This is a genomic window from Pseudomonas sp. GOM7 (assembly GCF_026723825.1).
In the GTDB taxonomy this organism is placed as follows: Bacteria; Pseudomonadota; Gammaproteobacteria; order Pseudomonadales; family Pseudomonadaceae; genus Aquipseudomonas.
Genome location: NZ_CP113519.1, coordinates 2042146 through 2097883 on the forward strand (window position 1 = coordinate 2042146; position 55738 = coordinate 2097883).

The 55738-nt window shown below is 64.0% G+C and carries 55 protein-coding genes (2 of these 55 running past the window's edge); 29 read left to right on the plus strand and 26 right to left on the minus strand.

The features are described 5' to 3' along the window. The 9 genes from OU800_RS09235 to sthA form a co-directional block, all read left to right on the plus strand. Positions 1-14 carry the final stretch of a Na(+)-translocating NADH-quinone reductase subunit A gene (locus OU800_RS09235; protein ID WP_268183128.1) on the plus strand. 1324 nt of this gene lie to the left of the window's left edge, so 14 of the gene's 1338 nt are visible here — the last part of the coding sequence; the start codon falls outside the window, past its left edge; the stop codon is at positions 12-14. 3 nt (positions 15-17) lie between these two features. Beyond that, positions 18-1229 (plus strand): NADH:ubiquinone reductase (Na(+)-transporting) subunit B, encoded by a 1212-nt coding sequence (locus OU800_RS09240; RefSeq protein ID WP_268183131.1) that lies wholly within the window; start codon positions 18-20, stop codon positions 1227-1229. Continuing rightward, positions 1222-2010, plus strand: a complete 789-nt coding sequence (locus tag OU800_RS09245; RefSeq protein WP_268183133.1) for a Na(+)-translocating NADH-quinone reductase subunit C — start codon at positions 1222-1224, stop codon at positions 2008-2010. The genes OU800_RS09240 and OU800_RS09245 overlap by 8 nt, the downstream gene beginning before the upstream one ends. Continuing rightward, a complete protein-coding gene (locus OU800_RS09250; protein WP_268184253.1) occupies positions 2007-2681 on the plus strand; it encodes an NADH:ubiquinone reductase (Na(+)-transporting) subunit D in 675 nt (224 codons plus the stop codon). The genes OU800_RS09245 and OU800_RS09250 overlap by 4 nt, the downstream gene beginning before the upstream one ends. Then, a complete protein-coding gene (gene nqrE / locus OU800_RS09255; RefSeq protein ID WP_268183135.1) occupies positions 2681-3289 on the plus strand; it encodes an NADH:ubiquinone reductase (Na(+)-transporting) subunit E in 609 nt (202 codons plus the stop codon). The genes OU800_RS09250 and nqrE overlap by 1 nt, the downstream gene beginning before the upstream one ends. A gap of 15 nt (positions 3290-3304) precedes the next feature. Beyond that, on the plus strand, positions 3305-4528 hold the full coding sequence (gene nqrF, locus OU800_RS09260) for an NADH:ubiquinone reductase (Na(+)-transporting) subunit F (protein WP_268183137.1): 1224 nt from the start codon (positions 3305-3307) through the stop codon (positions 4526-4528). Between the two features lie 2 nt (positions 4529-4530). Beyond that, positions 4531-5556 carry an FAD:protein FMN transferase gene (locus tag OU800_RS09265; protein ID WP_442964745.1) on the plus strand — a complete coding sequence of 342 codons (1026 nt, stop codon included), beginning with the start codon at positions 4531-4533 and terminating at the stop codon, positions 5554-5556. Beyond that, positions 5553-5783, plus strand: a complete 231-nt coding sequence (gene nqrM, locus OU800_RS09270; RefSeq protein WP_268183140.1) for a (Na+)-NQR maturation NqrM — start codon at positions 5553-5555, stop codon at positions 5781-5783. The genes OU800_RS09265 and nqrM overlap by 4 nt, the downstream gene beginning before the upstream one ends. Positions 5784-5882: 99 nt before the next feature. Beyond that, entirely contained in the window at positions 5883-7277 is a 1395-nt protein-coding gene (gene sthA / locus OU800_RS09275; RefSeq protein ID WP_268183142.1) for a Si-specific NAD(P)(+) transhydrogenase, read from the plus strand. Positions 7278-7616: 339 nt separating this feature from the next. Here sthA and OU800_RS09280 read toward each other — a convergent pair whose 3' ends face one another. The 3 genes from OU800_RS09280 to OU800_RS09290 are packed head-to-tail and all read right to left on the minus strand — an operon-like array spanning position 7617 to position 9224. Then, on the minus strand, positions 7617-8336 hold the full coding sequence (locus OU800_RS09280) for a glycerophosphodiester phosphodiesterase (RefSeq protein ID WP_268183143.1): 720 nt from the start codon (positions 8334-8336) through the stop codon (positions 7617-7619). Then, positions 8333-8635: a phosphodiesterase gene (locus tag OU800_RS09285; RefSeq protein WP_268183144.1), complete on the minus strand. Its 303-nt coding sequence runs from the start codon at positions 8633-8635 to the stop codon at positions 8333-8335. Before OU800_RS09285 ends, OU800_RS09280 begins: the two co-directional genes overlap by 4 nt. A gap of 22 nt (positions 8636-8657) precedes the next feature. After that, complete coding sequence (locus OU800_RS09290; protein ID WP_268183146.1) at positions 8658-9224, minus strand: PilZ domain-containing protein; 567 nt, start codon at positions 9222-9224, stop codon at positions 8658-8660. A 140-nt stretch (positions 9225-9364) separates the two neighbouring features. Between OU800_RS09290 and OU800_RS09295 the strand changes: the two genes are divergently transcribed. From OU800_RS09295 to OU800_RS09305, 3 genes are read left to right on the plus strand one after another with little or no spacing between them, the layout of a single operon-like run. After that, positions 9365-10612 (plus strand): lipoprotein-releasing ABC transporter permease subunit, encoded by a 1248-nt coding sequence (locus OU800_RS09295; RefSeq protein ID WP_268183148.1) that lies wholly within the window; start codon positions 9365-9367, stop codon positions 10610-10612. Between the two features lie 19 nt (positions 10613-10631). Continuing rightward, positions 10632-11318, plus strand: coding sequence for a lipoprotein-releasing ABC transporter ATP-binding protein LolD (gene lolD / locus OU800_RS09300; protein ID WP_268184257.1), 687 nt, complete (start codon positions 10632-10634; stop codon positions 11316-11318). Next, the gene (locus OU800_RS09305; RefSeq protein WP_268183150.1) at positions 11318-12562 is read left to right on the plus strand and encodes a lipoprotein-releasing ABC transporter permease subunit; all 1245 of its coding nucleotides are present in this window, start codon (positions 11318-11320) and stop codon (positions 12560-12562) included. The genes lolD and OU800_RS09305 overlap by 1 nt, the downstream gene beginning before the upstream one ends. 59 nt (positions 12563-12621) lie before the next feature. Here the strand turns inward: OU800_RS09305 and OU800_RS09310 are convergent, their stop codons facing one another. After that, on the minus strand, positions 12622-13146 hold the full coding sequence (locus OU800_RS09310) for a DUF2062 domain-containing protein (RefSeq protein WP_268183152.1): 525 nt from the start codon (positions 13144-13146) through the stop codon (positions 12622-12624). A gap of 95 nt (positions 13147-13241) precedes the next feature. On the opposite strand from OU800_RS09310, the gene OU800_RS09315 reads away from it, so the two are divergent. From OU800_RS09315 to murB, 8 genes are all read left to right on the plus strand, one after another. After that, positions 13242-15467 (plus strand): DNA internalization-related competence protein ComEC/Rec2, encoded by a 2226-nt coding sequence (locus tag OU800_RS09315; RefSeq protein ID WP_268183153.1) that lies wholly within the window; start codon positions 13242-13244, stop codon positions 15465-15467. A 71-nt stretch (positions 15468-15538) separates the two neighbouring features. After that, positions 15539-16171 (plus strand): MotA/TolQ/ExbB proton channel family protein, encoded by a 633-nt coding sequence (locus OU800_RS09320; RefSeq protein ID WP_268183155.1) that lies wholly within the window; start codon positions 15539-15541, stop codon positions 16169-16171. Next, on the plus strand, positions 16168-16596 hold the full coding sequence (locus OU800_RS09325; RefSeq protein ID WP_268183157.1) for an ExbD/TolR family protein: 429 nt from the start codon (positions 16168-16170) through the stop codon (positions 16594-16596). Before OU800_RS09320 ends, OU800_RS09325 begins: the two co-directional genes overlap by 4 nt. Continuing rightward, positions 16597-17601, plus strand: a complete 1005-nt coding sequence (lpxK, locus tag OU800_RS09330) for a tetraacyldisaccharide 4'-kinase (protein WP_268183159.1) — start codon at positions 16597-16599, stop codon at positions 17599-17601. A 19-nt stretch (positions 17602-17620) separates the two neighbouring features. Continuing rightward, a complete protein-coding gene (locus tag OU800_RS09335; RefSeq protein ID WP_268183161.1) occupies positions 17621-17806 on the plus strand; it encodes a Trm112 family protein in 186 nt (61 codons plus the stop codon). Beyond that, positions 17807-18571: a 3-deoxy-manno-octulosonate cytidylyltransferase gene (gene kdsB, locus OU800_RS09340; protein WP_268183163.1), complete on the plus strand. Its 765-nt coding sequence runs from the start codon at positions 17807-17809 to the stop codon at positions 18569-18571. Then, positions 18571-19035, plus strand: a complete 465-nt coding sequence (locus OU800_RS09345; RefSeq protein ID WP_268183165.1) for a low molecular weight protein-tyrosine-phosphatase — start codon at positions 18571-18573, stop codon at positions 19033-19035. Before kdsB ends, OU800_RS09345 begins: the two co-directional genes overlap by 1 nt. Next, the gene (gene murB / locus OU800_RS09350; RefSeq protein ID WP_268183167.1) at positions 19032-20051 is read left to right on the plus strand and encodes a UDP-N-acetylmuramate dehydrogenase; all 1020 of its coding nucleotides are present in this window, start codon (positions 19032-19034) and stop codon (positions 20049-20051) included. The genes OU800_RS09345 and murB overlap by 4 nt, the downstream gene beginning before the upstream one ends. Before the next feature lie 982 nt (positions 20052-21033). On the opposite strand, the gene fdxA is transcribed toward murB, so the two are convergent. From fdxA to mdeB, 7 genes are all read right to left on the minus strand, one after another. Beyond that, on the minus strand, positions 21034-21357 hold the full coding sequence (gene fdxA, locus OU800_RS09355) for a ferredoxin FdxA (RefSeq protein ID WP_003244255.1): 324 nt from the start codon (positions 21355-21357) through the stop codon (positions 21034-21036). Positions 21358-21496: 139 nt separating this feature from the next. Continuing rightward, positions 21497-24076 (minus strand): DNA mismatch repair protein MutS, encoded by a 2580-nt coding sequence (gene mutS / locus OU800_RS09360; RefSeq protein ID WP_268183169.1) that lies wholly within the window; start codon positions 24074-24076, stop codon positions 21497-21499. A 495-nt stretch (positions 24077-24571) separates the two neighbouring features. Then, on the minus strand, positions 24572-25534 hold the full coding sequence (locus tag OU800_RS09365; protein ID WP_268183172.1) for a fumarylacetoacetate hydrolase family protein: 963 nt from the start codon (positions 25532-25534) through the stop codon (positions 24572-24574). A gap of 52 nt (positions 25535-25586) precedes the next feature. After that, positions 25587-26864, minus strand: coding sequence for a 2-oxo acid dehydrogenase subunit E2 (locus OU800_RS09370; protein ID WP_268183173.1), 1278 nt, complete (start codon positions 26862-26864; stop codon positions 25587-25589). After that, the gene (locus OU800_RS09375; protein ID WP_268183175.1) at positions 26861-28732 is read right to left on the minus strand and encodes an FAD-dependent monooxygenase; all 1872 of its coding nucleotides are present in this window, start codon (positions 28730-28732) and stop codon (positions 26861-26863) included. Before OU800_RS09375 ends, OU800_RS09370 begins: the two co-directional genes overlap by 4 nt. Next, entirely contained in the window at positions 28732-29367 is a 636-nt protein-coding gene (locus OU800_RS09380; protein WP_268183178.1) for a VOC family protein, read from the minus strand. Before OU800_RS09380 ends, OU800_RS09375 begins: the two co-directional genes overlap by 1 nt. Positions 29368-29413: 46 nt before the next feature. Then, positions 29414-32083, minus strand: coding sequence for an alpha-ketoglutarate dehydrogenase (mdeB, locus tag OU800_RS09385; RefSeq protein WP_268183180.1), 2670 nt, complete (start codon positions 32081-32083; stop codon positions 29414-29416). A 132-nt stretch (positions 32084-32215) separates the two neighbouring features. Between mdeB and OU800_RS09390 the strand changes: the two genes are divergently transcribed. The 4 genes from OU800_RS09390 (at position 32216) to recX (ending at position 35159) form a co-directional block, all read left to right on the plus strand. Then, entirely contained in the window at positions 32216-32956 is a 741-nt protein-coding gene (locus tag OU800_RS09390; protein WP_268183183.1) for a TetR/AcrR family transcriptional regulator, read from the plus strand. Positions 32957-33049: 93 nt separating this feature from the next. Further along, positions 33050-33550 carry a CinA family protein gene (locus tag OU800_RS09395; protein WP_268183185.1) on the plus strand — a complete coding sequence of 167 codons (501 nt, stop codon included), beginning with the start codon at positions 33050-33052 and terminating at the stop codon, positions 33548-33550. A gap of 87 nt (positions 33551-33637) precedes the next feature. Then, entirely contained in the window at positions 33638-34687 is a 1050-nt protein-coding gene (recA, locus tag OU800_RS09400) for a recombinase RecA (RefSeq protein ID WP_268183187.1), read from the plus strand. A gap of 4 nt (positions 34688-34691) precedes the next feature. Next, positions 34692-35159, plus strand: coding sequence for a recombination regulator RecX (gene recX / locus OU800_RS09405; protein WP_268183188.1), 468 nt, complete (start codon positions 34692-34694; stop codon positions 35157-35159). Here the strand turns inward: recX and OU800_RS09410 are convergent. Further along, a complete protein-coding gene (locus OU800_RS09410) occupies positions 35156-36031 on the minus strand; it encodes a DUF6685 family protein (protein ID WP_268183189.1) in 876 nt (291 codons plus the stop codon). The genes recX and OU800_RS09410 overlap by 4 nt on opposite strands. A gap of 126 nt (positions 36032-36157) precedes the next feature. On the opposite strand from OU800_RS09410, the gene OU800_RS09415 reads away from it, so the two are divergent. Together OU800_RS09415 and OU800_RS09420 are read left to right on the plus strand one after the other, a co-directional pair. After that, the gene (locus OU800_RS09415; protein ID WP_268183192.1) at positions 36158-36379 is read left to right on the plus strand and encodes a DUF2835 domain-containing protein; all 222 of its coding nucleotides are present in this window, start codon (positions 36158-36160) and stop codon (positions 36377-36379) included. 97 nt (positions 36380-36476) lie between these two features. Then, the gene (locus OU800_RS09420; protein ID WP_268183193.1) at positions 36477-37499 is read left to right on the plus strand and encodes a quinone-dependent dihydroorotate dehydrogenase; all 1023 of its coding nucleotides are present in this window, start codon (positions 36477-36479) and stop codon (positions 37497-37499) included. Positions 37500-37633: 134 nt separating this feature from the next. Here OU800_RS09420 and rmf read toward each other — a convergent pair whose 3' ends face one another. Further along, a complete protein-coding gene (rmf, locus tag OU800_RS09425; protein WP_003244273.1) occupies positions 37634-37849 on the minus strand; it encodes a ribosome modulation factor in 216 nt (71 codons plus the stop codon). Positions 37850-38256: 407 nt separating this feature from the next. Between rmf and rlmKL the strand changes: the two genes are divergently transcribed. Further along, positions 38257-40434 (plus strand): bifunctional 23S rRNA (guanine(2069)-N(7))-methyltransferase RlmK/23S rRNA (guanine(2445)-N(2))-methyltransferase RlmL, encoded by a 2178-nt coding sequence (gene rlmKL, locus OU800_RS09430; protein ID WP_268183194.1) that lies wholly within the window; start codon positions 38257-38259, stop codon positions 40432-40434. A gap of 69 nt (positions 40435-40503) precedes the next feature. Here the strand turns inward: rlmKL and dacB are convergent, their stop codons facing one another. After that, positions 40504-41943: a D-alanyl-D-alanine carboxypeptidase/D-alanyl-D-alanine endopeptidase gene (gene dacB / locus OU800_RS09435; protein WP_268183197.1), complete on the minus strand. Its 1440-nt coding sequence runs from the start codon at positions 41941-41943 to the stop codon at positions 40504-40506. Positions 41944-42100: 157 nt separating this feature from the next. Between dacB and OU800_RS09440 the strand changes: the two genes are divergently transcribed. After that, positions 42101-42442, plus strand: a complete 342-nt coding sequence (locus OU800_RS09440) for a YggL family protein (RefSeq protein WP_268183200.1) — start codon at positions 42101-42103, stop codon at positions 42440-42442. A gap of 36 nt (positions 42443-42478) precedes the next feature. On the opposite strand, the gene OU800_RS09445 is transcribed toward OU800_RS09440, so the two are convergent. The 9 genes from OU800_RS09445 to OU800_RS09485 form a co-directional block, all read right to left on the minus strand. Beyond that, complete coding sequence (locus OU800_RS09445; RefSeq protein ID WP_268183202.1) at positions 42479-45424, minus strand: HD domain-containing phosphohydrolase; 2946 nt, start codon at positions 45422-45424, stop codon at positions 42479-42481. A gap of 83 nt (positions 45425-45507) precedes the next feature. Next, positions 45508-46569, minus strand: a complete 1062-nt coding sequence (locus tag OU800_RS09450; protein ID WP_268183204.1) for an FUSC family protein — start codon at positions 46567-46569, stop codon at positions 45508-45510. A 7-nt stretch (positions 46570-46576) separates the two neighbouring features. Then, entirely contained in the window at positions 46577-47908 is a 1332-nt protein-coding gene (locus tag OU800_RS09455; RefSeq protein ID WP_268183207.1) for a deoxyguanosinetriphosphate triphosphohydrolase, read from the minus strand. Positions 47909-48418: 510 nt separating this feature from the next. Next, the gene (locus OU800_RS09460; protein ID WP_268179744.1) at positions 48419-49444 is read right to left on the minus strand and encodes an IS110 family transposase; all 1026 of its coding nucleotides are present in this window, start codon (positions 49442-49444) and stop codon (positions 48419-48421) included. A gap of 865 nt (positions 49445-50309) precedes the next feature. Beyond that, complete coding sequence (locus tag OU800_RS09465) at positions 50310-51473, minus strand: EAL domain-containing protein (protein WP_268183208.1); 1164 nt, start codon at positions 51471-51473, stop codon at positions 50310-50312. 99 nt (positions 51474-51572) lie between these two features. Then, the gene (locus OU800_RS09470; protein WP_268183210.1) at positions 51573-51905 is read right to left on the minus strand and encodes a hypothetical protein; all 333 of its coding nucleotides are present in this window, start codon (positions 51903-51905) and stop codon (positions 51573-51575) included. Beyond that, the gene (locus OU800_RS09475) at positions 51902-52261 is read right to left on the minus strand and encodes a phage holin family protein (RefSeq protein ID WP_268183212.1); all 360 of its coding nucleotides are present in this window, start codon (positions 52259-52261) and stop codon (positions 51902-51904) included. The genes OU800_RS09470 and OU800_RS09475 overlap by 4 nt, the downstream gene beginning before the upstream one ends. 9 nt (positions 52262-52270) lie before the next feature. Continuing rightward, positions 52271-52585, minus strand: a complete 315-nt coding sequence (locus OU800_RS09480; RefSeq protein WP_268183214.1) for a DUF883 family protein — start codon at positions 52583-52585, stop codon at positions 52271-52273. Between the two features lie 178 nt (positions 52586-52763). After that, complete coding sequence (locus OU800_RS09485; RefSeq protein ID WP_268183215.1) at positions 52764-52922, minus strand: hypothetical protein; 159 nt, start codon at positions 52920-52922, stop codon at positions 52764-52766. A 20-nt stretch (positions 52923-52942) separates the two neighbouring features. Between OU800_RS09485 and OU800_RS09490 the strand changes: the two genes are divergently transcribed. Further along, positions 52943-54151, plus strand: a complete 1209-nt coding sequence (locus OU800_RS09490) for an ammonium transporter (RefSeq protein ID WP_268183216.1) — start codon at positions 52943-52945, stop codon at positions 54149-54151. A 107-nt stretch (positions 54152-54258) separates the two neighbouring features. On the opposite strand, the gene OU800_RS09495 is transcribed toward OU800_RS09490, so the two are convergent. The 3 genes in view from OU800_RS09495 to purM are tightly spaced (at most 8 nt apart) and all read right to left on the minus strand, a layout consistent with a single transcriptional unit that may run on beyond the window. Further along, a complete protein-coding gene (locus tag OU800_RS09495) occupies positions 54259-54975 on the minus strand; it encodes a DUF3108 domain-containing protein (protein WP_268183218.1) in 717 nt (238 codons plus the stop codon). A gap of 8 nt (positions 54976-54983) precedes the next feature. Then, positions 54984-55628, minus strand: a complete 645-nt coding sequence (purN, locus tag OU800_RS09500; protein WP_268183219.1) for a phosphoribosylglycinamide formyltransferase — start codon at positions 55626-55628, stop codon at positions 54984-54986. Further along, positions 55628-55738: the end of a phosphoribosylformylglycinamidine cyclo-ligase gene (gene purM / locus OU800_RS09505; RefSeq protein ID WP_268183221.1), read on the minus strand. It continues 948 nt past the right edge of the window; the window shows 111 of its 1059 coding nt (coding positions 949-1059); the start codon falls outside the window, past its right edge; the stop codon is at positions 55628-55630. Before purM ends, purN begins: the two co-directional genes overlap by 1 nt.

A 55738-nucleotide genomic window follows, 5' to 3' on the forward strand; every position in this document is an offset into this window, starting at 1 on the left:
AGAAGGAGGGTTAATCCGTGGGCATTCGTGCATTCCTCGACAAGATCGAGCACAACTTCGAGAAGGGCGGCAAGTACGAGAAGTGGTACGCCCTGTACGAGGCGATCGATACCTTCTTCTATCGTCCCGGCAGCGTGACCAAGACCACCGCTCACGTGCGTGATGGCATCGACCTCAAGCGCATGATGATCACCGTGTGGCTGTGCACCTTCCCGGCCATGTTCTTCGGCATGTGGAACACCGGCTACCAGGCCAACCTGATCTTCGCCCAGAGCCCCGAGCTGCTGGCCGCTCAGGAAGGCTGGCGCTTCGCCCTGATCGGCTCGCTGGCCGGTTTCGACCCGAACAGCCTGTGGGACAACTTCATCCAGGGTGCAGCCTACTTCCTGCCGGTCTACGCGGTGACCTTCATCGTCGGCGGCTTCTGGGAAGTGCTGTTCGCTTCGATCCGCAAGCATGAGGTCAACGAAGGCTTCTTCGTCACCTCCGTGCTGTTCGCCCTGATCCTGCCGCCGAGCATTCCGCTGTGGCAGGTGGCCCTGGGCATCAGCTTCGGCGTGGTGATCGGCAAGGAAGTGTTCGGCGGTACCGGCAAGAACTTCCTCAACCCGGCGCTGACCGGCCGTGCCTTCCTGTTCTTCGCCTACCCGGCGCAGATGTCCGGTGACGCGGTGTGGACGGCGGTGGACGGCTTCGCCGGCGCCACCTCGTTGAGCCTGGCGGCTTCCGGCGGCATCGACAACGTGATCAACCACGGCATCACCTGGATGGACGCCTTCGTCGGCACCATTCATGGTTCGATGGGGGAGACCAGCACCCTGGCCATCGCCATCGGCGGTCTGATCCTGCTGCTGACCCGCATCGCGGCCTGGCGCATCGTCGTCGGTGTGATGTTGGGCATGATCGGCTTCAGCCTGCTGCTCAACGCCATCGGTTCGAGCACCAATCCGATGTTCGCCATGCCCTGGTACTGGCATCTGGTGGTGGGCGGCTTCGCCTTCGGCATGTTCTTCATGGCCACCGACCCGGTGTCGGCTTCCATGACCAATACCGGCAAGTGGATCTTCGGCGCCCTGATCGGCGTGATGGTGGTGCTGATCCGTGTGGTCAACCCGGCCTTCCCCGAGGGCATGATGCTGGCGATTCTGCTCGCCAACCTGTTCGCACCGCTGATCGACCACTTCGTCGTTCAAGCCAATATCAAGCGGAGGCTGGCACGTAATGTCTAGTCAAAAAGAATCCACCGTCCGCACGCTGACGGTGGCCGTGCTGGTGTGCCTGGTGTGCTCGGTGTTCGTCGCCGGCGCCGCCATCGCACTGAAGCCGACCCAGGTGGAGAATCGTCTGCTGGACAAGCAGCGCAGCATCCTCGCCATCGCCGGCCTGGGGCAGCCGGGCATGTCCTCGGCCAAGGTGAAAGAGGTGTTCGACAGCACCATCACCGCCAAGCTGGTGGATCTGGAAACGGGCAAGTTTTCCGATGCTTATGACCCGCTGACCTTCGATCCGCTGAAGGCGGCCAAGGATCCCAAGCTCTCCACCGCGCTGCCGGGCAGCAAGGATATCGCCGGGATCAAGCGCCTCGAGCGTTACAGCACCGTGTACATGGTGGAGAAGGACGGTCAGGTGCAAACCCTTATCCTGCCGGTACGCGGCTATGGTCTGTGGTCGACCCTGTACGGCTTCATCGCCATCAAGGGTGATCTCAACACCGTGGTCGGCATGGGCTTCTACCAGCATGGCGAGACCCCTGGTCTCGGCGGCGAGGTGGACAACCCGAAATGGAAGGGCCAATGGCCGGGCAAGACGCTGTTCGACGAGAACGGCAAACTGGCGGTGAAAGTGGTCAAAGGCGGTGTCGATCCGCAAAGCCCGCAAGCCGCGCATCAGGTCGATGCCCTGGCTGGTGCGACCCTGACCAGCAACGGTGTCAGTCACCTGCTGCAGTTCTGGCTCGGCCAGAACGGCTTCGGTCCGTTTATCGCTAACCTGCGTGAAGGGGAGGCCTGATCATGTCGCAGCCGACTATCAAAGAAGTCCTGCTCAACCCGGTATTCAACAACAACCCCATCGGCCTGCAGATCCTCGGGATCTGCTCGGCCCTGGCGGTCACCTCGAACCTGAAGACCGCGCTGGTGATGTCCGTTGCCCTGACGTTGGTAACGGCCTTCTCCAACCTGTTCATCTCGATGATTCGCAGCCAGATCCCCAGCTCCATCCGCATGATCGTGCAAATGGTGATCATCGCATCCTTGGTGATCGTGGTGGATCAGGTGCTCAAGGCCTATGCCTTCAGCCTGTCCAAGCAGTTGTCGGTGTTCGTCGGGCTGATCATCACCAACTGCATCGTGATGGGCCGCGCAGAAGCCTTCGCCATGCAGAACCCGCCGGTGCTGTCGTTCTTCGACGGTATCGGTAACGGCCTGGGCTACAGCGCCATGCTGATCGCCCTGGGCGTGATCCGTGAGCTGTTCGGTGCTGGCAAGCTGATGGGCTATGAAGTGTTCTCGGTGGTCAACGACGGCGGCTGGTACCAGCCCAATGGCATGCTGTTGCTGCCACCGTCCGCGTTCTTCCTGATTGGTCTGTTCATCTGGGCGCTGCGTAGCTGGAAGAAGGATCAGGTCGAGAAACCGAGCTACAAGATGGCGCCTCAGGTGTCCAACAAGGAGGCCTACTAATGGAGCACTATCTCAGCCTGCTGGCCAAGGCGGTGTTCGTCGAGAACATGGCCCTGGCCTTCTTCCTCGGCATGTGTACCTTCATCGCCATCTCCAAGAAGGTGGAGACCGCGATCGGCCTGGGTATCGCCGTGGTCGTGGTTCAGGTCATCACCGTTCCGGCGAACAACCTGATCTACACCTACCTGCTCAAGGACGGCGCGTTGGCCTGGGCCGGCCTGCCGCAGGTCGACCTGAGCTTCCTCGGCTTGCTCAGCTATATCGGTGTGATCGCCGCCATCGTGCAGATCCTCGAGATGCTGCTGGATAAGTACGTCCCGGCGCTGTACAACGCCCTCGGCGTGTTCCTGCCGCTGATCACCGTGAACTGCGCCATCATGGGCGGCACCCTGTTCATGGTCGAGCGTGACTACAACCTGGCGGAAAGCACCGTGTACGGCTTCGGCTCGGGTCTCTCCTGGGCGCTGGCCATTGCTGCGCTGGCGGGCATTCGCGAGAAGCTCAAGTACAGCGACGTGCCGGCTGGCCTGCAGGGGCTGGGCATCACCTTCATCACCATCGGTCTGATGTCGCTGGGCTTCATGTCCTTCTCCGGCGTGCAGCTGTAAGGAAAGGATGAACAGATGAATTATGAAATCTTCCTCGCCATCGGCATGTTCACCGCCATCGTGCTCGCGCTGGTGCTGATCATTCTCGCTGCGCGCGCCAAGCTGGTCTCCAGCGGTGACGTGAGCATCGAGATCAATGGCGAAAAAACCATCGTGGTACCGGCCGGCGGCAAGCTGCTGCAGACCCTGGCCGCCAACAACATCTTCCTGTCCTCGGCCTGTGGCGGCGGTGGCACTTGCGCCCAGTGCAAGTGCATCGTCGAATCCGGCGGCGGCGAGATGCTCTCCACCGAAGAGTCGCACTTCACCAAGCGCGAAGCTCGCGAGGGCTGGCGCCTGTCCTGCCAGACCGCGGTCAAGCAGGACATGAAGATCGAGGTGCCGGAAGAAGTCTTCGGCGTGAAGAAGTGGGAGTGCACCGTCGAGTCCAACCCCAACGTGGCCACCTTCATCAAGGAGCTGACCCTGCGTCTGCCCGAGGGTGAGAACGTCAACTTCCGCGCCGGTGGTTACGTGCAGCTGGAATGCCCGCCGCACACCGTGCATTACAAGGACTTCGACATCCAGCCCGAGTACCGTGGCGACTGGGACAAGTTCGACCAGTGGAAGTACGTGTCCAAGGTGGATGAAACCACCATCCGTGCCTACTCCATGGCCAACTACCCGGAAGAGCAGGGCATCGTCAAATTCAACATCCGTATCGCCTCGCCACCGCCGGGCAAGGATCACCTGCCGCCGGGCAAGATGTCGTCCTGGGTGTTCAGCCTCAAGCCGGGCGACAAGGTCACCGTGTACGGGCCCTTCGGTGAGTTCTTCGCCAAGGACACCGATGCCGAGATGGTCTTCATCGGCGGTGGTGCCGGCATGGCGCCGATGCGTTCGCACATCTTCGACCAGCTCAAGCGCCTCAAGTCCCAGCGCAAGATCAGCTTCTGGTACGGCGCGCGTTCGTTGCGCGAGGCCTTCTACGTCGAGGAATACGATCAGCTGCAGGCCGAGAACCCGAACTTCCAGTGGCACCTGGCGCTCTCCGACCCGCTGCCGGAAGACAACTGGACCGGCCTGAAAGGCTTCATCCACAACGTGCTGTACGAGAACTACCTCAAGACCCACAAGGCCCCCGAGGATTGCGAGTTCTACATGTGTGGCCCACCCATGATGAACGCTGCGGTGATCAAGATGCTCACCGACCTGGGTGTCGAGCCGGAGAACATCCTCCTCGACGACTTCGGCGGTTAAGCATGAAGTCTGCTGTATTTCAGCCCGTTATCGCTGTCGCCTTGGCGGCAGCCCTAACGGGCTGCTTGCATTCTGAACGTGTCGAAGAGTTCGGCGGCCCGACCATGGGCAGCACCTATTCGGTCAAGTACGTGCGCAGCGAAGGCGTGGCGCCACAGGCGGAGATCAAGGCGGCCACCGAGGCGATCCTCGCAGAGATTGACCAGCAGATGTCCACCTACCGGGATGACTCGCTGATCGAGCGCTTCAACCAGGCGCCGGCCGGCACCTGCCAGGCCATGCCCGAGGGCGTGCTGGAACTGGTAAGAGCCGGCAATCGCCTGCACGAGGAAAGCCAGGGCGCCTTCGATCTGACCCTCGAACCCTTGCTCGACCTCTGGGGCTTCGGCCCGCGCGGCAAGGGCGAGGCGGTGCCGAGCGCCGAGCAACTGGCCGAGGTGCGCCAGCGTGTCGGCCAGCAGCACCTGCATATCGAAGGTGAGCAACTGTGCAAGGACGCCGACGTGCAGGTCGACTTCAACAGCATCGCTGCTGGCTATGCGGTGGATCGCATCGTCGCGCGTCTCGGCGAGCTGGGTGTCACCAGCTACCTGGTGGAGGCCACGGGTGAGCTCAAGGCCGCTGGCCTCAAGCCCGATGGCAAGCACTGGCGCATCGGCCTGGAAGCACCGCGCGACGACGAGCGTGTGGCGCAGCGTATTCTGCAACTCGATGGCTACGGTATCTCCACCTCAGGTGATTACCGCAACTATTTCGAGGAGAATGGCCAGCGCTACTCGCACACCTTCGACGCCTTGAGTGGGCGCCCCGTGCGCCACAAGCTGGCGGCTGTCACCGTGGCCGATCCATCGACCTTGCGCGCCGATGGCTTGTCTACTCTGTTGATGGTGCTCGGGCCGGAGGCCGGCATGGCCTTCGCCGAGCGTAACGGGATTGCCGCGTTCTTCGTGACGCGGGAGGACAAGGGCTTCGTCACACAAGGCACGAGCCGATTCGAGCAGCTATTCGCTGCGGGAGATGAGCAATGACTTTTCTGGTGGCATTTCTGGCCATGATCCTGGTCGTCGGCATGATGGCCATTGGCGTGATCATGGGGCGCAAACCCATCGCCGGTTCTTGCGGTGGCATCGCCAACCTGGGCATCGAGAAGGAGTGCTCGATCTGTGGTGGCAGCCGCGAGAAGTGCGAAGAGGTCAACCGCGACAAGGGCGAAGCGCCGCGTACCGACCTCGCCTACGACGCCAGCAAACGCTGAGCGCTAGCGAAGCATTGAACGATAGCCTGCCCCACTATCCGGGGCCGGCCCTGCCGAGGGTGCGCCACAAGCGCTCCGGCCTGATCTGAAGGAGTAAACATGGCGGTCTACAACTACGATGTGGTGGTGCTGGGCTCGGGCCCGGCGGGCGAGGGCGCGGCGATGAACGCGGCCAAGGCCGGGCGCAAGGTGGCCGTGGTGGACAACCGTCCGCTGGTCGGCGGCAACTGCACCCACCTGGGCACCATCCCGTCCAAGGCGCTGCGCCACTCGGTGCGGCAGATCATGCAGTTCAACACCAACCCGATGTTTCGCCAGATCGGCGAGCCGCGCTGGTTCTCCTTCCCCGACGTACTCAAGAGCGCCGAGAAGGTCATCGCCAAGCAGGTCACTTCGCGCACGGGCTACTACGCGCGCAATCGCATCGACACCTATTTCGGCACCGCCAGTTTCGCCGACGAGCAGACGGTGGAAGTGGTCTGTCTCAATGGCGTGGTGGAAAAACTGGTGGCCAAGCAGTTCGTCATCGCCACTGGCTCGCGCCCCTATCGCCCGGCCGATGTCGACTTCACCCACCCGCGCATCTACGACAGCGACACCATCCTCAGCCTCGGCCACACGCCACGCCGCCTGATCATCTACGGCGCCGGGGTGATCGGCAGCGAGTACGCCTCGATCTTCAGTGGTTTGGGGGTGCTGGTGGATCTGATCGACAACCGCGATCAGTTGCTCAGCTTCCTCGACGACGAAATCTCCGATGCGCTCAGCTATCACCTGCGCAACAACAACGTGCTGATCCGTCACAACGAGGAGTACGAGCGCATCGAGGGGCTGGAGAACGGTGTCATCCTGCACCTCAAGTCCGGCAAGAAGATCAAGGCCGATGCGCTGCTGTGGTGTAACGGCCGTACCGGCAACACCGACAAGCTGGGCCTGGAGAACATCGGTATCGCGGTCAACAGCCGTGGCCAGATCCAGGTGGACGAGTTCTACCGCACCGAGGTCAGCAACGTTTACGCCGCCGGTGACGTGATCGGCTGGCCGAGCCTGGCCAGTGCCGCCTCCGACCAGGGCCGTTCCGCTGCCGGCAGCATCGTCGACAATGGTAGCTGGCGCTTCGTCGATGACGTGCCCACCGGCATCTACACCATCCCCGAGATCAGCTCCATCGGCAAGACCGAGCGCGAGCTGACCCAGGCCAAGGTGCCCTACGAAGTGGGCAAGGCCTTCTTCAAGGGTATGGCCCGTGCACAGATCTCGGTGGAGCCGGTGGGCATGCTGAAGATCCTCTTCCATCGCGAGACCCTGGAAGTGCTCGGCGTGCACTGCTTCGGCTATCAGGCGTCGGAGATCGTGCACATCGGCCAGGCGATCATGAACCAGAAGGGTGAGGCCAACACGGTCAAGTACTTCATCAACACCACCTTCAACTACCCGACCATGGCCGAGGCCTATCGGGTGGCGGCGTTCGACGGCCTCAACCGGCTTTTTTGAGCGGCTCCGGCCGGCGGCCTGAGCCGGTCGGGGAGGTAGGCTGGGAGCAGGCTTGCGACTGGCGCTGGCCGAATCGGGAGAGCTTCTAGCGTCTCAGGCGGCAACAACGACAAAACCGGCCTCGTGCCGGTTTTGTCGTTATGGGGGGCTGTATTCGTAGCCCGGATGCAATCCGGGAGCTCGGGTGCAGGCATCCCCGGATTGCATCCGGGCTACGTGACTGCACCCAGTTCGTAGGGTGCGCTGCGCGCACCACGGCTATCGACGGAGTCAAGCTGCTAGCTCGCTAGTGTCAGGCTACGAGCGGGGTACTGGTGCGCATGGCGCACCCTACGAGGTTCAACCGCCCAGTGTCTGCACCGCCAGGCCAGGGAAGTCGGTAATGATGCTGTCGACGCCGAAGTCGGCCAGGCGGCGCATCAGGGCCGGTTCGTTGACTGTCCATACCGAGACGTGCAGCCCTTGCTTCTGCGCCTTGAGCAGGCGCTCGGGAGTGCACAGCGTCCAGTTCAGCGCCAGCAGGTGGCAGTCATAGTGCGCTGCCACTTTGAGCGGGTCGAGCCAGGCGTATTCGGCGACCAGGCCCAGTTGCAGGTGCGGCGTCAGTTCGCGCGCGGCCTTGAGCACCTCGCGCGAACTGGAGGTGATGCTGATGCGCTCCTTCAGGCCATGTTGTTCGGCCAGTTCGGCAATGGCCAGCACGGTGCGCGCCGCGCGAACCTTCGAGGCGCTTTTCACCTCCAGTTGCCAGTGCTCGAATGGGCACTGCTCGAACAGCGTGCGCAGGCGCGGAATGGGGCAGGGGCGTACCCAGCCGGGGCCGCCCTGGCGGGCGTCGTAGCCTTCCAGCTCGGCGGCGTCGTGTTCGACCACCTTGCCGCGCTGGCCGGTGGTGCGCTTGAGGGTCGGGTCATGAATCACCATCAGCTCGCCGTCACGGGAGAGATGCAGATCCAGCTCACAGCGTTTGACGCCGTGCTCCAGGCAACGCTGGAAGCTGACCAGGGTGTTTTCCGGGGCTTCGCCCTTGGCGCCGCGATGGCCGTAGATGAGGGTCACTGTTGCTCCTTGGCGGGGTGACGTGGCTGATGGTGACGCACGCTGTCGATGACGTGTTCGTACTCGAAATAGACGCTGAAATCGCGGTAGTCCCAGCGCGTGATCGGCGGCTTGCCGACCGGCGCGTGTTCCTCGTCGGCGAGACCGAAACGCTCCAGCACCGAACGCTGTGACTCGCCCTTGTGCGGCAGGTTCTGCGTGTCGATATCGGCACCCTGGCTGCCGATGGGAATGATCAGGGTCTCGGCGAGCAGCGCGCCGGGTAAGAGCAAGGCGATCAGCAGAGCGAGGCGGTGCATGCTGGGGCTTCCTCGGCGGGGGTCATTCGCGGGCCTGGCGCCGTTCCAGCGCCTGTTTCTGCAGGATGTGGCGGGCCAGCAACTGGCGCTGGGCATCGGTCAGCGCCTCGAACTCGGTACCGATCTCGTACTGGCCATCGGCGCGCTGGCTGCAGTGCACCACCTGCGCGCGCAGTAGCAGGCCGAGTGCCTGCGGCATCAGCACCATCTTGATTGCCAGATGGCTGCCGGGCGAGATGGGGTTCAGGTTGTTGAAGCTGATGCCACCCTCGGACAGCGACACGCGCCGAGCCGAGCCGATGTCACGCAACAGGCTTTGGGCCATGGCCTGGCCGAGCAGGTCGATGCGCTTGTTGATCACCTTGAGGTAGTTGGCCAGGGTGCGGTCGCGCTCGCTGATATGGCGCAGCAGGTGCTGCGACTCGAAGTCCAGCAGGTGCAGGTCGCTGAGCAGGTTGAACAGCGGAGAGGCATCGTGAAGCACGTCGCTGGACTGGGCTTCGGCACCGGAAAGCAGGTTGAATTCCAGTGCGATCGTATCCTCGATACGGTAGTATTCGCGGCGATCATCTACATCGTTGGTCGACATGGCGAACCCATGGCAGCAGTGGTGGTCAGAGAACTCGTTGACGATCCGGCCAGGGCCAGGTTCGCACTGGTTCTGAGTGTAAGGCCGCTGCTCGGGCCCCGCCACAAGGACGTTCCTCTTTCCCCCGAATCCTCCTCGACATGTTCAAACCTCTGTTCGTCTTCATCGGTACGCGCTACACACGAGCCAAACGCCGTAACCACTTCGTTTCCTTCATTTCCCTGACCTCCATGCTCGGCCTTGCCCTGGGGGTGATGGTGATGATCCTGGTGCTGTCGGTGATGAATGGCTTCGACCACGAGATGCGTACCCGGGTGCTGGGCATGATCCCGCATGCCACGGTCGAATCGGCCACGCCGGTGAGCGACTGGCCGGCGCTGGAGCGCCAGGTCAGGCAGAATCCACGGGTGCTGGCGGTGGCGCCCTTCACCCAGATGCAGGGCCTGCTGACCCATGAGGGCAAGGTGCAGAAGGTGCTGATCAACGCCATCGACCCGGAGCAGGAGCACAAGGTGTCGATCATCGACGACTTCCTGCGCCAGGGCGATCTGGCGAGCCTGGCGCCCGGTGAGTTCGCCATGATCATCGGTGACAAGGCCGCGGCCAAACTGGGCGTGAAGGTCGGCGACAAGGTCACCTTCGTCGCCCCCGAGGTCACCGTGACCCCGGCCGGCATGTTCCCGCGTCTGAAGCGCTTCACCATCCGCGGCATCTTCCATGTCGGTGCTGGCGAGATCGACGGTGGCCTGGCCCTGGCCAACATCAGCGACCTGGCGCGCCTGCAGCGCTGGCAGGCGGATCAGGTGCAGGGCCTGCGCCTGAAGTTCGATGACCTGTTCCAGGCGCCGCGTGCCGCCTGGGAAATCGCCCAGCGCCTGGATGGCGACTTCTACGCCCGCGACTGGACGCGCACCCATGGCAACCTGTACCAGGCCATCCGCATGGAGAAGACCATGATCGGCCTGCTGCTGCTGCTGATCGTCGCCGTGGCCGCCTTCAATATCATCTCCACCCTGGTGATGGTGGTGAACGACAAGAAGGGCGATATCGCCATTCTGCGTACCCTGGGCGCCACGCCTCGGCAGATCATGGCCATCTTCATGGTGCAAGGCACGGTGATCGGCGTGGTCGGCACCCTGATCGGTGCCGTGCTGGGCATTCTCGCCGCGCTCAACGTCAGCGCCCTGATCGCCAGCATCGAGCACTTGTTGGGGATCAAGTTCCTCAATGCCGACGTGTACTTCATCGATTACCTGCCGTCGCAACTGCAGAGCGTCGACGTCATCATGGTCTGCAGCGCCGCCTTGTTCCTGAGTTTCTTCGCCACCCTGTATCCCGCCTGGCGCGCTTCGCGTACCCAGCCCGCCGAGGCCCTGCGTTATGAGTGAATCCATGAACCCGAACGCCATGAAACAGCACAATGCCGTGCTCAGTTGCCGCAATCTGAGCAAGCGTTACGACGAGGGCCCCGAGTCGGTGGTGGTGCTCGACGGCCTGGAGCTGGAACTCTTTCCGGGCGAGCGGGTGGCCATCGTCGGCAGCTCCGGCTCCGGCAAGAGCACCTTGCTGAACATGCTCGGTGGCCTGGATACGCCCAGCGAAGGCAGCGTGTGGCTGGCCGGCGAGCAGCTTTCCGCGCTCAGCGAAACCGCCCGTGGCCTGCTGCGCAACCGTGCACTGGGCTTCGTCTACCAGTTCCACCATCTGCTGGCCGAATTCACCGCCCTGGAAAATGCCTGCATGCCGCTGCTGATCGGCAAGACGCCGATCCCTGAGGCGCGCGAGCGCGCCACCGCGTTGCTGCAGCGGGTCGGCCTCGGTCATCGTCTCGATCACAAGCCGGCCGAGCTGTCCGGTGGCGAGCGTCAGCGCGTGGCCATCGCCCGCGCCCTGGTCAACCGGCCGGGCCTGGTACTGCTCGACGAGCCTACCGGCAACCTCGACCAGCACACCGCCGAAGGCATCCAGGAGCTGATGCGCGAGCTCAGCCAGGATTCCAATACCGCCTTTCTGGTGGTGACCCACGACATGCAGCTAGCGCGGCAGATGGATCGCGTGCTGAGCCTGCAGGACGGCAAGCTGGTGGCCATCTGATGTTCCGTCCGCTGAGTCTGTTCATCGGCACCCGCTATACGCGGGCCAAGCGCCGTAATCACTTCATCTCCTTCATTTCGCTGACCTCGATGATCGGCCTGGCGCTTGGCGTGCTGGCGATGATCGTGGTGCTGTCGGTGATGAATGGTTTCCAGAAGGAAATGAGCACGCGCATCCTCGGCATGGTGCCGCACGCCATGCTCTATGGGGCCGAGCCGGTGGCCGACTGGCGTGCCCTGGCCGCCAAGGCCATGGCCAACCCGCAGGTCGTGGCTGCGGCCCCTTATGCCGAGTTGGAGGGCATGCTCTCGCACCGTGGCGTGATGCAGCCGATCCAGATTCATGGCATCGACCCGGCCGAGGAGGCCAAGGTGTCGATCCTGCCCGAGCATATCCGCCAGGGCAGCCTTAACAACCTGCAGCCGGGCGAGTTCGGCGTGGTCATCGGCGACATCACTGCGCGGCGCTTCGGCTTGCAGGTGGGTGACAAGCTGACCCTGATCATCCCCGAACTGAGCAACGCCCCGGGTGGCGTCACGCCACGCATGCAGCGCCTGAACGTGGCGGCGATCTTCAAGGTGGGGGCCGAGCTGGACAGTTCGCTGGCGCTGATCAACGTCGCCGATGCCGCCGCCATGCAGCGCCTGCCGGAGGGCACGGTGCCGGGCATCCGCCTGGCGCTGAAGGATCTATACCAGGCGCCGCAGGTGTCCAAGGCCCTGGTGGCCGAGCTGGGCGCCGGCTACCGCGCCGACGACTGGACGCACACCCAGGGCAGCCTGTTCAGCGCGATGAAGATGGAGAAGACCATGATCGGCCTGCTGCTGCTGCTGATCGTCGCAGTGGCGGCCTTCAACATCATCGCCACGCTGATCATGGTGGTGTCCGACAAGGGCGGTGACATCGCCATCCTGCGCACCCTGGGCGCCACGCCGCGGCAGATCATGGCCATCTTCATGGTGCAGGGCTCGGTGATCGGCCTGGTTGGTACCCTGATCGGCGCGGTGCTGGGCGTGCTCGCGGCACTCAATGTCAGCGCCCTGGTGGCTTGGCTGGAGTCTTTCGCCGGTGAGCGGGTGCTCAGCTCCGACGTCTACTTCATCAACAGCTTGCCGTCGGATCTGCAATGGCTGGACGTGGCGCTGATCTGCTCGGCGGCGCTGATCCTCAGCTTCCTGGCCACGCTCTATCCCTCCTGGCGTGCGGCCCAGGTACAGCCAGCCGAGGCGTTGCGCTACGAATGAGCAGCAGCAAGCTGCAAGATGGTGCTTTTACTTGTCGCTTGAAGCTTGAAGCTTGCAGCTTATAGCTGCTTTTGCCTGCTCTGCTGGCGCTTGCGCCAGCTACGCTGTACCCACCAGCGCCAGTAGAGCATGGTCAGGCAGTAGCCGAGCAGGGCCAGTACCACGGCGGTGACGAAGGAGCCCAGGTACAGGGGTTTCCATAGCGTGCTCAGCTCGGCGGTGAACCATTCCAGGCTTAGCTGCGAGGGCATGCGTATCGGCGGTGTATTGCTCAGCCAGGCACCCAGCTTGTAGCTGCAATAGAACACCGGCGGCATGGTGATGGGGTTGGTCAGCCAGACCAGGCCAATGGAAATCGGCAGGTTGGCGCGCAAGGGTATGGCCACGGCGGCGGCCGCGACCATTTGCAGTGGCATGGGGATCATCGCCCAGAACAGGCCGATGGCCATGGCGCGCGCCACGCTGTGGCGATTGAGGTGCCAGAGATTGGGGTCGTGCATCAGCGTGCCAAGAAAACGCAGGGACTTGTTGGCCTTGATGCTTTCGGGCGAGGGCATGTAGCGTTTGAATAGGCGGCGCGGCATGAAGGGTCTCTGACGATCACGAGCCGCGTCATTATGCCCGGACTCAGGGACGTTGGTCTGAAGATATTGTGACCACTTGCCACGAGGGAATGGCGATGCGTGCAGGGATGCTGGCGTTGGCTGCTGGATTGCTGGCCTTGTCCTTTCTACCGACCTTGCCGTCGGCGCAACTGCTGCTGGTGGCGGCCGCTGTCGGCGCTGTGCTGCTGTTTTCCCGCCTTTATCCATTGGGTTTCTTCCTGCTAGGCCTGGCCTGGGCCTGCACCTCGGCGCAATGGGCCCTGGATGACCGCCTGGCACCCGAGCTCGATGGCCGTACCCTGTGGCTCGAAGGGCGGGTGGTCGGGCTGCCGGAGGTGGGCGAGGGCGTGGTGCGCTTCCAGCTCGAAGGGGCCACATCCCGACGCGCAACATTGCCTCAGCGCATACGCCTGGCCTGGTATGGCGGGCCGCAACTGCATGCCGGTGAGCGTTGGCGCCTGGCGGTGAATCTCAAGCATCCGCAGGGGCTGGTCAACCCGCAGGGCTTCGATTACGAAGCCTGGTTGCTGGCCCAGCGTATCGGTGCCACCGGAACCATCAAGGCCGGGCGACGCCTGAGCCCGGCGCAGGGCCTGAGCAGTTGGCGTGATGCTCTGCGCCAGAGGTTGCTGGCCATGCCGGCAATGGGCCGCGAGGGTGGCCTGGCGGCGCTGGTGCTGGGCGATGGCTCCGGGCTCAGCACGGCGGACTGGCGCCTCTTGCAGCACACCGGCACGGTGCACCTGATGGTCATTTCCGGGCAGCACATCGCCTTGCTGGCCGGTTTCCTGTATGCCCTGGTGGCCGGCCTGGCGCGCCTGGGCTGGTGGCCCAGGCGCCTGCCCTGGCTGCCTTGCGCCTGTCTGCTGGCGCTGGCCGGCGCCTTGTTCTATGGACTGCTGGCGGGGTTTGAGGTGCCGGTCAGGCGCGCCTGCGTGATGGTGGCTATGGTGCTGCTATGGCGTCTGCGTTTTCGTCATCTGGGAGCGGGTTGGCCGCTGCTGATCGCCTTGTTGCTGGTGCTGATCCTCGAACCCCTGGCGACGTTACAGCCGGGTTTCTGGTTGTCGTTCGCGGCGGTGGCGCTGCTGGCGTTGGTGTTCGGCGGTCGCCTTGGGCGCTGGGGCTGGTGGCAGGGCCTGACGCGCGCGCAATGGACCATGGCCGTCGGCCTGCTGCCGATGATGCTGGCGCTGGGGCTGCCGGTGAGCATCAGCGGGCCGCTGGCCAATCTGCTCGCGGTGCCCTGGGTGAGCCTGCTGGTGGTGCCTCTGGCGTTGCTTGGCACCTTGCTGTTACCAATCCCCGTCGTGGGCAGCGGGCTGCTGTGGTTGGCCGGGGCTACGCTGCACCTGCTGTTCGTCATGCTTGGCTGGATCGCCGCCTGGTTGCCGGCCTGGCTGCCCAGCAGCCTGCCCTGGTGGGCTTGGAGCATGGCACTGCTCGGGGCGCTGTTGATGCTCCTACCGGCGGGGATTCCCCTGCGTTTGCCGGGTATCGCATTGCTCCTGCCGGCGTTGCTGTTGCCAGTGGACAAGCCGGCCCCTGGGCGGGCGGAGGTCTGGTTGTTCGATGTCGGCCAGGGCCTTTCTGTACTGGTGCGCACCCGTGAGCACCGCCTGCTTTACGATGCCGGGCCTCGTTTCGGTGATTTCGATGTCGGCGAGCGGGTGGTGCTGCCCTCGTTGCGTGCACTCAATGTCTCGCGTCTCGATCTGCTGCTGCTCAGTCATGCCGACAGCGATCATGCCGGTGGCGCCGAGGCGATCCTGGCCGGCCTGCCAGTGGCGCGCCTGCTCAGTGGCGAGCCCCTGCGCCGCCCGCTGCCCAGGCCGGACGAGCCCTGCCAGAGTGGTGAACACTGGCAATGGGACGGCGTGCGCTTTGCGACCTGGCAGTGGGCGCAGGGTGAGACGGGCAACCAGCGTTCATGCGTGCTGTTGATCGAGGCGCAGGGGGAGCGTCTGCTGCTGACCGGCGATATCGACGCAGCCGCCGAGTCGGCGCTGCTGGCCAGTGACCTGTCGCGCCCGGTGCACTGGCTGCTGGCGCCACACCATGGCAGTCGCAGCTCATCGAGCCAGGCTCTGGTCGAAGGTCTGGCTCCACGACATGCCTTGATCGTGCGTGGGCGCCACAATCATTTCGGCCACCCGCACCCTCAGGTGCTGGCGCGCTACCGACAGATTGGCGCACAGGTGCACGACACGGCCCTCAGCGGCGCCTTGCGCTTGACCCTGGGCGAGCACGACAGGGTACGCGGCGAGCGGGAAAAGCGTCGCTTCTGGCGGGGAAAATGAGAACGGCGGCGGTCTGCGCGGCCGCACCCTATGCTAGAGTGGCGCGACTTTTTCGAGGGGGATTCACTACCGTGTGGGAACTGGTCAAAGCTGGCGGCTGGATGATGCTGCCGATCATTCTCTGCTCCATCGCCGCTGCCGGCATCATTGCCGAGCGTCTCTGGACCCTGCGGCCCGCCCGCGTCACCCCGGCCAATCTGCTGGCTCAGGTGTGGCGCTGGATCAAGGACAAGAAGCTCAACAACCAGAAGCTCAAGGAACTGCGCGAGAACTCCCCGCTGGGGCAGATCCTTGCCGCCGGCCTGGCCAACTCCAAGCATGGCCGCGAGGTCATGAAGGAATGCATCGAAGAAGCCGCCGCTCGCGTCATCCATGAGCTGGAGCGCTACCTCAATGCCCTTGGCACCATCGCCGGCATCGCCCCGCTGCTCGGCCTGCTTGGCACCGTGCTGGGCATGATCGACATTTTCAGCTCCTTCATGGGCAATGGCACCGGCAATGCAGCGATCCTCGCCGGCGGTATCTCCAAGGCGCTGATCACCACGGCCTCGGGTCTGTTCGTGGCGATCCCGGCGCTGTTCTTCCACCGTTATCTGCAGCGCCGCGTCGACGAGCTGGTGGTGGGCATGGAGCAGGAGGCGATCAAGCTGGTGGAAATGGTGCAGGGTGATCGCGACGTCGACCTGGGCGAGGACAAGGCGTGAAATTCCGGCGTAAACCGCGGGAGAACGTCGAGATCAACCTGGCCTCGTTGATCGACGTGGTGTTCATCCTGCTGCTGTTCTTCGTGGTCACCACCACCTTCACCCGCGAGACCCAGCTCAAGGTCGACCTGCCCGAGGCCGCCAGCGGCACGCCGCCGGAGCAGACCGAGCTCAAGCAGATCGAGGTGCTGATCGGTGCCGACGGCAGCTATTCGGTCAATGGCAAGGCGCTGATGGAAAGCAACCTGAAGAACCTGATGGCCGCCATGCAGAAGGAATCCGACGGCGACAACAGCCTGCCGCTGATCATCAGCGCCGACGGCAAGACCCCGCACCAGGCGGTGATCACTGCCATGGATGCCGCTGGCAAGCTGGGCTTCGCGCACCTGCGCATCACCACGGTGGAAGCACAGGAAGCCCCCTGAGTGAGCTTCGCCGACCGTCTGCTCGAGGCCTGGTATCGCGGCCATCCGGCGCTGGCGCTGCTGCGCCCGCTGGAGTGCCTGTATCGCCGCGTGGTGCAGGGCAAGCGTGCGCGCTTCCTGGCCGGGGAGGGCGACATCTATCGCGCGCCGGTGCCGGTGCTGGTGGTGGGCAACATCACCGTCGGCGGTACCGGCAAGACGCCGCTGATCCTCTTTCTCATCGAACATTGCCGCGCTCGCGGCCTCAAGGTCGGCGTGGTCAGCCGGGGCTATGGCGCCGCGCCGCCGAGCCTGCCCTGGCGCGTGCGGGCCGAGCAGCCGGCTACTGAAGCCGGTGACGAGCCCCTGCTGATCGTCCAGCGCACAGGCGTGCCCCTGATGATCGACCCGGATCGCAGCCGCGCCGTGCGTGCGCTGCTGGCTGAAGAGCCGCTGGATCTGATCCTCTGCGACGACGGCCTGCAACACTATCGCCTGGCGCGTGATCTGGAACTGGTGCTGATAGATGCCGCCCGTGGCCTGGGCAATGGTCGTTGCCTGCCGGCCGGGCCGCTGCGTGAGCCGGCCGAGCGCCTGGAGGCCGTGGATGCCGTGCTGTTCAACGGCGCCGAGGCGGATCGCGCCGATGGTTTCGCCTTTCGCCTGCAACCAACCGCGCTGGTCAACCTGGCCAGCGGCGAGCGCGTCGGCCTCGACCATCTGCCCCCCGGCCAGGCGCTGCATGCGGTGGCCGGTATCGGCAACCCGCAACGTTTCTTCGCTACCCTCGAAGCGCTAAACTGGCGCCCGGTTCCGCACCCCTTCGCCGACCATGCCCAGTACGATGCCGCGCAGCTTGCCTTTGAGCCGCCGCTGCCGCTGCTGATGACCGAGAAGGATGCGGTGAAATGCCGGGCCTTCGCCGCCGCCGACTGGTGGTACCTGGCCGTCGATGCCGTGCCCACGCCGGCCTTCGTCGACTGGCTGGACAAGGCGTTGGCCCGCCTCATACCGGGGTCTCGATGACCCCAGCAAGGACTCCATCATGGACCCGAAACTGCTCGACATTCTCGCCTGCCCGATCTGCAAGGGCCCGCTGCAGCTTTCCGAAGACAAGACCGAACTGATCAGCAAGGGCGCCGGCGTGGCCTATCCGATCCGCGACGGCATTCCGGTGATGCTGGAGAGCGAAGCCCGTACCCTGACTACCGACGAGCGTCTGGACAAGTAAATGAGCGCAGCCTTCACCGTCGTCATCCCCGCCCGTTACGCCTCCACTCGCTTGCCCGGCAAGCCGCTGCAGGACATCGCCGGCAAGCCTATGGTGCAGCACGTCTGGGAACAGGCGAAGAAGAGTTCGGCAGATCGTGTGGTGGTCGCCACCGACGATGCACGCATCGTCGAGGCCTGCCAGGCGTTCGGTGCCGAGGTGCTGCTGACCCGCGAGGATCACAACTCCGGCACCGACCGCCTGGCCGAAGTGGCCAGCCAGCTCGGCTTGCCTGCCGATGCCATCGTGGTCAACGTGCAGGGCGACGAGCCGCTGATTCCGCCGGCCATCATCGACCAGGTAGCTGCCAACCTCGCAGCCAATCCGCAGGCCGGTATCGCCACCTTGGCAGAGCCCATCGAGGATGTCACCGCGCTGTTCAATCCCAACGTGGTCAAGGTGGTGGCCGACAAGAACGGCCTGGCGCTGACCTTCAGCCGCGCGCCGCTGGCCTGGGCGCGCGATGCCTTCGCCAAGAGCCGCGAGGTATTGCCGGCTGGCGTGCCGTACCGCCGCCATATCGGCATCTACGCCTACCGCGCCGGTTTTCTGCACGACTTCGTCGCCTGGGGCCCGTGCTGGCTGGAAGACACCGAGTGCCTGGAGCAATTGCGCGCGCTGTACAACGGTGTGCGTATTCATGTCGCCGATGCGCTGGAGGCGCCGGCAGCCGGTGTCGATACCGCTGAAGACCTGGAGCGGGTACGCCGCCTGTTGGGGGTCTGATGAAGGTTCTGTTCGTTTGCCTGGGCAATATCTGCCGTTCGCCCACCGCCGAAGGCGTGCTGCGCCACAAGCTGCGCGCGGCGGGCCTGGAGGATCGGGTAGAGGTGGATTCCGCCGGTACTGGCGATTGGCATGTGGGCAAGGCGCCGGACGGCCGTACCCGTCAGGCCGCACTGCGCCGTGGTTATGACCTGTCGGCGCAGCGTGCGCGGCAGGTGGAGGCTGCCGACTTTCAGCGCTTCGACCTGATCCTGGCCATGGACAAGAGCAACCTGCGCAACCTCCAGGCGTTGCGCCCGGGGGAGGCTCGCGCCGATCTCGACCTTTATCTGCGCCGCTACGAGCTGGCCCTGGATGAAGTGCCCGACCCTTACTACGGCGGTGAAGACGGCTTCGAGCAGGTGCTGGATCTGATCGAACAAGCCAGCGACGCGCTGCTGGTGGAAATCAAGGGGCGCCTGTGAGCCTGAATCTGCAGAGCGACGTGTCGCTCAAGCCCTTCAACAGCTTCGGTGTCGAGGTGCGTGCACGGCTGTTCGCCGAGGCCCATGACGATGCGGAGGTGCGTGAAGCCCTGACGCTCGCCGCGCAGCGCGATCTGCCGCTGCTGGTGATCGGCGGTGGTAGCAACCTGCTGCTGACCCGCGATGTCGAGGCGCTGGTGCTGCGCATGGCCAGCCGTGGCATTCGTATTGTCGAAGACGATGGCGAGCAGGTGCTGGTGGAGGCCGAGGCCGGCGAGCCCTGGCATCCCTTCGTGCAGTGGAGCCTGGCCCAGGGCCTCAATGGCCTGGAAAACCTCAGCCTGATACCCGGCACCGTCGGTGCCGCGCCGATGCAGAACATCGGCGCCTATGGCGTGGAGCTCAAGGACTTGTTCGTCGGCCTCACCGCGTTGGATCGGCAGAGCCTTGAGCTGCGTGAGTTCAGCCTGGAAGAGTGTGCCTTCGCCTATCGCGACAGCCTGTTCAAGCGCGAGGCCGGGCGCTGGTTGATCCTGCGCGTGCGCCTGCGCTTGAGCCGCACGCCGACCTTGCGCCTGGACTATGGGCCGGTGCGCCAGCGTCTGCTGGACATGGACATCGACGTGCCCAGCGCCAGCGAGGTCAGCCAGGCGATCTGCGCCATTCGCAGCGAGAAACTGCCGAACCCCGCCGAACTGGGCAATGCCGGCAGTTTCTTCAAGAACCCGGTGGTGGCCTTCGAGCTGGCCGAGCGCATCCGTGCCGAGCATGCCGATCTGGTCAGCTATCCAGCGGGTGCCGGCCAGGTCAAGCTGGCGGCAGGCTGGTTGATCGAGCGGGCCGGGTGGAAGGGCTTCCGGGAAGGTGATGCAGGTGTGCATCGCCAGCAGGCGCTGGTGCTGGTCAACTACGGTGCGGCCAGCGGCGCGCAACTGCTGGAGCTGGCGCAGCGTATCCAGGCTGATGTGTTGGCGCGTTTCGGCGTCGAGCTGGAGATCGAGCCTAACGTGCTGTGAGTTTGTAATGAGCGAGTTCTGCTTGCTCAAGCGGCGCGGGTTTATGGGGCACACCGGACTGGCAAGTTTGTATGTGAGACTGGGGGGTGGTCTGGACGCCGCTATGGTGTTTTCAGAGACTCCCTGTTTCGCCCCCTCGGGCGACTCACTTTTCTTTGAAATGCGCAAAGAAAAGTAAGCAAAAGAAACGCACCCCCACCATCCGGGTCTCGCTGCGCTCGACTTCCCTCACTCCGGCATCGCTCCGGGGTCGGCGTACATGGGCCATCCCTGGCCCATTACGCCTCTCGCGGCATCCATGCCGCTCGCCCCCTGCGCAATGCCTACGTTCGGCCTCCTGAAGGGGGCATTTGCGCGCCTGAACGAACAGGTATGCCAGGTTAGTCCTGAGTGCTCTGACAGTTGTGAAGTCGCGATGTGGCCGTCGAATTAAACCAATAGTTTCATTCGTGCAGTTTCACGCGGTGAACAGCTTGCCGGCTTGCAGCCGGCATTCAGGTCAGCCCTACGGCTGACCTCATGTTCAAGCACTGCGCACTACTTCTGGGTTACCGGAGTTTCAGGCGCGTGCAGAGCCCGCCCAGGAGGGTGAACGGAATCGTCGTGGAAGAGGTTGAGCGACATGGATGTCGCGAGAGCCACGATGGGCCAGGGATGGCCCACCGTGGCGGGCCTCTGGAACGGCGATGGAGTGAACGAACCCTCGCGCAGCGAGGGCCGGATGACCGGGCGGAGGGTTTTGGTTACTTTTGCCCGTCAAAAGTGACTCGCCCGGGAGGGCGAAACTAAAAACATCAACAAAAACGCGGCAAGCCGGAACAAGCACCCGAACAACCAACAACCCACACACAAACTTGCCAGTCCGGTATCGCTCAAACGCATCCCCAGAAATAAAAAACCCGATGCCAGATCCTGGCATCGGGTTTCCAAGTAAGCCCCATCGGGACTCGAATGCTTACGCGAGCAGCATAGTACGCGGCGCTTAGCGCTCCAGATACTGCAGCTTGTCCTTCACACCATCCCACTCTTCGGCGTCCGGCAGCGAGTCCTTCTTCTCGGTGATGTTCGGCCAGACTTCCGCCAGGTCGGCGTTCAGCTCGATGTACTCCTGCATGTCCTCGGGCACTTCATCCTCGGAGAAGATCGCCTGGGCCGGGCATTCCGGCTCGCACAGGGCGCAGTCGATGCACTCGTCCGGGTGGATCACCAGGAAGTTCGGGCCTTCGTAGAAGCAATCGACCGGGCAGACTTCCACGCAGTCGGTGTATTTGCATTTGACGCAGTTGTCGGTGACGACGAAGGTCATGTCTGATTCTCTCCTCGGGCGGCGGCCTACGCCCTTTCTGCGAAGGGCTGTCAGGCGCTCTGTCTGGGGCCGCGGCTCAGGCTGTAAACCGGGCAGTCGTAAAAATGCGCGCGATTCTAGCAGCTTGTCGGGGCAAGCGTTAGACCTGCGTCTTCCATGTATATAACAGCTCGAGCGCCTTGCGCGGAGTCAGATCATCCGGATTGATCTTGCTCAATTGCTCCAGCAGGGGGTGCGGCACGCTGGCGAACAGGTCGCTCTGCATCGGTGCCTGCGGCTGGCCGGGCTGCTGGCGTGGCAGGTCATGGGGCAGGCTGGTGGCTTCCAGGCGCGCCAGGTGCTCGCGGGCACGGCTGATCACGCTGCCCGGCACGCCGGCCAGTTGCGCCACGGCCAGGCCATAGCTCTGGCTCGCCGGCCCGGGCTGGACATGGTGGAGAAAGACGATGCGTTCGTTGTGCTCGGTGGCCGAGAGGTGCACGTTGGCCACCACTGGCTCGCTTTCCGGCAGCACGGTCAGCTCGAAGTAGTGGGTGGCGAACAGGGTGAAGGCGCGCAGGCGCGCCAGGTGCTCGGCCGCCGACCAGGCCAGCGACAGGCCGTCGAAGGTGCTGGTGCCTCGGCCCACCTCGTCCATCAGCACCAGGCTGCGCTCGCTGGCGTTGTGCAGGATGTTGGCGGTCTCGCTCATTTCCACCATGAAGGTGGAGCGCCCGCCTGCCAGGTCGTCCGAGGAGCCGATACGGGTGAAGATGCGGTCGACCAGTGACAGCTCGCAGGCCGCCGCCGGGACGAAGCTGCCGATATGGGCCAGCAGCACGATCAGCGCGGTCTGGCGCATGTAGGTGGACTTACCGCCCATGTTCGGCCCGGTGATGATGAGCATGCGGCGGCTGTCGTCCAGGTCCAGGTCGTTGGCCACGAAGGGGGTGGTCAGCACCTGCTCGACCACCGGGTGGCGGCCCTGGTCGATGCGCATGCACGGCTCGTCGACGAAGCGTGGGCGGTTCAGGTCGAGGTTCAGCGCACGCTCGGCCAGGTTGCTCAGCACGTCCAGCTCGGCCAGGGCAGCAGCACTGTCCTGCAGCGGGGCGAGGTGTTCGATCAACTGTTCGAGCAGGGCATCGTAGAGCATCTTCTCGCGGGCCAGGGCGCGGCTCTTGGCCGACAGCGCCTTGTCCTCGAATTCCTTGAGCTCCGGGGTGATGAAGCGTTCGGCGCCCTTGAGCGTCTGCCGGCGGATGTAATCGGCTGGCGCCGACTCGGCTTGTTTGGTGGGTAGCTCGATGAAGTAGCCGTGCACGCGGTTGTAGCCCACCTTGAGGTTGGCCAGGCCGGTGCGGGCCTTCTCCCGTGCTTCCAGATCCATGAGGAATTGGCCGGCGTTTTCGCTCATCGCTTGCAGCTCGTCCAGCTCGGCGTCGTAGCCGGTCTTCAGCACGCCGCCGTCGCGGATCACCGCCGGCGGGTTGTCGATGATGGCGCGGGCCAGCAGGTCGGCCAGCTCGGGGTAGGTGGCGATGGTGGCCGCCAGGTGCTGCAGGTGCGGGGTATCCAACGTGGTCATCGCCTGCTGCAGCTCGGGCAGTGCGGCCAGGGCATCGCGCAGGCGCGCCAGGTCGCGCGGGCGGGCGTTGCGCAGGCCGATACGGGCGAGGATGCGCTCCAGGTCGCCGATTTCCTTGAGCTGCGGTTGCAGCGTCTCGAAACGGTAGCCGTCGAGCAGGCAGGCGATGGCGTCCTGGCGCGCCTCCAGCACCGCGCGGTCGCGCAGTGGGCGGTTCAGCCAACGGCCCAGCAGGCGGCTGGCCATGGCGGTCTGGCAGCGATCCATGACCGACTGCAGGGTGTTGTCGCGACCGCCGGCGAGGTTGATGTCCAGCTCCAGGTTACGGCGGCTGGCACCGTCGAGGATCACCGTGTCGTCCAGGCGCTCGTGGCGCAGGCTGCGCAGGTGGGGCAGGGCGGTGCGCTGGGTTTCCTTGGCATAGCTCAGCAGGCAGCCGGCGGCGCCGATGGCCAGGGTCAGCTTCTCGCAGCCGAAGCCTTTCAGATCCTGGGTGCCGAACTGCTGGCACAGGCTCTTGAAGGCGCTGTCGCGGTCGAAATCCCAGGGCGCGCGGCGCCGTGAGCCCTTGCGTTTCTCGGCGGGCAGGCCCTGCGGCCAGTCGTCCGGGATCAGCAGTTCGGCGGGGTTCAGGCGTTCCAGCTCGGCCAGCAGGTTCTCCCAGCCCTTGATCTCCTGCACGCTGAAGCGGCCGCTGGTGATGTCCAGCACGGCCAGGCCGAACAGGCGCTCGTCGCCCAGCACGGCAGCCAGCAGGTTGTCGCGGTGCTCGTCGAGCAGGGCCTCGTCGCTGATGGTGCCGGGGGTGATGATGCGCACCACCTGGCGCTCCACCGGGCCCTTGCTGGTGGCCGGGTCGCCGATCTGCTCGCAGATCACCACCGATTCGCCCAGTTTGACCAGCTTGGCCAGGTAACCCTCCACCGAGTGGAAGGGAATGCCGCACATGGGGATCGACTGGCCGGCCGACTGGCCGCGTGCGGTCAGGGTGATATCCAGCAGCTTGGCCGCCTTCTTCGCGTCTTCGTAAAAAATCTCGTAGAAGTCACCCATGCGATAGAACATCAACTGGTCCGGGTGCTGATTCTTCAGCTTCCAGTACTGCTGCATCATCGGGGTGTGAGCTGAAAGGTCGGAATTAGTCATGGGCATCGATCGCTTGAAATTGTCTTGCCTGGGAGCTGGAGCGGGTTTGCCGGCAGGGTCGTCGCCGCGGATGTGCCGGCGTTCCGGGAGGCGCCGAAGCTTTCCAGCCGGCCGTGATCGCTCCAGGCCGTGGGTGGGAGTCGTGGCTCGCTCGGGTTCTGCAGGTAGCCTGGTCTGGCTTCGGCAGGTGAGGGTACATGCCTGGACAGGGCCGAACGCGGGGCGCGGTGGCGGAGCGGGTTTCGCTCGGCCCGATGACAAGGTCCACGCGCCTGTCTTCCGTGATCAGCCTGTCGTGTCGTTGCCGTTGGGCTGCCATTGGCCTGTCTTCAGCATGAATCGCTCAAGGAATCCGGGAGGCATCGTGAGCTTGCCTGCCTCCCAGCGCTGTCAGGCGCGCAATGATACCTGAAAGCGGCGTCGCTTTCGTCTGGCTTGAGTCTTTGGGGGCAGGCGCCTGCAGGATGGCAGCGGGGCGATGCCGGGCAGCCCCGCGCTCGATCAGTCCTGCGCCACGATGCTGTGGCTCTGGCAGCCCAGGTCGATACGGCCGTCCTGGCTGACGATCCTGGCCTCGACGCGATCACCCACCTGCAGGTACTGGCGACGGCGTTGCTGGCCCTTGATGAAGAATTTCCACTTCAGGGGTTCGGGCAGCAGGCCCGACAGTTTCACCAGCAGGCGCGGCGGCACGCTCAGGGCGCAGCCGGATGGCGTTCCGGTCATCAGCACGTCGCCCGGCTCGAAGTTCACGATCTGTGAATACTCGGTCAGGGTTTCCGCCGGCTTGAACACGAGGTTGGCCGTGCTGTCGCTCTGGCGCAGTTCGCCATTGACGCTCAGGCTCAACTGCATCTGCGCCAGGTAGCCCATCTCGGATGGCTCGAGCAGGCACAGAACCGGCCCCAGTGGGCTGAAGGTTCGATAGCTCTTGCCTTTGTGGAACTGCATCTGGGGGAGCTGGACATCACGCGCGGAGACGTCGTTGCCGATGCAGATGCCGGCAATGTATTCGTGCAGGTTGTTCTGCGTGACCTCCACCGGGGTTGAGGTGCGCTTCTTCATCACCAGGGTCAGTTCCACCTCGTAGTCGAGCAGCTTCACGTGCCTGGGCCTGACGATGACGCCGGTCGGCCCGGTGATGGAGGCAGAGGACTTGGTGAAGAACAGGTTGAAGGACTTGGCGTCCGGGTCCATGCCCGAATCGATCATGTGTTCGCGGTAATTGGCGCCCTGGCACAGCACCTTGGCATCGTCGGTGATCGGCGACAGCAACTCGACCTCGGCCCGATCCACTGCCTCGCTGCTAGCTTCGACCAGTCTGGCTATCGCGTCGTGGCCCAGGTTCAGGAGTTCTCGGGTAGTGGTGCAGGGTGTCGGCAGAGCCCGAATCCTGTCGGCGGTCGATAGGCAGCCCCACTGCACCGATGTCTGATGGCGGAAACGCACGATTGGAAGCGCCATGTCTGTACCTCATTCTTCTTGAGTGATCGACTGCCTGCGGCAGCCAGGTTGGCTACAACAGCAAAAGCCCGATGTTTTCCAGCAGCTTCACCAGATGGAGCAGGAAGCGGGAGCCCAGGGCGCCATCTATGACGCGGTGGTCATAGGACAGCGAGAGCGGCAGCAGCAGGCGCGGCACGAACTGCTCGCCATTCCACACCGGTTGCAGGCTGGCCCGGGATACGCCGAGGATGGCGACCTCGGGGGTGTTGACGATAGGGGCGAACGGGCCCCGGATCCCCAGGCCGCCGAGGGAGGAAATGGTGAAGCAGCCGCCTTTGATGTCGCTCGCGGCAAGCCGCCCTTGCCGGGCGCTGTTGGCGAGGCTGGCGCATTCGCGCGCCAGTTCGCGTACCCCCTTGCGGTTCGCATCCTTCACCACCGGGACGACGAGGCCGGCCTCGGTATCGGCGGCAAAGCCGATGTTGATGTACTTCTTCAGGATCAGATGTTGCCCATCGGCCGCCAGGGAGGCATTGAATTGCGGAAACTGCGCCAACGCCTGGGCCAGCGCATGCATGAGCAGGGGTAGCAGCGTGATCTTGTCCTGTCCCTCGGCATTGGCCGCCTTCAGCAGCGCATCCAGGCTGGTGATGTCAGCCGTCTCGAACTGGGTCACATGGGGGACGTTCAGCCAGGCCCGGTGCAGATGGGCGGAAGAAAGCTTCTGAATGCGCGGCAACGGCCTCACCTCGATTTCGCCGAACTGAGCAAAATCGATTTCGGCTACCGGGGCGATGCCGCTCAGGCGTTCATCGGCCACGGTTGCCGTCATGCGCTTACGCACGAAGGCCTCGACGTCCTCCTTGAGGATGCGCCCGGACTTGCCGCTTGCCGCGACTTCGGACAACTTGACGCCGAGCGTGCGTGCCAGCTTGCGCACCACGGGCCCGGCCTTGGGCAGCGGCAGGCCGCTGGCGGCCGTTTCCGGCATGGCGGATGACGCCACTGCGGCGGTCGCCGCCGGGGCTGGCGGAGCAGGGGCGTCCTGCGTCAGCGCCTGGGCGGGCGTAGCAGGCGGGGCCACGGGCTCGGCCGGCTGCTCAAGCGCCAGTTCGCCGAATATGTCGCCCTGGCTGACGCGATCCCCCTCCTGGATCAGGAAGCGTTTGAGCACTCCAGCGCAGGGCGCAGGAATTTCCAGGGTGGCCTTGTCGGTTTCCAGCACGAACAGCGCTTGTCCGGTAACCACCGGGGTGCCGGGTTGCACGCTGATCTCGACTACCTGAACGTCCCTGTATTCACCGATATCCGGAACGCTGAGTGCTAGCTGCATGGCGGACATGTTCATCGAGATGCTGCCGTCCTTTCGCGTGTCGGTTCGGCGCGCTGTTCCTGATGCCCCGACAGGCCGATGCCATAGGTCGTTTTCAGCCGCTCGACGATGCTGACCAGGGTGCCGGCATCCGTGTCGGCGCTGCCCTTGGTGCGCCAGACCACGTGATGGTCCGGCCTGACCAGGATCGCGCCGTCCTCGCCCACCTCGTACAGCTCGATGGCGGCCTGGCGGGCCGAGGCATCCATGCTGTCGAGCCCGACGATCCGCACCGCCATCTCGGCGCTGCCAGGCAGGGCTTGCAGGGCCTGGCGCCACTGTTCGGGCTTGGCGCTGATCAGGGTGAAGTCACGCTTGTCGAGCAACTGGTGGATGGCGCGCGGCTGGCCATCGCTGAGCAACATGACATGGGGCAGACGCGCGCCAGGCCAGGTGGTCGGTCGATACTCGGTGACACCCTTGCCGATCATGGGTTGCGCTGTGGCTTCGGGTTCCACCAGCCCCTGGGTGTAGGCGTAGCCATACTCCAGGCCGGTGGAAATGAAGTGCTCCCGTTGCTCGGGCACCTGGGCCTGCAGCAGGGCGCGCAGGCGCTTGCCCTTGGCCGTCTGCGCCTCCAGCAGGGCGGTTTTCTTCAGCGCGCCGCGCATGAGCCAATCCGCCAGAGAGCCGCGAGTGGATTTGGGCAGCCAGGTGAAGGGGGCGAGGGTAAAGAGTTTCGTCACCTGCATGAGCCCGCGATTGCGCAGGCCGATATGGCAGGTCACTTCATCGAGCTTGAAGTGATTGCCCATGCTCTGCTCGGCAAACAGCCGGATCACCGGCTTGCGCTCGAGCTCGTAGGTGTTCAGCAGGCTCTCCGGCGCGCGGCCTTCGAGGATGGCGGCCAGCTTCCAGGCCAGGTTATGGGCATCCTGGACACCGCTGTTGAGGCCGAAGCCCCCGGTATGGGGAAACCGATGCGCCGCGTCGCCAATGAGTAGGGCATGGCCCTTGGCATAGGAGGCGGCCAGTTGCGTGGTCATCAGCCACTTGCCCATGGTGTGGATGGTGAAGGGCACTTCGCTGTTGCCGATGGCCAGCGGAATCACCTTGCGCCAGTAGTCCTGCCCGGCCGTGGCGACTGCCTGCTCGTCGCAGAGGTAGGGCGTCATCAGGATGTAGCTGTCGTCCGCGTGCTTGATCATCACGCCGCAGAAGTGCGGGTTGTAGATCCAGCTCAGCAGTGGGCGAGGTTGTGGGTGAAGCTCATCGAGCTTCATCTGGAAGAACACGCTGGCCATGTTGGCCAGTGTCGGGCCTTGCATGGCGATACCCAGCAGCTCCCGTACCTTGCTGTTGGCGCCATCGGCACCGATCAGCCAGCGTGCGCCGATGCTGGTGCGCTGCTGGTTGGTGTCGCGCACCGACAGCGTTACCTGGTGCCCCGCATCATGCAGTGACTCCAGGCTGTGACCCTTGATGAAGGTCACCAGGGGCTCGGCTTCCAACGCCCGCCAGAGAATCGGCATTAACTGATGCTGGCCGACGTGGGCGATGCGGTATTCGCTGTGGGAGCGCACCCGCTCTACCAGTTCCCGGTCGGCCAGCAGATCGATGCTGCCGAACTCGGTGCCCAGCAGGCTGGTGCACCAGCGGATGTTGCCGATCTCCTCCTCCGACGGGCACAGCGCCAGGATCTCCTGGGCCAGGGCGGGGGAGTACTGGGCCCAGATCTCGAATGCGCGGCCGTTCAGCACGTGCGCGGCCGGGTGCTGCAACGGCGTCGTGCGGCGCTCGACGACGATGCAGGGGATGCCGTAGCTGGCCAGCAACAGGGCCAGGGTGCAGCCGCTGGCACCGCCACCGACTATGACCACCGGTGCCTTCATGTCCGCGTTCATCACAGGGTTCTCCAGTTAATGGCTTTCATGTTCGCCACCGGCTTGCTGCCCGGAGGGGTGCCCGCGCCCTGTTTCAGCAGCTCGGCAACCGGGGTACCGGAGCGCAGGCGGGTGAGCAGGTAGTCGGGGTCGAAGTTGACGCCGATGGGGTTCTCTGCGAACGCAGGGCTGTTGAAGTACCGCTTGGTTTCCTCGGCAGTGGCGAAGTTCTCGACCTGGAACTCATGCCGGTTGCCGTCCGGATCTTCGTAGTAGAGCGAGGTGGTCGGCCCGTGGTTGATGCACCAGACCGGCTCGATACCCTGCTGCTTGACCCGCTCGTAGGTCAGCAGCAGGTCTTCCAGTGAGTCGAAGCTGTGGGCGATGTGATCCAGCCCGATCATCTTGCGCCGCAGCCAGGCCAGGGGGAACAGCAGGCGCAGGATGGCCGGCAGCTTGACCAGCGCCAGCCGATGGCTCTCGGCATCCCAGCTGAGGAAGGTGACGAGTTTGCCCGCGTGCACCACCTCGGCGCCGAACACGAGGCCGTACCAGGCGATCAGCTTCTCTCGGCGCGGTGTCTTGAGCACCCAATGGGCAATCTGCGTGGGGGCGATCACGGGCTTGCTGGGCAGTGCAGAAGATGTCTGGTTCATGTTCTGGTCCTGATGGCTTGCTGGGTTAGGTTGAACAGCGCCCCTGTCAGAGGGTCCAGGGCGCCGCCTTGCTGCTGTCGATGCCATAGCGCTCCACGGCCATCTGCGCCGTTTCCCAGGGCACTTGCCCTTCCTCGGCCAGCGCGTGCAGGGTGGCGATCACCAGGCTGTGGGCATCGACCTCGAAGAATTCGCGCAGCCTGGTGCGGGTGTCGCTGCGGCCGAAGCCGTCGGTGCCCAGGGAGACGAAGCGTCCTCTCACATAGGGGGCGATGAGGTTGGGATAGGCGCGCACGTAATCGCTGGCGGCCACGATCAGATCGTTGCCGCCAAGCAGCGTCTGCACATGGCTCTGGCGTTGCGCGGCGCCAGGGTTGAGGCGGTTCAGGCGCTCGACGCTGGCCGCATCGCGAGCCAGTTCACTGAAGCTGGTGGCGCTGAACACTTGGCAATCCACCTGCCAGTGCGTCGAGAGCAGCACGGCTGCCGCTTCGACTTCGCGCAGGATCGGCCCGGAACCCAGCAGGCGAACCCTGGCGACCGCGCCCTCGACCCCATGGTGCTTGTACGGGTACAGCCCCTTGATGACGTTCTGCGCCTGGCCTTCGGCGAGCGGCTCCTGCGGGTAGCTCTCGTTGCTGACGGTGATGTAGTAGAACTCGTCGACATGCCGCTCCATCATCTGCCGGGCGCCGTGATCCATGATCACCGCCAGTTCCGCCGCGAAGGCCGGGTCGTAGGCGCGGCAGTTGGGTACGCTGGCGGCGATCAACTGGCTGGTGCCGTCCTGATGCTGCAACCCCTCGCCACCCAGGGTGGTGCGGCCGGCGGTGGCGCCCAGCAGAAAGCCGCGGGTGCGCTGGTCGGCCGCCGCCCAGATGAGATCGCCAACGCGCTGGAAGCCGAACATCGAATAGAAGATGTACAGCGGCAGCATGGCCACGCCGGACGTGCTGTAAGCCGTTCCGGCGGCCACCCAGGAGGAGATCGCGCCCGCTTCGTTGATCCCTTCTTCGAGCAGTTGCCCGTCTTGCGATTCCCGGTAGGAGACCAGGGAACCGGCATCCTCCGGGGCATACAACTGACCCACGGGGGAGTAAATGCCGATCTGGTGGAACAGGTTGGCCATGCCGAAGGTGCGCGCCTCATCGGCCACGATCGGCACGATTCGCGGCCCCAGCAGCGGATCCTTGAGCAGCGCGGCCAGCAAGCGGATGGCCGCCATGGTGGTCGACATCTCGCGGGAGGAGCCATCCAGCGCGAAGGCGGCATAACGTTCCAGCGCGGGTACCGCGACAGCCTCTGCCTGCTGCCGGCGTGTAGGCAGGGCGCCACCGAGCGCCTCGCGGCGCCTGGCGAGGTAGAGCAGTTCCTCGCTGCCTTCGGCGGGGCGGTAGAACCTGTGGCTCTGCAGATCCTCGTCGCTCAGCGGAAGCTGAAAGCGATCGCGAAACGCTTTCAGCGCAGTGCCCTCGAGCTTCTTCTGCTGATGCGCGGTCATGCGCGACTCGCCAGAGGCGCCCATGCCATAACCCTTCTTGGTCTTGGCCAGGATCACCGTTGGCTGCCCTTTGTGGCTGACGGCACTGGCGTAGGCCGCATACAGCTTGCGCAGGTCATGTCCGCCACGTTTTAGCCCGTCGATCTCGGCATCGGACATGTGAGCGACCAGCGCCTGAATCTCCGGGTCCTGCTTGAAGAAATGCTCGATGTTGTAGGCCCCGTCCTTGGCCCCCAGGGTCTGGTAGTCGCCATCGACGGTCTGCGCCAGCCGGCGCAGCAGCACGTGCTTGCTGTCGCGGGCGAACAGCGCGTCCCACTCCGAGCCCCAGAGCACCTTGATCACATTCCAGCCGGCGCCGGCGAACAGCGATTCCAGCTCCTGGATGATTTGCCCGTTGCCGCGCACGGGCCCATCCAGACGTTGCAGGTTGCAATTGATGATGAAGTTCAGGTTGTCCAGCCCTTCGCGCGCCGCCAATGACAGCCCGGCGATGGATTCCGGCTCGTCCATCTCGCCGTCGCCGAACACGCCCCAGACCCGGCGGCCCTCGGTCGTGGCGATGCCACGGTGCTGCAGGTAGCGCAGAAAGCGCGCCTGGTAGATCGCATTGATCGGGCCAATGCCCATCGAGCCCGTCGGGAATTGCCAGAAGTCGGGCATCAACCAGGGATGAGGGTACGAGCACAGGCCCTTGCCTCCTACCTCCTGGCGGTAGTTCTGCAACTGTTCTTCGCTGAGCCGGCCTTCCAGGTAGGCCCGGGCATAGACGCCCGGCGCCGAATGCGGCTGGAAGAACACCAGGTCGCCGCCGCTTTCGTGGGTGGGCGCCTTGAAGAAGTGGTTGAAGCCGACCTCGAAGATTTCCGCTGCAGAGGCGTAACTGGCGATATGGCCGCCGAGATCACCGTAGGCCTGGTTGGCACGCACCACCATCGATAGCGCATTCCAGCGAGAAATGGCCACCAGGCGCTGCTCGAGTGCCAGGTCTCCCGGATAGCTGCCCTGTCGCTCCAGGGCGATGGTGTTGCGGTAGGACGAGTATGGCGCGGAGCTGCCGGTGAGCCCGGACTCCTTGGCGAACTGATCGAGCCGACGCAAGAGGTACAGGGCGCGCTCAGGGTCATGCAGCTGCGCTGACTGCAATGACTCCAGCCATTCCTGTGTTTCGACCGGGTCGGTATCCAATTCCGGGCTGAGCGAGTGCGACTTCATTTTTGTTGTTTTCCGCTTGTTGATCTGTCGAGCAAGCAAGACCGCTGAAAAGATGATAACTAATCATTTTTGATCGTCAATCATATTTTGTTTCGTTGAGCGCGCCATGCGCCAGGTGCTAGATTCGCCCCCATGAAAAAATCCTCTCCTTCTCCGCTACCCACGCCCCACCAGAAAACCGCAGCGCGCTCCAGCGAAGCCGGCGAGTCGCGCAGCGCCCGACGCAAGCGGGAAACCCGCCTGAGCCTGATGAAGGCGGCACTGGAACTGATGTCGGAACGTGGCAGCGGGGAGGTCACCATCCAGCAGATCACCGCGGCGGCGGACGTGGGCTTCGGCACCTTCTACAACTACTTCGAGTCCAAGGAAGACATCTACAACTGCTTGCTGGAGGAGGTCTTCGAGCGTTCGGCGAAGGTGGTGGACGAGGCGGTTGCGCACATCACCGATCCGGCCGAGCGCCTCAGTGTGGGAGTGCGCTATACCCTGCTGCAGGCCAAGGCGGATCCGGTCTGGGGGCGCTTTCTGGCGCGATCTCCCTTCAATCCCGAGATTATTTCCCAGGGGCTGGGCAAGTTCCTGCTGCGTGACGTGCTCGAAGGCATCGCCAAGCAGCGTTTCAAGGTGAACGACACTGGAGTGGCCCTGATGGCGGTCGGCAGCACCGTGCTGGGGGCCGTGACCATCACCCTGCAGAGCCCGGCACCGCCGCAGGCGCGGCTGTATGACGATCTGGGGCTGTACGCAGAAAGCCTGCCCGAGCGGGTCTGTGAAATGGTGCTGCGCATCATCGGTGTCGATAGCGATGAGGCCACTCGTCTGGCGAGCCTGCCCCTGCCGCCGCTGGAGGGCTTCTTTCGGCTGTCAGTCTGACCGGGGCAGGGCGCCTACGGGGCGATTGCGGCCTTAAATCCCAGGTGGAGCTGGTGTAGGGTATCGGGCTGACCTGTTCCCCCGGAGAGCATCATGGATTCGATCAGCCAACTGGCTGCCCAGCTCGGGCAGCGACTGCAAGCCGCTGGCGCCCAGGTGAGCACGGCCGAGTCCTGCACCGGCGGTGGCATCGCCGAGGCCATCACCCGCATTCCCGGCAGTTCGGCCTGGTTCGAGGCCGGTTTCGTCACCTATTCCAATGCACAGAAGAGCAAGCAACTGGACGTGCCCCAGGGCTTGTTCGCGGCCGTCGGCGCGGTCAGCCGCGAGGTGGTTGAGGCCATGGTGCGCGGTGCCCAGGCTCAGGCCGGGGCGCGTTATGCGGTGGCGGTCAGCGGCGTGGCAGGTCCAGATGGCGGCTCGCCCGAGAAGCCGGTGGGCACCGTTTGGCTGGCCTGGGGCGATGGCGAACGTATCGTCAGCCTGCGCAAACAGTTCGCCGGCAACCGCGACGAGGTGCGCCGACAGACGGTCGAGGCCGCACTGGCGGGGCTTATCGAGCTGCTGGCGAAGGAAAATCCGCTTGCGGGGTAGGCGGATGACTTGCCCTGTGGAATAATACTGGCTACTTATACAGTTGTTGGCGGCCGTCGAGGCCCTTGTGAATACGTGAGGATGGTAATGGACGAGAACAAGAAGCGCGCCTTGGCGGCTGCCCTGGGCCAGATCGAGAAGCAGTTCGGCAAGGGCGCGGTGATGCGCATGGGCGACCATGATCGCCAGGCCATTCCGGCCATTTCCACCGGCTCGCTGGGCCTGGACATTGCGCTGGGCATCGGTGGCCTGCCCAAGGGCCGCATCGTCGAGATCTACGGCCCGGAGTCCTCGGGTAAGACCACCCTGACCCTGTCGGTGATCGCCGAGGCGCAGAAACTCGGCGCCACCTGTGCCTTCGTCGATGCCGAGCACGCGCTCGATCCCGACTACGCCGGCAAACTGGGCGTGAATGTCGACGACCTGCTAGTGTCGCAGCCGGATACCGGCGAGCAGGCTCTGGAAATCACCGACATGCTGGTGCGCTCCAACGCTGTCGACGTGATCATCGTCGACTCCGTGGCGGCCCTGGTGCCCAAGGCCGAGATCGAAGGCGAGATGGGCGATCAGCACGTCGGCCTGCAGGCCCGTCTGATGAGCCAGGCGCTGCGCAAGATCACCGGCAACATCAAGACCGCCAACTGCCTGGTGATCTTCATCAACCAGATCCGCATGAAGATCGGCGTGATGTTCGGCAGCCCGGAAACCACCACCGGTGGTAACGCTCTGAAGTTCTACTCCTCGGTACGCCTGGACATCCGCCGTACCGGCGCGGTGAAGGAAGGCGACGAGGTGGTGGGCAGCGAAACCCGCGTGAAGATCGTCAAGAACAAGGTGGCGCCGCCGTTCCGCCAGGCCGAGTTCCAGATTCTCTACGGCAAGGGCATCTACCGTAACGGCGAGATCATCGACCTCGGCGTGCAGCAGAATCTGGTGGAGAAATCCGGTGCCTGGTACAGCTACCAGGGCAACAAGATCGGTCAGGGCAAGGCCAATGCCGCCAAGTACCTCGAGGACAACCCGGCCGTCGCCCGTGAGATCGAAGGCCTGATCCGCGAGAAGCTGCTGGTCAGCAGCGCGCCGGTAAAAGCCACCGCTGCCGCCGCCGAGGTGGAAGACGCCGAAGTCGACTTCTGAGGCAATGCCCGCCGTACTCGACAGCCCGGCCGCCGTGCGCCGGGCAGCGATGGATCTGCTGGCCCGGCGCGAGCATGGCCGCGTCGAGCTGGCCGGTAAGTTGCGTCGGCGTGGTGCGCCGGATAAGCTGATCGAGGCGGCGCTGGATCGCCTTGCCGAAGAGGGCCTGCTCTCGGAGGCGCGTTATCTGGAAAGCTTCGTCGCCGCACGGGCGCGCTCCGGCCATGGCCCGCAGCGCATCCGCGAGGAACTGGTGCAGCGTGGCCTGGCCCGTGCCCAGGTCGAACAAGCACTGCGTGAAAGCGGCATCGACTGGTTCGCGCAACTACGCGATGTCTGGCAGCGCAAGTTCGCCGGGCGCTTGCCCGTCGACGCTCGTGAGCGTGCCCAGCAGGGCCGCTTCCTGGCCTATCGCGGTTATCCCATGGACATGATCGGGCGCCTGCTGAGCGGACGTGGCGACTGGGATTAGCTTCTCAACCCGCGCAAATAGCTCAGAACGTCAGGCGCTCCTGCCAATTGCAGGCCTTCGCCCAAGGCGGTGGCGTCTGGGTGGGCCTTGGGTAGCAACAGTAGCTCGGCTGCGCCTGGGGTCTTCCATAGGGACAGGCGCGCATAGGGCATGCCGTTATCGAGCAGCAGGCTCATGAAGGCTGGGTCGCTCCAGGCCTGGCAGGGCATGAGCTGGACGTGGTAGTGCTGTTGCAGATTGTCCAGCGCCTGTTGGTTCAGGCTGTAGTGGGTCAGGGTGGCCGGCAGCATGATTTCCAGCCCGCGGCGTCGGGCATAGACGATGGCCCCGGCGAAGGCCGGCGCCTGTTGTTCGCCTGCCCAGTAGAGACGTTCCCCCAGCCAACTGGCTTGGCGCAATTCGATGGCTTCACCGCTTTGGTAGCCCGGCAGCGCCTGGTTGAAGGTCTTGATGAAATCCTTGTAGCTGATGATGCGCACCGACTTGCACTGCTCGCTGGCGGCGAAGTCCTCGAGGCTGCGGTAGTCTCGGCCTTCGGCCAGGGGGCTGGAAAGACCATCGATCTGACGCAGGTCGATGGCCTGCAGATGCTGCTGCTCCACGGCCACCAGGCCGCTGAGGGCGGCGTGTGCCTGCTCCTTGTCTTCCTGCACGGGGCCGGAGAGGGCGCCGCGTGGCAGGTCGACGAAGCGATGCAGGGGCGGGCCATCCAGCCAGCAGATGCTGTCCAGGTTTCGCGCGATGGGCCTGAACGGCAATTCCAGGGTGCTGGCGCGCTGCAGGATCTGGCGGGTGCTGCGACCAATCAGACCCAGACGCTGGGCCAGTGAGGCCAGGCGAGTGCTGAGCGTGGGCGATTGCGAGAGGGGCATGATCAAGCGGCAGCCTGGACTAGGGGGCAAACAGGCGGGCAGGCCATGGCCTGCCCATGCCGCTCGGGGCAGGCGTGGCGTTCGCTCTGTGGCAGAATGAGCGCATTCATTTGCGAGGGTGCCTCCATGCCCAGCCTGGTGCTGGATATCGCGTTATCGGCAGAACGGTTGCAGGCCATCTATCGTGGCCATGCCAACCGGATTATGGCGCAAAGTCGCGACGGTCGTCGTGTGAGTTTGCCTGCGCATCATCTGCGGCCCTTTCTGACCCATTCCGGCATCCATGGTTCCTTCGAGCTGGAGTTCAGCGCCGAGGGCGAGTTGCTAAGCCTGCGCCGGTTGTCCTGAGATCCTGAGTGCAGTGTGGCGTGGTGCACGCCTCGCGTCGTGGCGGTCAGCACGGCTATAATCGCCGCCTTTCAATTTGCCGAACCGAGTCTGCCTCATGTACGCCCTGGCCCGCGAGCTGCTTTTCAAACTGTCCCCGGAAACTTCGCATGAGCTGTCCATCGACCTGATCGGTGCGGGTGGGCGTCTGGGGCTCAATGGGCTGTTGACCAAGGCGCCGGCCAGCCTACCAACCTCGGTGATGGGGCTGCAATTTCCCAACCCGGTCGGGCTGGCCGCTGGCCTGGACAAGAATGGCGATGCCATCGACGGGTTCGCCCAGCTTGGCTTCGGTTTCGTCGAGATCGGCACCGTGACGCCGCGCCCACAGCCGGGCAATCCCAAACCGCGTCTGTTCCGCCTACCCGAGGCCGAGGCGGTGATCAATCGCATGGGTTTCAACAACCATGGCGTCGAGCATCTGCTGCGCCGGGTGCAGGCGGCGAAGTTCAAGGGTGTGCTGGGCATCAACATCGGCAAGAACTTCGATACCCCGGTCGAACATGCGGTCGATGATTATCTGCTGTGCCTGGACAAGGTCTATGCCCACGCCAGTTACGTGACGGTCAACGTCAGCTCGCCGAATACGCCGGGGCTGCGCAGCCTGCAGTTCGGCGATTCGCTCAAGGCGCTGCTCGAAGCACTACGCCGACGTCAGGAAGACCTGACCCAGGAGCATGGCAAGCGCGTGCCCCTGGCCATCAAGATCGCCCCGGACATGAGCGACGAGGAAACCGCGCTGGTCGCCGCAGCGCTGCTGGGGGCCGACATGGACGCGGTGATCGCCACCAACACCACGCTCAGTCGTGAGGGCGTCGAGGGCCTGGCGCATGGTGATGAGGCCGGTGGTCTGTCCGGCGCGCCGGTGCGCGACAAGAGCACGCATATCGTCAAGGTACTGGCCGGCGAGCTGGGTGGGCGTTTGCCTATCATCGCCGTGGGCGGGATCACCGAGGGCAGGCACGCGGCGGAGAAGATCGCGGCGGGGGCGAGCCTGGTTCAGATTTACTCGGGGTTCATCTACAAGGGGCCGGCGCTGATTCGCGAGGCCGTGGATGCCATTGCTGCACTGCGCAAATGAAATGAAGAAATGAAAAGGGGCTCTCAAGGAGCCCCTGGGCTTGCGCCCGCCGCCCGGATGGGGTCGGCATGGTGAAGTCTGCAGAATTGTGGAGCTTGGTTCAGCCAGGTGAGGCGTGGAACCAAGCCCCTGAATCAGCCGACAGCGTGAAGTTCATTGAGTCTGTGAATACCGGCGGTGCCGGTCAGCCCGTCCCAGTTGTCGCCACGGCCTTCACGCCAGCCGTTGAGCCAGGCCTGGCGTACCGATGGCAGGGTGAAGGGGCAGAGTTCGCGGGATTTTCCATTGATGCCGTATTGATAGCCGCGCAAGAAAGCTCGTTCTAACGGATCACGCTTGAGTCTTCTCATAGGGTGTTGCCCTCGCTGTTGACTGTAATGTCCCGTTGGCCTCCAGGGGAGGCCTGTGGCAGAAATGATCTGCCGGCGGAGGTCGCTGCCGGCGTGGCGAGCCTCCTGTGCGTGCGCCGTTGCAGCGACGCATTGAGTAGTGTTCTAACGAATGCTCCGAAGCCTGTGAATGATCGATTTGTCATAAGGGCGTAACCTAATGACGGGTCATGCCATAAGGGAACTGGTCATGCGTCCAGCGACGAGCCAGACGGCCCGTGTGGCCTGCCTTCACGGGCGGGATGGCGACGTGATGGCCTGAATGAGATTGCTGCTTATTCCGACGAAGGGGCACTGCGTCCTTTTGTCTCTTAATGTTAGCCGAGGTGTTTGGCACCTCTTTTTATCGCCATTGGCACTGGATGGTTATGTCCGAGCGTTACGAAATCGTGCTTACCTGCCCCAAGGGCATCGAAGGCCTGCTACTGGAAGAGGCCGCTGGTCTCGGCCTCGAGGAGGCCCGTGAACAGACCGCAGCCGTGCGCGGGCAGGGGGATCTGGAGGTGGCCTATCGCCTGTGCCTCTGGTCGCGCCTGGCCAACCGCGTGCTGCTGGTGCTGTCGCGCTTTTCCATGAGCAATGCCGAGCAGCTCTATGCCGGGGTACAGGCGGTGGACTGGCGCGATCATCTCGAGCCGACTGGCAGCCTGGCGGTGGAGTTCAGCGGCCAGGGGTCGGGAATCGACAATACCCACTTTGGCGCGCTGAAGGTCAAGGACGCCATCGTCGATCGCCTGCGCACCCGCACTGGCGAGCGCCCGAGCATCGACAAGCTCAACCCGGATCTGCGCGTACACCTGCGCCTTGACCGCGGCGAGGCGGTGCTCTCGCTCGATCTCTCCGGGCACAGTCTGCACCAGCGTGGCTACCGCCTGCAGCAGGGGGCGGCGCCGCTCAAGGAGAATCTGGCCGCAGCCGTGTTGATACGTGCCGGCTGGCCGCGAATCGCCGCCGCAGGCGGTGCTCTGGCCGACCCCATGTGCGGCGTTGGCACCTTCCTTATCGAGGCGGCGCTGATGGCTGCCGATATCGCGCCGAACCTCAAGCGCGAGCGCTGGGGGTTCTCCAGTTGGCTTGGGCACGTACCGGCGCTGTGGAAGAAGCTGCATGCCGAGGCCGAGCAGCGTGCGGCCGATGGGCTGGCCAGGCCACCTTTGTGGATTCGCGGTTACGAGGCCGACCCGCGGCTGATCCAGCCCGGGCGTAACAACGTCGAACGCGCGGGGCTGTCCGATTGGGTGAAGATCTACCAGGGCGAGCTGGGCAGCTTCGAGCCGCGCCCCGACCAGAACCAGAAGGGCCTGGTGATCAGCAACCCGCCTTATGGAGAGCGCCTGGGGGATGAGGCCAGCCTGCTGTATCTCTACCAGAACCTCGGTGAGCGCCTGCGCCAGGCCTGCCTGGGCTGGGAGGCGGCGGTGTTCACCGGCACGCCGGAACTGGGCAAGCGCATGGGCCTGCGCAGCCACAAGCAATATGCCTTCTGGAACGGTGCGTTGCCGTGCAAGTTGCTGCTGATCAAGGTGCAGGCCGATCAGTTCGTCATCGGTGACCGTCGTGGTCGCAGGGAGGAGGATGCGCCAGCCGAGCCGGCCACGCCGGCACGCCTGTCCGAGGGCGGGCAGATGTTCGCCAATCGCCTGCAGAAGAACCTCAAGCAACTGGGCAAGTGGGCGCGTCGCGAGGGTGTCGAATGCTATCGGCTGTACGATGCCGACATGCCCGAGTACGCCCTGGCCATCGATCTGTACCGCGACTGGGTGCATGTGCAGGAGTATGCCGCACCCCGTTCGATCGACCCGGACAAGGCTCAGGCGCGCCTGCTCGATGCCCTGGCTGCGGTGCCTCAGGCCCTGGGCATCGCGCAGAGCCATGTGGTGGTCAAGCGCCGCGAGCGCCAGAGTGGTACCAGCCAGTACCAGCGCCAGGCGGCCTTGAGCCAGTTCCTCGAGGTCGAGGAGGGTGGAGTCAAGCTGCTGGTCAACCTCATCGATTACCTCGATACCGGGCTGTTCCTCGACCACCGGCCATTGCGCCTGCGCATCCAGCGCGAGGCTGCCGGCAAGCGCTTTCTCAACCTGTTCTGCTACACCGCCACGGCCACCGTGCACGCGGCCAAGGGCGGTGCGCGCAGCACCATCAGCGTCGACCTGTCGAAGACCTACCTGGATTGGGCGCGGCGCAACCTGGCGCTCAATGGCTTCTCCGACAAGCATCGCCTGGAGCAGGCCAACGTCATGCAGTGGCTGGAGAATGATCGTGAGGAGTACGACCTGATCTTCATCGACCCGCCGACCTTCTCCAACTCCAAGCGCATGGAAGGGGTGTTCGACGTGCAGCGTGACCATGTCGAACTGCTCGATCAGGCCATGGCGCGCCTGGCTCGTGGCGGCGTGCTGTACTTCTCCAACAACTTCCGCAAGTTCCAGCTCGATGAAGGACTGGCGGCGCGTTATCAGGTGGAGGAGATCAGTGCCCAGACCCTCGACCCCGACTTCGCGCGCAACCCCAAGATCCATCGCGCGTGGCGTTTCACTGCGCGCTGATGGCGTAGCCCGGATGCAATCCGGGGGCTTTTGACCCTGGCCCCGGATTGCATCCGGGCTACTCATTCCTCAACGTTTCGGCTGTTTGTAGGTGTCCAGCAGTACCTGATCGAGGATGGCGCTGGCGCCCCAGGGTTTGGGGTCGTTGAGGATCGCCACCACGGCCCAGTTCTGGCCGTTGCTGTCGCGGCTGTAGCCGGCGATGGCACGCACGTTGTTCAGCGTTCCGGTCTTGATGTGTGCCTCGCCCACCAGTGGAGTACGGCGCAGGCGTTTGCGCATGGTGCCATCCATCGCCACCAGCGGCAGCGAGCTGCGGAATTCGGCGGAGTAGGGGCTGCGCCAGGCGGCCTGGAGAATCGCCGCCATTTCCCGGGCGCTGACGCGTTCGGCACGGGACAATCCCGAGCCATTCTCCATGACCAGGTGCGAGGCGGTGATGCCCTTGCGTGCCAGCCAACTGCGGATCGCCCGCTGCGCGGCCATGCCGTCGTCCTTGTCAGCGGCATTGCGGAAATGCTCACCAATGCTGAGGAACAACTGCTTGGCCATGGTGTTGTTGCTGTACTTGTTGATGTCGCGGATGACCTCCACCACGTCCGGTGACTGGGCGCGCACCAGCAGGCGGGCCTTCTCCGGCACCTGGCCCTGGCGATCCTTGCCGAGAATCTGGCCGCCCAGTTCCTGCCAGATGCCGCGTACGGCGCCGGCCGCGTAAGCCGGGTGGTCGAGCAGCGACAGGTAGGTCTGTGCGCTGCAGCCTTCGGGCAACTGGCCGCTGACGATCAGGGTCAGGCCGTCGTACTGCCGCACCGGGTTGTAGCGCACGTCCGGCCAGGACGGGCAGGTTCCCGGCTTGAGCAACTTGACCTGGTTGTCGATACGGATGGCGGCGATGGGCGGATCCATGGCGATCTGCACCTTGCCTTCGCTGGCGCGGGCGACGAAGCGTTGCGCCTTGAGGTTGACCAGCAGCGAGTCGGGCTTGACCAGGAACGGCTTGTTGTCATCCCCGCCATCGTCGTTGAAGGCCGGCAACTGCGGCGTGACGAAGAAGCTGCGGTCGAGCACCAGGTCACCCTGCACCTGCTTCACGCCGTTGATGCGCAGATCGCGTAGCAGCAGCCAGAGCTTCTCCATGTTCAGCTTGGGATCACCGCCACCCTTGAGGTAGAGATTGCCCTTCAACACGCCATTTTCCAGGGGGCCATCGGTATAGAACTCGGTCTGCCACTGGTGCGTCGGCCCGAGCAGTTCGAGCGCGGCGAAGGTGGTCACCAGCTTCATGGTGGAGGCCGGGTTCACCGAGATGTCGGCGTTGAACTGCAGACCACCGGGCTGGCCGTCCAGCGGCAGGGTGACCACGGACAGCGAATGGCTGGGTATCTTGTTGGCGCGCAACGCCTTCTCGACATTGGCCGGCAGGTTGATGGAGGAGGCTGCGTGGGTGGTCAGAACGAGGGGCAGAAGCAGGGCGCCGAGCGCCAGTTGGCGAAACCGTTGAATCATCGAGAAAACCTTCCGCAAGCAGCGGAGCAACGATAGATGGGTGGAGCGAATGGCGCCCATTATGCCGCACTGCTGGGGTTTTGCACGCGATCAAGACGGGCTATCCGGCGAGGAAACTGCTAGAGTGCCGCGGATTATCATCTGTGAGGAAAGCTACATGGCCACCAACCGTTCCCGCCGTCTGCGCAAGAAGCTCTGTGTCGATGAATTTCAGGAGCTGGGCTTCGAGCTGACCCTGAACTTCAAGGCCGACCTGAGCGATCAAGTGATCGACGGCTTCATCGACCAGTTCCTCGACGATGCCATCGCCGGCAATGGCCTGGACTATGTCGGTGGCGAGGATTACGGCCTGGTCTGCCTGGCCAAGCGTGGCTCGGTGAGCGAAGAACAGCGCGCGGCCGTCGAGGCCTGGCTCAAGGGCCGTGAGGAGCTGCAAGGTTTCGAGATCAGCCCGCTGCTGGACGTCTGGTACCCGGGTACGCCGATCAACCAGGCTTGATCGTCACCCTGGCGCCGGTGTTTCCGGCGCCTTCTCTCAGGCCAACCCGGCCTGCTGCAGAATACTCCGCTCATCCACCTCATCGATCTGCCCGGCCTGCATGAAGCGCCTGGCGTAGCGCTGTGGGATACCACTATGCACGAACAGGGCGAAGAGCTGCGGATCGATATGCGCATTGCGGCACATGCCGGCCATGATGCCGAGTGCCTGTGACAGGGTCTTGCCCTTCTTGTAAGGACGATCGGCGGCGGTGAGCGCCTCGAAGATATCGGCAATGGCCATCATTCGTGCTGGCAGGCTCATCTGCTCGCGCGTCAGGCCTTTGGGATAGCCGCTGCCATCCATCTTTTCATGATGCCCACCGGCAATCTCGCTGACGCTCTGCAAATGTCGCGGGAATGGCAGGCGGTCGAGCATGAGGATGGTCTGCACGATGTGATGGTTGATGATGTAGCGCTCTTCGGCAGTCAGGGTGCCGCGCTCGATGCCGAGGTTGTGCAGCTCGCCGCGGTTGAACTTGTACGGCGGCACCTGCAGTTTGAAGCCCCAGGGGTTGTCGGCGGCGAACAGCTCCTGCGGCGGGCGTTCGAGCAGATGTTCGGGGCGGTCGGCCAGCAGTGGTTCGAGTACCGGCAGCGGTTCGGCTGGCGTGCGTTCCAGGCGCTGCGCCTCTTCCCAGGACACCCCCAGGCGCTTGTCCAGGGTACGCAGCCAGCGGCGTTCGGCGATCTGCGTCAGGCGTGCCTGATCGGCTTCGGCCATCTGCTCGCTGCCCAGGTTGCAACTGGCGACGAAGGCGAATTCCTCGTCCAGGGTGGCGAGCTGGGCGTCGCGCTGTTCGGCCAGTGTCTGCGCGTCGCCCCCCTCGGCGACGCCTTGCCAGTAGGCGATCCAGGCGTCGCGCTTGAGCACCTCGAAGCGCATGCGCACTTCATGGATGCGGTCATACAGGGTCTCCAGCTTGGTGGCTTTGTCCACCACGTACTCGGGGGTGGTGACCTTGCCGCAATCGTGCAGCCAGGCAGCAATATGCAGTGCCTCCCACTCCTCATCGGTGGGGTTGTACTGGTGAAATTCGGGCGCCTCGCTCGCGGCGGCGGCGCGGGCCAGCATCAGGGTGATTTCCGGCACGCGCTGGCAGTGGCCGCCGGTATAGGGACTCTTGGCATCGATGGCACCGGCGATGAGCTGGATGAACGCATCCAGCAGTTGCTTCTGCCGAGCCAGCAGGCGCTGGCTTTCGATGCAAAGGGCGGCGCTGCCGGATACCGCGTCGACGAAGGCGACCCGCTCCGGGCTGAGCATGTCTTCGCCGTTCTCGCCGGTATCGCGTTGCAACAGCACCAGTACACCGATGGTATCGCCCTGACGGTTGTGCAGGCCGGCGGCGATCAGGTGCAGGCGCGGGCTGTCCATCGCCAGCAACAGTTTCTGCAGGTGCCCGGCCTGGTCGAAGCCGATGGACTGGGCAATGCTCTTGCCACCCTGGACAGGGCCGCTCAGCCAGGCGGGCAGATCCGGGGCGTCATGGGGCAGGGCCTGGATGTACAGCTCATCCAGGGAGCGTTGTTGGCCATCGATGACCAGGCCCTGTGGCTCCAGGCGCCCGCTGTCGTCGTCGAGCAGATAGAGCAGGCCGCCCTGGGCCTCGCTGATGGCCACGGTAGAGTCCATCACCTGCTTGAGCAGGGTGTCGTAATGGGTTTGCGCCGAGAGGCTGGCGGCGATATCGAGAAAGCGTGCGAGGGTATCGCGCATATGGGTCATCGATACGGCCAGTCGATCGACTTCGAGTATCGGCGAGCGAGTGCATGGCGGCGTATTGAAGTCGAAGCGACGAATGGCCTCGGCCTCTTCCACCAGTGAGCGCAGGGGCTTGATCAGCAACCGTGCGGTCATCCAGCCCACGGGCAGGCACAGCAGCAGGGTGGCGAGGGTGATCAGCGCGCCTTGCCAGCGAATGCGGTAAGCGTCGGCCAGCAGCTCGTGCTCGGGCACCAGCAGGGCCAGTTGCAGGCCCTGCGGGCCGCCGTCCTGAATATGCCAGTGGGCCGTGGCCCAGCGCTTGTGAGCCAGTTCAATGATGCCCTGAGGCGCCTGGTCGCTGGCGAGCAGTTCGCCCAGCGCAGGGCTGAGTTCTTCTACCTTGACCCGCACGGGCTTGCCGTTGTGCTGGCGGATCAAACGGCTGCTGTCCGGGTAGGCCACCACGTTACCTTCGCTGTCGGCCAGTACCACCTCGCTGCTGGGGGTGACGCGGTGCTTGGCCAGGGTTGCCGAGAGGTCGTCGAGGGTCAGGTCGGCGCCCAGCACCGTGGTCAGGCCCGCACGGCGCGCCAGGGTGGTGCCGATTTCCTGGCTGGAAAAGAACAGATAGGGTGCTGTGGTGATCTGCCCGCCATCGCCCCGGGCGCGCTGAAACCACTCGCGCTGGCGTGGATCGTAGCGTTCGTTGAGGTTCTGGCGGCGGCTCACGGGCCTCAGCGAGCCATCGTAGAACAGGTAATCGCTGGCGATGCCGCTGCTGCTGCGGTCGATCGACCAGACCTGGTAGACGGCATTCTCTGGGGCATCGAAGAGCTGCTTGAGGTGCTCGCTGCGCAAGGGGCGCACCATGAAGAAGTCGCCATCCTCGTAACCCAGGTACAGCGAGGCCAGCTTGGGGTTGTCGCGTAGGGCCTGGGCGAAGATCGGCAGAAGCTCCAGGCGAGTCTGCAGGTCATCCGCCTGGGCTGCGGGGTTGAGCGCCAGCAGGCTGAGCAGATGACGGATGGGGCGGTAGGTGGCATCCAGATCCTTCTGCACCTCGCTCTGGATGCGCTCGAACAGGGTGGCGCTGCTGGAGAAGATCAGGCGGCTGGTCTGCTGGTAGTTGAACAGGCCCAGCAGCACGCCGGTGAGCAGCAGCAGAAAGGTGAACAGCAGGCTGATATGGACGTGCAGAGGAAAGCGGCGTTCGCGCGGCACGGCGTTGCTGAGCATGGCTCTTCACTCCTGGGTCGAGGCGAGGGGCGGGCGCTGAACCTGTCTGGCAAGCGTAGTGAAGAGTGGCCGGGTCTGCCTGGTTAGGTGGGCGGTTGTGCCTGTGCGTTGCGTTTGCCCTTGGCGAATCGTCGCTGCAGGGCATGGATCAGCAGGGCCACGGCCAGCGCCAGGGCGCTGCCGATCAAGGCATTGAGCAAACGTACCTCGGGCAGGTGCCAGTCGCGTGACAGGCTCTCGGTGAGCAACACGAAGCACAGGCTGGTCTGCAGCACGAACAGGCCATAGTGATTGGCCTGCAGAGCACGGTTGAGCAGGATCAACGGCAGTAACACCATGACCATCAGTGGTGGGTTCTGCAGGCTGTGGCCAACGAGGATCAAGAGAGCAGCGGCGGCCAGGCTGGCGAGGCTGGCCTGCAAGGCGCGCAGCAGGCTGTCGTGAAGCTCCAGTTGCAAGGTGGTGATCACTGCCAGGGTCAGCCAGTAACCATGTGATAGCCCTGCCAGGTTGACCACCAGCCCGGAGGCGGCGAAGGCCAGCATGCAGCCCAACGCGTGCAGGCGCCATTGTCGCTTGGGCAGGCGCCTGGCATGGCGTCGCAAGACCTTGAGCAGGCGAAGCAGTCGAGGCATGTAAGGCCATGTGCGCAGCCCATGCATACCGCGCATGCCGAATGCCAGGAGCATCACCCACAGGCCGCCGAGGCTGAACAGCATGGCCACGGCGTAGGGGTTGTGCAGGTTGCCCAGGCCATATTGGCTCTGCCCCAGGCACAGGCAGATGCACAGACCAAAACCCAGCTTGCCGGCTTCGCTGCCATAGCGCTGCAACCAGGCCAGCAGCAGGCCGAAGCCGGCGAACAGGCCCAGACTGAGCAGTGCATCGCTACCGGCCCAGAAGCCCAGGCCGGCGCTGCAGGCGCCGAAACCGGTAAGCATGAGCATGCGCAGCATGCCGAAGCGGTGCAGCGGATTGGCCTGGGCGGCCTGGAAGGCGCCCAGCGAGGCCCAGAGAAAGCCCGTATGCAGGGTGATCAGCCCCAGCAGCAGCGGCAAGGCACAGCCGAAACCAGCGACCAGCGCCGCGCCCCAGGCCGGTGGCCCGGCATGCCAGGACAGGCCGTTGCGGATCAGGCTTTTCATCTGCCACCTATACCGGGCTGGAGCGGCCGGTCATTTCCCGGGCCATTTCCGTGGCGTAGCTGTCGGTCATGCCGGCGATGAAGTCGATCACCCGCATGAACGAGCGGTACAGCGGCCAGCCCGGCTCCGGGGCGTAGTAGCTGAGCAGGTCGAGGATGCGCTGATGCTTGAACGACAGCGGGCGCCCGCTGTGCTGCTCCAGCGCGGCGCCGCAGAAGGCGTTGAGCAGGATCTCCAGGGTGGTGTAAGCGCCGATCTCGTGCAGGGTCTTGCGCTTGTCGTGGAAGATCTTCTCCCGCGCCAGCGCCTTGGCCTGCTGCACGCAGCGCTTGGCCGCGCCGTGCATGTGTTCGACCAGATCCCCCTGCAGCTCGCCGCGCAGCAGGTCGTGCTGCTGTTCGACGAAGGCGCCGGCGGCGGCATTGGTCAGGTGCTCGATGGCCTTGCCGCGCAGGATTGCCAGCTTGCGCCGGCGCGAGTCGCGCGGGCCGAGCTGGCGGTAGGTTTCCGGCAGATCGTCGCCGACCAGATCGAGCAGCAGGGCTTCCACCTCACTGTAGTCGAGCAGCTCCATCTCCACGCCATCTTCCAGATCGATCAGGCCGTAACAGATGTCGTCGGCCGCCTCCATCAGATACACCAGCGGGTGACGGGCCCAGCGCTGCGCTTGCACTTGTGGCAGCTCCAGCTTGGCGGCGATCTGCTCGAGCAGCGGCAGTTCGCTCTGGTAGCAGCCGAACTTGTGCTTCTTGTAGCCCAGGGCTTCGGCGTGGCGGGCCGTCCAGGGGTACTTGAGGTAGGTGCCGAGGGTGGCGTAGGTCAGTCGCGTGCCGCCGTCGAACTGGTGGTATTCCAGTTGCGTGAGCACTCGAAAGCCCTGGGCGTTGCCCTCGAAGTTGAGAAAGTCGCCGCGCTCGGCATCGCTCATCGCGTCCAGCCAGCCGCGTCCGGCAGCCTGCTGGAACCAGTGGCGGATGGCATCCTCGCCGGAATGACCGAAGGGCGGATTGCCGATGTCATGGGCCAGGCAGGCCGATTGCACGACCATGCCCAGGTCGCTCGGCTCGCACCAGTCGGGCAGTTCGTCACGCAGCATCTCGCCGACGCGCATGGCCAGCGAGCGGCCCACGCAGCTCACTTCCAGCGAGTGGGTCAGGCGCGTGTGGATATGGTCGTTGCTCGAGACCGGATGCACCTGGGTCTTGCGTCCGAGGCGGCGAAAGGCGCCGGAGAAGATGATGCGGTCATGATCCTTGTGGAACGGGCTGCGGCCCAGTTCGGCCGAACTGGGGGCAGGTTTGCCGAGACGTTCGCGGGTAAGCAGGGTGTGCCAATCCAAGGCCGATCCTCATCGGGTTGATCCAGAGTCCTTAGCTTGGGTGTTCGGGCGGCTGGCTGCAAGCCCGGGGGGATGGTGTAATTGATCATTTGAGGTTCGGGCTGCTGGTTGATACCGGACTGGCAAGTTTGTGTGATCTTGTTGACTTGAGTTGGTGTTCTGGACGCCGCGGCGATGTATTCAGAAACTCCTTGTTTCGCCCCCTCGGGCGCCTCACTTTTCTTTGAAATGCGCAAAGAAAAGTAAGCAAAAGAATCTATGGTCACCCCCGTTTTTGCAACGCTGATCAGCGATGGATGATTGGCTTGCCTAAATCTATCCGGCGTCTGTATAGGGTATGCCCCGCGCCACGATGAGAGTCGCGCCGGGTGATCCTTATAAGCGCAGCGGCTTCAAAAGCCGATTCTTTTGCCAGGATCTTCACCAGGCCGGTGTGCCGTTCATGTCATCGGTTGTTCAGCATCGCAAAACCTGAAAGGGTGTTTCGTATCACAGCAGTAAGACCGGGTATCAAGCGACGGCAGTGCCTGATCTCGCTTCAAACTGCGAATGATTGGTTGCAATTGCCCAGGCGATCCGGGCGAATTTGTTGGCCAGGGCGCATGCCACGGTGTTCGCGTGACGCCGTTGAAGAAGCGAGCGTACCCAATCGGCTAAGGCGCCCTGCTGATAGTCCAGGCGCTGCAAATAAACCTTGGCGCACTGCACTAGTAGCCGGCGCAGGTTCTTGTCGCCACGTTTACTGATGCCCAACAGATTGGCCCTGCCTCCCGTGCTGTATTGGCGTGGCACCAGCCCCACTGAAGCGGCAAAATCACGACTACGGCCATACTGTTTGCCATCGCCCATTTCGGCACACAGCAGACTGGCTGTAATTGTGCCTACACAGGGGATCGTCAGCAGGCGGCTGCCCAGATCATCCTCGACAAGCTGGCTGGCCATTTCCTTGTCCAACGCCTTGATCTGCTCATCCAGATAGCAGAAGTGCTCATGCAGACGCCTCAGCAGCCCGACCAGACGAGGCGGCAATTCGTGCTCGTCCAATGTGCACAGCAGGCGCCTGACCTGCGACAGGCCTTTAGGCAGGCTGATACCGAATTCCAGCAGAAAACCATGAGCCTGATTAGCCGTTTTCGTCCGGTCGCGTACCAGGGATTCGCGCATTCGGTGCAATACCGACAGGGTTTGTTGGGCTTCGGTCTTGGGTGTCACGAAGCGCATGCTGGGCCGTGAAGCTGCTTCGCAGATCGCCTCGGCATCGATGAAGTCGTTCTTGTTGGTCTTGACGAAGGGGCGCACGAACTGCGGCGAGATCAGCTTCACCTCATGCCCGAAGTTCATGAGTTGCCGGGCCAGAAAGTGCGATCCGGTACAGGCCTCCATCACCACTGTGCACGTTGGCAGGTTACCTAGCAGCCGCATCATTTGCGTGCGGGTCGTCTTCTTGCGAAAGACAGCTTGTCCGGCATTGTCCTGCCCATGCAGGTGGAAACTGTGCTTGCCGAGATCGATACCAACTAACGCGACTGTATTCATGGTGATGGCCTCCAAATAAAACACCCAGTGGAAGCGTAATCCTCGCTGGGTGTGGGGGTGACCATCTCATTAACGCACCCCCGCCATCCGGCCCCGGCTGCGCCGGGGTTCGTTCGTTCCATCATTGCTCCGAGGGCCCGCCGCGAAGGGCCATCCCTGGCCAGTCGCGGCTCTCGCGGCATCCATGCCGCTCAACCCTCTACACAACGATTCCACTCACCCTCCTGAAGGGGGACATTCGCGCGCCTGAAGGAACTGGCATTCCAAGGTACGCCCGGCGTGTTCTGGTAGCTGTGAAGTTGCGATGTGGCCGTCGAGTTAAACCAAAACTTTCATTCGAGTAGTTTCATGCGCATGGACAGTTTGCCGGCGTATAGCCGGCCTCTCAGTCAGCCCTAAGGCTGACCCATGTTCAAGCACTCTGCGACCATTCTGGGTTACCTCACGTTCAGGCGCGTGCAGAGCCCGCCCAGGAGGGCGAACGCAATCGTCGTGGAAGAGGTCGAGCGACATGGATGTCGCGAGAGCCGCGATGGGCCATGGATGGCCCACCGCGGCGGGCCTCTGGAGCGGCGATGGAGTGAGCGAACCCTCGCGCAGCGAGGGCCGGATGAAAGGGCGGAGGTTTTGGTTACTTTTGCCCCAAAAGTGACTCGCCCGGGAGGGCGAAACAAAGAACATCAACCAAAACGCGGCAATTCGGAACAAACACCCGAAGTACCAAAAACTTGCCAGTCCGGTATCAAGACTGACTTCCCTGAAACCCAGCGAAGAATCTACCCGGAGATCACCGTCCAGGGGGTATCAGGCACGAGAGAAATCTCAAAGCCCCAGGTCGGATTGCAAGTTCGCTAGCGTCACCACGCTACAGCGCGGCAGCATCGATATCCACCAGCAGCAGGCGCTGACCATTGTCGATGAACTGGCCGGCAGTCATGCAGTACTGATTGGTGGTGGCGTCGCGGTAGGTGCTCGACAGTGTAAGACGACGCTCGTCCCAGCCCTCGGCGAGCAACTGGTAGAAATAGGGGCGCCAGGACCAGTTGTGGCCCAGGTAGCGATCGTCGGTGCGCCAATGGCTGCCGCACCATTCCAGATTGGGACTGATCTGCGTGCCGTTGCGGTCGCACTGATAGGTGCGCAGCAGCCAGGGATAGTCATCCGGTGCCTTGAGCAGACTGCTGGCAGCACCACTCTCTGCCCATGGCTTGAGTTCGCTCATCAGTTCGCTGAGGTGTTTGCGCAGCTTTACCAGGCGGGCACGTTCGGACAGCTTGTGCTGTACGTAGCTGTCGCGTAGATGGGCGAAGCGGTCGACGAAGGCATCGCTGGCGAACAGCTCACGCTCCGGGCGGGCGAAGAGAAAACCCTGCACGTAGCGAGCCCCGCATTCCAGGGCGAAGTTCAGCTCGGCCTCGGTTTCCACCCCTTCGGCGATGATCCAGCAGCCGGTCTTCTCGGCCATCTGCGCCAGGGCCTTGACTACCTCGCCGCTGGGGCCGCCGCGCGCCGCTTCCTGGAACAGGCGCATGTCCAGTTTGAGAATGTCCGGTTGTAGCGCCAGCACCCGGTCGAGTTGCGAGTAACCGGCACCGAAATCGTCGATGGCGATACGCGCACCGGCTTCGCGATAGCGCGCCACCACCTGTGGCAGGCGCTGGCTGGCACCACCGAGTTCGGTGATCTCGAAGACGATGCGCTGGGGGTCGACGCCGCTGCGCTGCAACTGGATGAGGCTGGGCAGGGGTTGCGCCGGGCGCAGGCGGCTGATCCAGCGCGGCGAGATGTTGAGGCTGAGGAACCAGTCCTTCGGCGCCTCGTGAAAACGCATCAGGGCGTTTTCACGCACCTGGCGGTCGAGCCGGCGTAGAGCTGCCGGCGGCGTCTTGGGATCGGCGAACAATGGGCCGGCTGAGTGTATCTGGCCATGCTCGTCAACCAGCCGTGCCAGCGCTTCGACGCCAGCAATACGCCCGGTGGCGGTATCGATAAAAGGTTGGAAGACAGCGAATGGCGTTCCCTCGGTCACCTGGGAATTCCTTAGTTATGAGCCGTTTTATGGTTATTCAATAAGCAGATGACTCGACTAAGCAAGAACGCGGCCAGGCGGCACATGAAAGGTAACCATTCAGTTATGGCGGGTGACCTCGCCGGATGCCGGGCGGGAGGCGCCACGCCGTCTGAGCAATGGCATCAGTATCAGGGCGATGCGCAGCCAGCGGCGCCAGCCACCTTTGCCCCTGAGCAGCACGGCGAACGCCAGGGCACCACCGGTGAGCCACAATGGTGCAGAGCCACTGCTGCGCAGGTGCATGCTCATGTCCCGCACCTGGCGCAGAGGCTGGGTGAGCAATAAGGCTTCATGGCGGATTTCCTGGCGGCGCATCTCCAGGCGCATGCGTAGCATGGCCTTGCGCATTTCGCGGCGTGAGCCGTGGCTGGGCAGGTTGGGCGGGTTCATGGCAGCAGTTGCTCGCGGTCTCGTTGCAGTTCTTCAAGGCTGGCGCTGAACGGTGCGGGCGCGCGTAGCAAGCTCGCCAGCAAGGCACTGGCGCTGAGCAGCAGACCCAGACCGTAGAACAGGCACAGGCCCGTGGCCACGGCCAGGCGGTGGCTGTCCCAGTAAACGATCAGCAGCAGTGCCGACAGGCCGATCAGCAGCAGCAGGGCGAAACCCAGGCACAGACCACCAAGCAGCAAAGCCCGTAGCGCCTGGCTGCGCTGTTCTTCGAGTTCATGACCGATCAGCTCCAGGTGGCCCTGCAGCCAGCCGAGCAGGGCGCCGCCGAGGCGGCGCGGTGAGGGGCTCTGACTCATGTCGCTGAATCAGCGCCGGCTTAGCAACAGGCCGATCAGCGCGCCAATGGCGGCTGCCAGACCCAGTGCCTGCCAGGGGTGCTTGTGCACGTATTCCTCGGTGCTGTCCACCGCCAGCTTACCCTGTTCGCGCAGGCTGCTTTCGGCATTCTTCAGGGTTTCACGCGCTCGCAGCAGGCTGTTGTGAATGTCTTCGCGCAGGTGGTCGGCCTGCTCGCCGGCCAGGCTGGCGGAGTGTTGCAGCAGTTTCTCGGTGTCGGTGACCAGCGCCTGGAACTCGTCGAGCAGGCTGTCTTGCGATGAAGTAGCAGTCTTGCGGGGCATCATGCGCATCCTCTGCGTGGTGAATGTATGAGGTCTGAGTCTTGTTGGCTCCGAGGGTTCAGTCAGATTAGCAAACTCCCGTACTGGTATATCGATTGCATTGTACTGGTGCGTGATGCGCTCGAAATGCCCTCTTGTGGGGCTGCTTCGGGTTGGCTCAGGATGGCCAGAAAAGATTTCAACCCATTGATAAATAAAAAATAAGTGCCTTTTCGGTGGAAGCGGGTAGTGCCAGTTTGGTGCCGACTGTCCGGGCTTTTTTTGGGCGTCGGTAGCTGGTCTGCCATTTGATGGTGCGTGATTGGCCCGTTTTGCTTTCATTTGGTGCTTTTTCCATTTTCGGAGCCCTCGTCTTAGATGGAAAACCTCAATAGTGCCGTTGCCACCCTGGTGCACGGTTCCAATACGCTGTTCATCCTGCTGGGCGCCATCATGGTTCTGGCCATGCACGCCGGTTTTGCCTTCCTCGAAGTGGGCACGGTGCGACAGAAGAATCAGGTCAATGCCCTGTCGAAAATCCTTTCGGACTTCGCCGTGTCGGCCCTGGCCTATTTCTTCATCGGCTACTGGGTGGCCTACGGCGTGACCTTCTTCGAGCCGGCCGCCGTGCTGACGGAAAATCATGGCTATGGCCTGGTGAAGTTCTTCTTCCTGTTGACCTTCGCTGCGGCCATCCCGGCGATCATTTCCGGCGGCATCGCCGAGCGTGCCAGGTTTGGCCCGCAGTTGTGCGCCACGGCGCTGATCGTCGCCTTCGTCTATCCCTTCTTCGAGGGCCTGATCTGGAACGGCAACCATGGCTTCCAGGCCTGGCTGGAGGCACGCTTTGGCGCCGGCTTCCATGATTTCGCCGGCTCGGTGGTGGTGCATGCGGTGGGTGGCTGGCTGGCGCTCGGCGCCGTGCTGCTGCTCGGCCAGCGCAATGGCCGCTACCGTGATGGGCGTCTGGTGGCGATGGCGCCCTCGAACATTCCCTTCCTGGCGCTGGGCTCGTGGATCCTGATCATCGGCTGGTTCGGCTTCAACGTGATGAGCGCGCAGAACCTGGAGAATATCAGCGGCCTGGTGGCGGTCAATTCGCTGATGGCGATGGTAGGCGGCACGGTGGCGGCCCTGCTGGTGGGGCGTAATGACCCCGGCTTTCTGCACAACGGCCCGCTGGCTGGGCTGGTGGCGGTGTGCGCCGGCTCCGATCTGATGCATCCGATCGGGGCTCTGGTGACCGGGCTTATCGCCGGTGCGCTGTTCGTCTGGGCTTTTACGGCCACTCAGGTGAAGTGGAAGATCGACGACGTGCTCGGCGTATGGCCGCTACATGGTCTGTGTGGCGTGTGGGGCGGTATTGCCTGCGGCATCTTCGCTCAGCCAGGTTTCGGCGGTCTGGGTGGCGTCAGCCTGGCCAGCCAACTGATCGGCACGCTGTTGGGGGTGCTGGTGGCGCTGGTCGGTGGTCTCGCCGTCTATGGGCTGATCAAGGTGACGCTAGGCATTCGCCTGGGGCAGGAAGAGGAGTTCAATGGCGCCGACCTGTCGATCCACAAGATCGGTGCTGTTAGCCACGATTGAGGGATGCACAAACAGGTAGGAGCGAATTCATTCGCGAGGGGCTGGCACGGTGCCTGGCCCCAATCGCGAATGAGTTCGCTCCTACAAGAAGGGCAAAAAACTAAGTCTCAGCCCTGGCGGCCTTCGACCGGCTTGCCGTTGACCGTGCCGTCCTTGAGCATGATCTGGTATTCCTTGCCGTCGGTTTCCACCTGGTGCAGGCGCACCAGCAGGTAGCCCCAGTCCTTGGCGAACCAGAGGATGGTCTTGCGGCTGCTCTGGGTGGGGTCGCGCACGCGCTCGACCTTGATGGCGTCGATCAGGCCGGCGCGGGTACGCACCACTTCCTCGCCGAGCACGCGAAAGTCGTAGGTCTCCACTTCGTCGCCATCGACCACCTGGTAACTCATGCTCTTCTTGCCGTCGGCCACGTCGAGCTGCAGGGCGATCTGGTAGCTGGACTTGTCCAGCAGGCCGCGGTTCAGGGGCAGGCGCACGGCGTTATCACGGTCGCTGCCGATCACCTGTTTCTGTTGCCAGTCGAAATCCAGTTCGATCTTCTTGCTCTTGCCCAGGCCGCTGCGGTCGAAACGGTAGCTATGGGGTAGCAGGGCGCCGTTGTCGAGGTTGAAGGTGCTCTGTTCGGACAGGCCGGCCACCAGCATCGACGCCTCGAAGTCGAGCTTCCAGCGCTCGCCATCGACCTTGGTGAGGCTGCGTTCGGCGCTGCCGCTGATCGGCAGTTGCTTCCAATCGGCGGTGTAGCTGGCAGAGAAGGGTTCCAGCTCTGCGGCCAAGGCCGGCAGGCTGAGCAGGGTCAGGGCGAACAACAGGGCACGACGCATAAAGTCTCCTAGGTTCGAATCAGGTGGCCGCTGGCGGGCAGCGGCTGGCCATCCAGCATTGCGCCTTGCGCGCCGAGACGCAAGCGGCCTTCGGCGAACCAGCGCACCGCCAGCGGATAGATACGGTGTTCTTGCTGGTGCACGCGGCTGGCCAGGCGCTCGGGCGTGTCGTCTGCCAGGATCGGCAGCACTGCCTGTACGACCAGGGGGCCACCATCGAGTTCCTCGGTGACGAAGTGCACGCTGCAGCCATGCTCTGCGTCGCCGGCCTCCAGCGCCCGCTGGTGGGTATGCAGGCCCTTGTGTCTGGGCAGCAGGGACGGGTGGATATTGAGCAGGCGCCCGCTGTAGTGCTTGACGAAGCCGGGCGAGAGGATGCGCATGAAGCCGGCCAGCACCACCAGGTCGGGCTGGTGGGCGTCGATGATCTCGATCAGCGCGGCATCGAAGGCTTCGCGCCCCTCGTACTGCTTGTGGTCGAGCACCTCGGTGGCGATGCCGGCCTGCTGCGCGCGCTGCAGGCCGTAGGCGTCGGCGCGGTTGGAAATCACCGCACCGATGCGTGCCGGGTTGTCGTCCTGGGTGCTGCTGTCGATCAGGGCCTGCAGATTACTGCCCGACCCGGAGATCAGGACGACGACATTGCACGGCATCAGTGGGTTTTCAGGTTGTTCAGTTGCACCTGGGCTGCGCCTTCGGCCGCCTCGTTGATCTGGCCGATGACCCAGGGTTGTTCGCCACTGGCACGCAGGCTGGCCAGAGC

Bases quoted from the DNA above. Each gene is read 5' to 3' on its own strand.
- OU800_RS09245 (WP_268183133.1), top strand. From the start codon at position 1,222: ATGTCTAGTCAAAAAGAATCCACCGTCCGCACGCTGACGGTGGCCGTG.
- nqrE (WP_268183135.1), top strand. From the start codon at position 2,681: ATGGAGCACTATCTCAGCCTGCTGGCCAAGGCGGTGTTCGTCGAGAAC.
- nqrF (WP_268183137.1), top strand. From the start codon at position 3,305: ATGAATTATGAAATCTTCCTCGCCATCGGCATGTTCACCGCCATCGTG.
- OU800_RS09265 (WP_442964745.1), top strand. From the start codon at position 4,531: ATGAAGTCTGCTGTATTTCAGCCCGTTATCGCTGTCGCCTTGGCGGCA.
- nqrM (WP_268183140.1), top strand. From the start codon at position 5,553: ATGACTTTTCTGGTGGCATTTCTGGCCATGATCCTGGTCGTCGGCATG.
- sthA (WP_268183142.1), top strand. From the start codon at position 5,883: ATGGCGGTCTACAACTACGATGTGGTGGTGCTGGGCTCGGGCCCGGCG.
- OU800_RS09285 (WP_268183144.1), bottom strand. From the start codon at position 8,635: ATGCACCGCCTCGCTCTGCTGATCGCCTTGCTCTTACCCGGCGCGCTG.
- OU800_RS09290 (WP_268183146.1), bottom strand. From the start codon at position 9,224: ATGTCGACCAACGATGTAGATGATCGCCGCGAATACTACCGTATCGAG.
- OU800_RS09295 (WP_268183148.1), top strand. From the start codon at position 9,365: ATGTTCAAACCTCTGTTCGTCTTCATCGGTACGCGCTACACACGAGCC.
- lolD (WP_268184257.1), top strand. From the start codon at position 10,632: ATGAAACAGCACAATGCCGTGCTCAGTTGCCGCAATCTGAGCAAGCGT.
- OU800_RS09305 (WP_268183150.1), top strand. From the start codon at position 11,318: ATGTTCCGTCCGCTGAGTCTGTTCATCGGCACCCGCTATACGCGGGCC.
- OU800_RS09310 (WP_268183152.1), bottom strand. From the start codon at position 13,146: ATGCCGCGCCGCCTATTCAAACGCTACATGCCCTCGCCCGAAAGCATC.
- OU800_RS09315 (WP_268183153.1), top strand. From the start codon at position 13,242: ATGCGTGCAGGGATGCTGGCGTTGGCTGCTGGATTGCTGGCCTTGTCC.
- OU800_RS09335 (WP_268183161.1), top strand. From the start codon at position 17,621: ATGGACCCGAAACTGCTCGACATTCTCGCCTGCCCGATCTGCAAGGGC.
- kdsB (WP_268183163.1), top strand. From the start codon at position 17,807: ATGAGCGCAGCCTTCACCGTCGTCATCCCCGCCCGTTACGCCTCCACT.
- OU800_RS09345 (WP_268183165.1), top strand. From the start codon at position 18,571: ATGAAGGTTCTGTTCGTTTGCCTGGGCAATATCTGCCGTTCGCCCACC.
- fdxA (WP_003244255.1), bottom strand. From the start codon at position 21,357: ATGACCTTCGTCGTCACCGACAACTGCGTCAAATGCAAATACACCGAC.
- mutS (WP_268183169.1), bottom strand. From the start codon at position 24,076: ATGCCCATGACTAATTCCGACCTTTCAGCTCACACCCCGATGATGCAG.
- OU800_RS09365 (WP_268183172.1), bottom strand. From the start codon at position 25,534: ATGGCGCTTCCAATCGTGCGTTTCCGCCATCAGACATCGGTGCAGTGG.
- OU800_RS09370 (WP_268183173.1), bottom strand. From the start codon at position 26,864: ATGAACATGTCCGCCATGCAGCTAGCACTCAGCGTTCCGGATATCGGT.
- OU800_RS09375 (WP_268183175.1), bottom strand. From the start codon at position 28,732: ATGAACGCGGACATGAAGGCACCGGTGGTCATAGTCGGTGGCGGTGCC.
- OU800_RS09380 (WP_268183178.1), bottom strand. From the start codon at position 29,367: ATGAACCAGACATCTTCTGCACTGCCCAGCAAGCCCGTGATCGCCCCC.
- mdeB (WP_268183180.1), bottom strand. From the start codon at position 32,083: ATGAAGTCGCACTCGCTCAGCCCGGAATTGGATACCGACCCGGTCGAA.
- OU800_RS09390 (WP_268183183.1), top strand. From the start codon at position 32,216: ATGAAAAAATCCTCTCCTTCTCCGCTACCCACGCCCCACCAGAAAACC.
- OU800_RS09395 (WP_268183185.1), top strand. From the start codon at position 33,050: ATGGATTCGATCAGCCAACTGGCTGCCCAGCTCGGGCAGCGACTGCAA.
- recA (WP_268183187.1), top strand. From the start codon at position 33,638: ATGGACGAGAACAAGAAGCGCGCCTTGGCGGCTGCCCTGGGCCAGATC.
- recX (WP_268183188.1), top strand. From the start codon at position 34,692: ATGCCCGCCGTACTCGACAGCCCGGCCGCCGTGCGCCGGGCAGCGATG.
- OU800_RS09410 (WP_268183189.1), bottom strand. From the start codon at position 36,031: ATGCCCCTCTCGCAATCGCCCACGCTCAGCACTCGCCTGGCCTCACTG.
- OU800_RS09415 (WP_268183192.1), top strand. From the start codon at position 36,158: ATGCCCAGCCTGGTGCTGGATATCGCGTTATCGGCAGAACGGTTGCAG.
- OU800_RS09420 (WP_268183193.1), top strand. From the start codon at position 36,477: ATGTACGCCCTGGCCCGCGAGCTGCTTTTCAAACTGTCCCCGGAAACT.
- rmf (WP_003244273.1), bottom strand. From the start codon at position 37,849: ATGAGAAGACTCAAGCGTGATCCGTTAGAACGAGCTTTCTTGCGCGGC.
- rlmKL (WP_268183194.1), top strand. From the start codon at position 38,257: ATGTCCGAGCGTTACGAAATCGTGCTTACCTGCCCCAAGGGCATCGAA.
- dacB (WP_268183197.1), bottom strand. From the start codon at position 41,943: ATGATTCAACGGTTTCGCCAACTGGCGCTCGGCGCCCTGCTTCTGCCC.
- OU800_RS09440 (WP_268183200.1), top strand. From the start codon at position 42,101: ATGGCCACCAACCGTTCCCGCCGTCTGCGCAAGAAGCTCTGTGTCGAT.
- OU800_RS09445 (WP_268183202.1), bottom strand. From the start codon at position 45,424: ATGCTCAGCAACGCCGTGCCGCGCGAACGCCGCTTTCCTCTGCACGTC.
- OU800_RS09450 (WP_268183204.1), bottom strand. From the start codon at position 46,569: ATGAAAAGCCTGATCCGCAACGGCCTGTCCTGGCATGCCGGGCCACCG.
- OU800_RS09460 (WP_268179744.1), bottom strand. From the start codon at position 49,444: ATGAATACAGTCGCGTTAGTTGGTATCGATCTCGGCAAGCACAGTTTC.
- OU800_RS09470 (WP_268183210.1), bottom strand. From the start codon at position 51,905: ATGAACCCGCCCAACCTGCCCAGCCACGGCTCACGCCGCGAAATGCGC.
- OU800_RS09475 (WP_268183212.1), bottom strand. From the start codon at position 52,261: ATGAGTCAGAGCCCCTCACCGCGCCGCCTCGGCGGCGCCCTGCTCGGC.
- OU800_RS09480 (WP_268183214.1), bottom strand. From the start codon at position 52,585: ATGCCCCGCAAGACTGCTACTTCATCGCAAGACAGCCTGCTCGACGAG.
- OU800_RS09485 (WP_268183215.1), bottom strand. From the start codon at position 52,922: ATGGAAAAAGCACCAAATGAAAGCAAAACGGGCCAATCACGCACCATC.
- OU800_RS09490 (WP_268183216.1), top strand. From the start codon at position 52,943: ATGGAAAACCTCAATAGTGCCGTTGCCACCCTGGTGCACGGTTCCAAT.
- OU800_RS09495 (WP_268183218.1), bottom strand. From the start codon at position 54,975: ATGCGTCGTGCCCTGTTGTTCGCCCTGACCCTGCTCAGCCTGCCGGCC.
- purN (WP_268183219.1), bottom strand. From the start codon at position 55,628: ATGCCGTGCAATGTCGTCGTCCTGATCTCCGGGTCGGGCAGTAATCTG.